37 protein-coding genes and 2 tRNA genes are annotated in these 43,454 nt (G+C 45.3%); 18 read left to right on the top strand and 21 right to left on the bottom strand.

Going from position 1 to position 43,454, the window contains the following annotated elements; all coding sequences use genetic code 11:
- Window positions 1-138: 138 nt before the first annotated feature.
- The gene (locus tag AACT21_RS15055) at window positions 139-1,008 is read left to right on the top strand and encodes a LysR family transcriptional regulator (protein ID WP_026027359.1); all 870 of its coding nucleotides are present in this window, start codon (window positions 139-141) and stop codon (window positions 1,006-1,008) included.
- A gap of 23 nt (window positions 1,009-1,031) precedes the next feature.
- Here AACT21_RS15055 and AACT21_RS15050 read toward each other — a convergent pair whose 3' ends face one another.
- On the bottom strand, window positions 1,032-1,259 hold the full coding sequence (locus tag AACT21_RS15050) for a glutaredoxin family protein (RefSeq protein WP_094164525.1): 228 nt from the start codon (window positions 1,257-1,259) through the stop codon (window positions 1,032-1,034).
- Window positions 1,260-1,424: 165 nt separating this feature from the next.
- Here AACT21_RS15050 and AACT21_RS15045 point away from each other — a divergent pair, with 165 nt between their 5' ends.
- From AACT21_RS15045 to AACT21_RS15035, 3 genes are all read left to right on the top strand, one after another.
- Complete coding sequence (locus AACT21_RS15045; RefSeq protein WP_010318598.1) at window positions 1,425-1,928, top strand: M48 metallopeptidase family protein; 504 nt, start codon at window positions 1,425-1,427, stop codon at window positions 1,926-1,928.
- On the top strand, window positions 1,928-2,962 hold the full coding sequence (gene rlmF, locus AACT21_RS15040) for a 23S rRNA (adenine(1618)-N(6))-methyltransferase RlmF (protein ID WP_094164524.1): 1,035 nt from the start codon (window positions 1,928-1,930) through the stop codon (window positions 2,960-2,962). The genes AACT21_RS15045 and rlmF overlap by 1 nt, the downstream gene beginning before the upstream one ends.
- Before the next feature lie 62 nt (window positions 2,963-3,024).
- On the top strand, window positions 3,025-3,246 hold the full coding sequence (locus AACT21_RS15035) for a hypothetical protein (protein WP_013856654.1): 222 nt from the start codon (window positions 3,025-3,027) through the stop codon (window positions 3,244-3,246).
- 22 nt (window positions 3,247-3,268) lie between these two features.
- Here the strand turns inward: AACT21_RS15035 and pilW are convergent, their stop codons facing one another.
- Together pilW and metA are read right to left on the bottom strand one after the other, a co-directional pair.
- A complete protein-coding gene (pilW, locus tag AACT21_RS15030; RefSeq protein ID WP_094164523.1) occupies window positions 3,269-3,982 on the bottom strand; it encodes a type IV pilus biogenesis/stability protein PilW in 714 nt (237 codons plus the stop codon).
- Between the two features lie 145 nt (window positions 3,983-4,127).
- Window positions 4,128-5,069 (bottom strand): homoserine O-acetyltransferase MetA, encoded by a 942-nt coding sequence (metA, locus tag AACT21_RS15025; RefSeq protein WP_013856656.1) that lies wholly within the window; start codon window positions 5,067-5,069, stop codon window positions 4,128-4,130.
- Window positions 5,070-5,206: 137 nt separating this feature from the next.
- On the opposite strand from metA, the gene AACT21_RS15020 reads away from it, so the two are divergent.
- Entirely contained in the window at window positions 5,207-5,581 is a 375-nt protein-coding gene (locus tag AACT21_RS15020) for an ATP-binding protein (protein ID WP_026028306.1), read from the top strand.
- A gap of 4 nt (window positions 5,582-5,585) precedes the next feature.
- Here the strand turns inward: AACT21_RS15020 and AACT21_RS15015 are convergent, their stop codons facing one another.
- The 5 genes from AACT21_RS15015 to AACT21_RS14995 all read right to left on the bottom strand — a co-directional run bounded on the left by AACT21_RS15015 (window position 5,586) and on the right by AACT21_RS14995 (window position 10,672).
- Window positions 5,586-6,722, bottom strand: coding sequence for an ABC transporter permease (locus AACT21_RS15015; protein WP_013856658.1), 1,137 nt, complete (start codon window positions 6,720-6,722; stop codon window positions 5,586-5,588).
- Window positions 6,715-7,863 (bottom strand): ABC transporter permease, encoded by a 1,149-nt coding sequence (locus AACT21_RS15010; RefSeq protein ID WP_017044820.1) that lies wholly within the window; start codon window positions 7,861-7,863, stop codon window positions 6,715-6,717. Before AACT21_RS15010 ends, AACT21_RS15015 begins: the two co-directional genes overlap by 8 nt.
- Before the next feature lie 5 nt (window positions 7,864-7,868).
- Entirely contained in the window at window positions 7,869-8,843 is a 975-nt protein-coding gene (locus AACT21_RS15005) for an HlyD family secretion protein (RefSeq protein ID WP_017042989.1), read from the bottom strand.
- Window positions 8,840-10,273 (bottom strand): TolC family protein, encoded by a 1,434-nt coding sequence (locus tag AACT21_RS15000; protein ID WP_094164522.1) that lies wholly within the window; start codon window positions 10,271-10,273, stop codon window positions 8,840-8,842. Before AACT21_RS15000 ends, AACT21_RS15005 begins: the two co-directional genes overlap by 4 nt.
- Before the next feature lie 144 nt (window positions 10,274-10,417).
- The gene (locus AACT21_RS14995; RefSeq protein WP_013856662.1) at window positions 10,418-10,672 is read right to left on the bottom strand and encodes a hypothetical protein; all 255 of its coding nucleotides are present in this window, start codon (window positions 10,670-10,672) and stop codon (window positions 10,418-10,420) included.
- A 360-nt stretch (window positions 10,673-11,032) separates the two neighbouring features.
- On the opposite strand from AACT21_RS14995, the gene AACT21_RS14990 reads away from it, so the two are divergent.
- The 6 genes from AACT21_RS14990 (at window position 11,033) to AACT21_RS14965 (ending at window position 22,786) form a co-directional block, all read left to right on the top strand.
- Window positions 11,033-12,652 carry an ATP-binding protein gene (locus AACT21_RS14990; protein ID WP_094164521.1) on the top strand — a complete coding sequence of 540 codons (1,620 nt, stop codon included), beginning with the start codon at window positions 11,033-11,035 and terminating at the stop codon, window positions 12,650-12,652.
- On the top strand, window positions 12,649-13,329 hold the full coding sequence (locus tag AACT21_RS14985; RefSeq protein WP_013856664.1) for a response regulator: 681 nt from the start codon (window positions 12,649-12,651) through the stop codon (window positions 13,327-13,329). The genes AACT21_RS14990 and AACT21_RS14985 overlap by 4 nt, the downstream gene beginning before the upstream one ends.
- 157 nt (window positions 13,330-13,486) lie before the next feature.
- Window positions 13,487-14,266, top strand: coding sequence for a substrate-binding periplasmic protein (locus AACT21_RS14980; RefSeq protein WP_013856665.1), 780 nt, complete (start codon window positions 13,487-13,489; stop codon window positions 14,264-14,266).
- A 24-nt stretch (window positions 14,267-14,290) separates the two neighbouring features.
- Window positions 14,291-15,265 (top strand): chemotaxis protein, encoded by a 975-nt coding sequence (locus AACT21_RS14975; protein WP_026027355.1) that lies wholly within the window; start codon window positions 14,291-14,293, stop codon window positions 15,263-15,265.
- Window positions 15,266-15,753: 488 nt separating this feature from the next.
- Window positions 15,754-21,795: a pullulanase-type alpha-1,6-glucosidase gene (gene pulA, locus AACT21_RS14970; protein ID WP_094164520.1), complete on the top strand. Its 6,042-nt coding sequence runs from the start codon at window positions 15,754-15,756 to the stop codon at window positions 21,793-21,795.
- 319 nt (window positions 21,796-22,114) lie between these two features.
- On the top strand, window positions 22,115-22,786 hold the full coding sequence (locus tag AACT21_RS14965) for a DUF2726 domain-containing protein (protein WP_013856668.1): 672 nt from the start codon (window positions 22,115-22,117) through the stop codon (window positions 22,784-22,786).
- On the opposite strand, the gene AACT21_RS14960 is transcribed toward AACT21_RS14965, so the two are convergent.
- A complete protein-coding gene (locus AACT21_RS14960; RefSeq protein ID WP_094164519.1) occupies window positions 22,774-23,835 on the bottom strand; it encodes a GGDEF domain-containing protein in 1,062 nt (353 codons plus the stop codon). The genes AACT21_RS14965 and AACT21_RS14960 overlap by 13 nt on opposite strands.
- Before the next feature lie 272 nt (window positions 23,836-24,107).
- Here AACT21_RS14960 and AACT21_RS14955 point away from each other — a divergent pair.
- The 4 genes from AACT21_RS14955 to AACT21_RS14940 all read left to right on the top strand — a co-directional run bounded on the left by AACT21_RS14955 (window position 24,108) and on the right by AACT21_RS14940 (window position 26,035).
- Window positions 24,108-24,184: transfer RNA gene (locus AACT21_RS14955), tRNA-Val, on the top strand.
- Window positions 24,185-24,221: 37 nt separating this feature from the next.
- A tRNA-Val gene (locus tag AACT21_RS14950) sits at window positions 24,222-24,298 on the top strand.
- A 309-nt stretch (window positions 24,299-24,607) separates the two neighbouring features.
- A complete protein-coding gene (locus tag AACT21_RS14945) occupies window positions 24,608-25,660 on the top strand; it encodes a lactonase family protein (protein WP_094164518.1) in 1,053 nt (350 codons plus the stop codon).
- Between the two features lie 12 nt (window positions 25,661-25,672).
- Entirely contained in the window at window positions 25,673-26,035 is a 363-nt protein-coding gene (locus tag AACT21_RS14940; protein WP_013856709.1) for a RidA family protein, read from the top strand.
- A gap of 114 nt (window positions 26,036-26,149) precedes the next feature.
- Here AACT21_RS14940 and cydX read toward each other — a convergent pair whose 3' ends face one another.
- The 8 genes from cydX to AACT21_RS14900 form a co-directional block, all read right to left on the bottom strand.
- Entirely contained in the window at window positions 26,150-26,251 is a 102-nt protein-coding gene (gene cydX, locus AACT21_RS14935; RefSeq protein WP_013856710.1) for a cytochrome bd-I oxidase subunit CydX, read from the bottom strand.
- Between the two features lie 12 nt (window positions 26,252-26,263).
- Entirely contained in the window at window positions 26,264-27,400 is a 1,137-nt protein-coding gene (gene cydB, locus AACT21_RS14930) for a cytochrome d ubiquinol oxidase subunit II (protein WP_094164517.1), read from the bottom strand.
- An 11-nt stretch (window positions 27,401-27,411) separates the two neighbouring features.
- Window positions 27,412-28,992 carry a cytochrome ubiquinol oxidase subunit I gene (locus AACT21_RS14925; RefSeq protein ID WP_094164516.1) on the bottom strand — a complete coding sequence of 527 codons (1,581 nt, stop codon included), beginning with the start codon at window positions 28,990-28,992 and terminating at the stop codon, window positions 27,412-27,414.
- A gap of 120 nt (window positions 28,993-29,112) precedes the next feature.
- Window positions 29,113-29,712 carry an HvfX family Cu-binding RiPP maturation protein gene (locus AACT21_RS14920; protein WP_094164515.1) on the bottom strand — a complete coding sequence of 200 codons (600 nt, stop codon included), beginning with the start codon at window positions 29,710-29,712 and terminating at the stop codon, window positions 29,113-29,115.
- Window positions 29,709-30,455 carry an HvfC family peptide modification chaperone gene (locus AACT21_RS14915; RefSeq protein ID WP_094164514.1) on the bottom strand — a complete coding sequence of 249 codons (747 nt, stop codon included), beginning with the start codon at window positions 30,453-30,455 and terminating at the stop codon, window positions 29,709-29,711. The genes AACT21_RS14920 and AACT21_RS14915 overlap by 4 nt, the downstream gene beginning before the upstream one ends.
- A complete protein-coding gene (locus tag AACT21_RS14910) occupies window positions 30,448-31,311 on the bottom strand; it encodes a DUF692 domain-containing protein (protein ID WP_094164513.1) in 864 nt (287 codons plus the stop codon). The genes AACT21_RS14915 and AACT21_RS14910 overlap by 8 nt, the downstream gene beginning before the upstream one ends.
- A complete protein-coding gene (locus AACT21_RS14905) occupies window positions 31,299-31,613 on the bottom strand; it encodes a hypothetical protein (RefSeq protein WP_017050579.1) in 315 nt (104 codons plus the stop codon). The genes AACT21_RS14910 and AACT21_RS14905 overlap by 13 nt, the downstream gene beginning before the upstream one ends.
- Complete coding sequence (locus AACT21_RS14900; RefSeq protein WP_029189808.1) at window positions 31,603-32,559, bottom strand: MBL fold metallo-hydrolase; 957 nt, start codon at window positions 32,557-32,559, stop codon at window positions 31,603-31,605. Before AACT21_RS14900 ends, AACT21_RS14905 begins: the two co-directional genes overlap by 11 nt.
- A 396-nt stretch (window positions 32,560-32,955) precedes the next feature.
- Here AACT21_RS14900 and AACT21_RS14895 point away from each other — a divergent pair, with 396 nt between their 5' ends.
- A complete protein-coding gene (locus AACT21_RS14895) occupies window positions 32,956-33,375 on the top strand; it encodes a hypothetical protein (RefSeq protein WP_017048641.1) in 420 nt (139 codons plus the stop codon).
- A gap of 153 nt (window positions 33,376-33,528) precedes the next feature.
- Complete coding sequence (locus tag AACT21_RS14890) at window positions 33,529-36,333, top strand: TolB (protein ID WP_094164512.1); 2,805 nt, start codon at window positions 33,529-33,531, stop codon at window positions 36,331-36,333.
- Window positions 36,334-36,454: 121 nt separating this feature from the next.
- On the opposite strand, the gene AACT21_RS14885 is transcribed toward AACT21_RS14890, so the two are convergent.
- Window positions 36,455-38,086, bottom strand: coding sequence for a methyl-accepting chemotaxis protein (locus AACT21_RS14885; RefSeq protein ID WP_013856720.1), 1,632 nt, complete (start codon window positions 38,084-38,086; stop codon window positions 36,455-36,457).
- A gap of 463 nt (window positions 38,087-38,549) precedes the next feature.
- On the opposite strand from AACT21_RS14885, the gene AACT21_RS14880 reads away from it, so the two are divergent.
- Entirely contained in the window at window positions 38,550-39,317 is a 768-nt protein-coding gene (locus AACT21_RS14880; RefSeq protein ID WP_013856721.1) for a potassium channel family protein, read from the top strand.
- A 46-nt stretch (window positions 39,318-39,363) separates the two neighbouring features.
- Here AACT21_RS14880 and AACT21_RS14875 read toward each other — a convergent pair whose 3' ends face one another.
- From AACT21_RS14875 to AACT21_RS14865, 3 genes are all read right to left on the bottom strand, one after another.
- On the bottom strand, window positions 39,364-40,752 hold the full coding sequence (locus AACT21_RS14875) for an EAL domain-containing protein (protein ID WP_254917229.1): 1,389 nt from the start codon (window positions 40,750-40,752) through the stop codon (window positions 39,364-39,366).
- Between the two features lie 254 nt (window positions 40,753-41,006).
- Window positions 41,007-41,927: an aminoimidazole riboside kinase gene (locus AACT21_RS14870; RefSeq protein WP_094164510.1), complete on the bottom strand. Its 921-nt coding sequence runs from the start codon at window positions 41,925-41,927 to the stop codon at window positions 41,007-41,009.
- 84 nt (window positions 41,928-42,011) lie between these two features.
- Window positions 42,012-43,451: a sucrose-specific PTS transporter subunit IIBC gene (locus tag AACT21_RS14865; protein ID WP_094164526.1), complete on the bottom strand. Its 1,440-nt coding sequence runs from the start codon at window positions 43,449-43,451 to the stop codon at window positions 42,012-42,014.
- Window positions 43,452-43,454: the final 3 nt, after the last annotated feature.

Here is a 43,454-nt window from a genome sequence, read left to right as displayed (position 1 = left end):
CGTTATGTATCTGTGATCACAGTAGCAGTGGCTTGGTGATTAATAAAATATATTAAAAATATCGTCGTGATATATAAAATATATCCCAACCTCGTTGGACGAATCTCGCTTCGTTTGATTCTGTGGAACCATAACGCTATGGATACTCGCCATCTAAAACATTTTTCGGCTGTGGTTCAATGCGGCAGCTTTACTTTAGCAGCCCAGCAACTGCACATTGCGCAGCCAGCACTCAGTATTTCGATTAAAAAATTTGAGCAGCAATTAGGGGTTGTTTTGCTAAAAAGAGATGAGCGAAAAGTGACGCTGACCCATGAAGGGCAAGTGTTATATGAACACGCCACTCGTATTTTGCAGCAACTTGAAGATGCACAATTGGCGATGGATGAGCTTAAAGGGCTCGTCAAAGGCGAAGTGAGGCTCGGCGCACCGAGCATGATGGGATCCTATTTCTTTCCAGAAATTGTAATGGCTTTTAAAAGTCACTTTCCCTTGCTAAAAATGACGGTGATAGAAGCGGGAACTCAGTCGATTAGAAAAATGTTGCTCAGTGGTGAGCTAGATATTGGTGTGATCCTCAATCATGATCTTCCTCCGGATTTAGAGGTTGATCCCCTCTTATCATCGCAAATGGTGGCGGTAGTGGGGAAAGAACATGAGTTAGCACAACGAGAATCGATAGATTTTAAGACCTTTTTTGAGCATGAATTGGTAATGTTTAAGCCCGGTTATTTCCACCGCGACTTCATTGATAAAGTGTGTAAAGAGCATAAGCTCAGCGCACATTTCTCTTTTGAAACCAATCTGTTGCCAATGATTTTAAGTATTGTCAAACATGAGTACGCAGTGACTGCGTTATTAGAGCTTGTAACGGAGCATGAACCGGATGTACGAGCGATCCCTTTTGAACCGCCAGTCTGGTTAGATTTAGCCCTCGCATGGCGCAAAGAGGGCTATTTGTCTAATGCCGACCGTACTTTTATTGAATTTGTGAAACAGTACGTGTGAAAGAGGCGATGTGTATCGTTCGATTAACTTTGATAGATTTTTTCAAAGTTGTTTGGGTTCCAGCCAATCATAATCCGATCACCAATTTTTAAAGCCGGTACACTGCGCGCGCCGATCGCATCCAGTTCCTTCCGGCCGCGTTGCATTTTTGCGTTACATAAGCGGTAGGGGATCTGTTTGGCGTCAAGATAGCGCTGAGCATCTTTACAGTACGGGCATTTATCTTTGACGTAGAGCACAATACGTTTCATCCAATTCACTCATTAACCGAACATAAAGGGCGGCAAGTTTACCCACCGAGGCGCTGAGTTTCAACTCTCTCGGATACGAAGCCTTGCTCCTTGTGATTGGAAAGATGAAACGCAGGCTTGATTCAGTTACACTTAGCGCCTTTTTTATGAGTCAGTTGCTGGGCTATGCATCCATCTTTTCGTTACATACAAAACTATCCGCCTCATCTCGTGTCACAAGTTGAACAGTTGATCACGGCCGGTAAATTCGTTAGTTGGTTTGAGCAACGCTACCCACAGCGCCATTCGATTCAAAGTGAAAAAGCGTTGTTTAACTACGCGATTGATCTCAAAAATCAATACATGAAGAAAACGGCGCCGATCAGTAAAGTGGTGTACGACAATAAAATCCACATTATCAATAACGCACTAGGGTTGCACAGTTATGTTGCCAAAGTGCATGGTGGGAAAATCAAATCTAAAAATGAGATCCGCATAGCGAGCATGTTTAAAGAAGCACCGGAGCCGCTGCTGCGCATGCTAGTGGTACATGAGCTGGCTCACATCAAAGAGAAAGAACACAACAAGGCTTTCTATCAACTGTGTTGCCATATGGAACCGAATTATCATCAGCTCGAGTTTGATGCACGATTGTTTATGATGTATCTCGATTTAAAAGAGGAGCAGTAATGTCAGCCAAAGCGAAGCCGCAGAAAAGCCAACCAGAAGCGAGCCATAAAAAACCTGCGTTAAAAGCAAAGCAGGGGTTACATCCTCGTAATCAGCATCAAGGACAATACGATTTCCCCGCGCTGATTAATACACTGCCTGCTTTGAATCCCTTTGTTATTCGCAACCCGAGTGGTGAACCGAGCATCAATTTCTCCGATGCGATGGCGGTGAAAATGCTCAACAAAGCGTTATTGGCACATCATTATCATGTGACACATTGGGATATTCCCGCTGGGTATTTGTGCCCGCCGATCCCCGGTCGAGCTGATTATATTCATCGCGTGGCCGATCTGCTGCTAGATGAGTGCTCAGCAATCAAGCATGAAAAGGTTCAAGCACTTGATATTGGGGTCGGAGCGAACTGTATTTATCCGATCGTGGGTGTGGCAGAGTACGGCTGGCGCTATGTTGGTAGCGATATTGATCCTATCTCTATTAAATCCGCCAATCTGGTGGTTAATAGCAACGCTTCACTCAATGGGCGTATTGAATGCCGTTTGCAGAGTGATGCAAAACACATTTTTAAGCAGATTATTCAAGAAAATGAGCGTTACGATCTCACAACGTGCAACCCGCCTTTCCACGCGTCACAAGTAGAGGCGCAGCAAGGCAGCGAACGTAAGTTGAAAAATTTACAGCGTAATCGAGTCAAAAAAGGTCAAGAAATTGCGGGGCAAGACGCTAACAGAAGTAAGGCGGTCACGCTCAACTTTGGTGGACAAAAAGCTGAGTTATGGTGCCCCGGTGGTGAAGCTGCTTTTATTAAAAACATGGCCTTTGAAAGTCAACACTACGCTCAGCAAGTGCTGTGGTTCACCACATTGATCTCTAAAAAAGAGAATGTACGTTGGATGCAAAAACAGTTAGATAAAGTGGGTGCTGCAGTGGTGAAGGTTGTTGAAATGCAACAAGGGCAAAAAGTGAGTCGATTCATCGCATGGAGTTTCCAAAATGACAGTCAACGCAAACAATGGTTAGCGGCAAAGTGCTAGGCTGACTGCGTTGATTGACTATATTGGTCAGTGAGTTGAGATAGCAATAGAAGGAGTAAGGTATGGACTTTGACCTTTATTTACCTTGCCAACCTGACTGGATCTGCCAGCCCTTCGCTTATCTGTTTGCCTTGCTTGCGATGATTGGGCTTGGGTTTTTTATTCGTATTATCTATCGCGAATATCAAAAAATTCAGCGCGCTCAGAAAGTCAGACGTCTTCGCCGTATCCACTATCGTGATCGTCCTGGTGGCAAAGACGGTAGACCCACCAATATCAAATAACCCTTACCCTAGTAATACGATGTTAGGAAAAGGTATCGAGCGCCGCTTGATATTTTTTCTCTAACGCTTTATTTCCTGCCTTTTTCTCTAACTCTACCAATAATTGAAGCGATGTTTTTTGGTTACCGTAGCGCTGATTAAATTGCATCAAGCGAATGCGAGCTTGCGTGTATTGTTGAGCGTCAATTTCCAATTTAGCTAATTGCAGCAATGAACGAGCTCGATTAGGGTCATGGTCTAATGTTTTTGCAAAATAGTAGCGCGCTTGTTCTTTATTGCCAGATTTTAACGCGCAAAAGGCTGCGTTCTCATAGCTTGCTGGGACAAGGTAATAATAGGGTTGAGCAATGGCGCGGTTAAAATATTCATCGGCTTTTTGATATTCGCCCTGCTTGCACAAAAATGTGCCGTAGTTATTGAGAATATTGCCATTTTTTGGATGAGCGCGAAGCGCGGTTTGATAGGTTTTACGTGCGGCCTCTGTTTCACCGACAGTTTCGTAGTAGTGAGCCATCGCAAGTTGCGATCGATAGTAAGTTGGCGCATGTTGTGTGGCTTTTTCTAGGTTCTCACGCGCTTTGCTCATGTTGCCATTTTCTAAATAGCCTAGGCCGAGCGCAATGCGAGATTCGGCCATTTCAACCGGATCCGCTTTTACTTCAGGCTCACCCTTTTCGTTCACGGTGACACAGGCCGATAACGTGAACATTATCAATATCATCAGTACTTTTTTCATTATCTGCAGCTCCTAAATCGCTTAGACGCATGATAAGGAAATCAGAAGATCGAGGGGGAAAGAGCAGAGAAGAATGCGAGTCAGTATGCACTATGTTTGATGAAAACCTGAACACCTCATTACTGAGATGATCAGGCATGAAACACTAATCGTCTTTGGTAAATTTATCTTCGCTAAAGTGTTCAAGGTCGTAAGGTGTTTGTTGGTAAACACAGTAGTTTAACCAGTTTGCAAACAGCAAGTGACCGTGGCTTCGCCAACTGGCGACTGGTTTATTATCTGGATTATCATTGGGGTAGTAGTTGACTGGGATTGCGGGTTCCATCCCTTCACCTAAATCTCGAATATATTCACCATGCAGTGTATGTGCGTCGTACTCAGGGTGACCTGTGACAAACACGTTACGTTTGTCTTTGGTTGAGGCTAAGTACACACCCGCAACATCAGAGGTGGCGAGAATATCTAAATTCGTATGTTCGGCTAAGTATTCTGGTGAGAAATCAGCATAACGAGAATGGGGCGCTAAAAAGGTGTCGTCAAAGCCGCGTAATATCGGATGAAAGGGATGGTGGATTTCATGATGATAAACGCCCGATAATTTTTCTTTGCGAGTTCGTTTGGGTAGATTGTAGAGCAGTTTTAGCCCCGCTTGCGCTGCCCAGCAAACGTAGAGTGTGGAAGTGACGTGATTTTTAGCCCATTCCATCACGCTTTTTAAGTGTTCCCAATAAATCACATCTTCAAATTGAACCAACCCCAAAGGTGCTCCGGTGATGATGAGCCCGTCGAAGTTGCGATTTTTTACCATCTCAAATTGACGGTAAAAGTTCTCCAAATGCTCAGTGGGGGTATTTTTACTTGGGCGCTCATCAATTCTCAGTAATTCAATATCCACTTGCAGCGGAGTATTGGATAACAGGCGCAAAAACTGAGTCTCGGTTTCGATTTTCTTCGGCATTAAATTCAAAATCAAAACTTTCAGTGGACGGATGCCCTGTGTGGCGGCACGTGTTTCTGACATCACGAAAATGTTCTCATGACGCAGTACATCACCGGCAGGCAGTTGGTCGGGGATCTTAATCGGCACAGCTTTCTCCCTAAGCTATTTTTGGACGTCTATACTGCCGAACTTAACTCAATCAAAACCAGATGTCGATAGCAAAATGAATCTTGCTGTGAAATTGGTTACTATTGGATATCCGTTTACTTACCTGTTGGATACACATGGCGTTAACCTTAACTTTGATCAGGGGATTACCCGGCTCAGGCAAAAGCACCTTAGCAAGGACGCTACATGCAAAGCATTTTGAAGCGGATATGTATTTTATCAATGAGAAAGGCAACTATTGTTATCAGCCAGATAAAATCGAGCAAGCTCATCGGTGGTGTCAACAGCAAGTGGAGCGCTGTTTAGCGCAAGGTGAGGATGTTGTTGTGGCGAATACTTTTGTTCGACAGTGGGAGATGCGAGCTTACCGCCAGTTGGCTAAACGTTACCATGCAACCTTAGTGATTAATGTTTGCCGTGCGCAATACCAGAATGTTCATGGTATCGATGATGCCACTGTTGAGCGTATGCGTCAGCAGTGGCAGGAATGATTAATTAACGCTTCCGCTGGAGTTGGTAAAAAGCAAGGGCTCCCCAACCAAACACTTGCACCCACAAGATCCCCCACTGAGTGCTGATTTGATCCCATGATGCGCCCATTTGGTTCAAACTGAGAAAACTCTGAATGGCAGGCGTACTTGGAAAGAGGTTGGATATCCAAATGATAGGGCGTGGAATTGCTTCTAACGGCCAAATAAAACCAGCTGAAAAAATCAGTGGCATTGAGCTGATTAATACCACTAACGTCACCAATTCTCGCCGCGGTGTAACTGAACCAAGCCAAATGCCGCATAGGCAAGAGGCCAGTAAGAAAGGCAGTAGAAGTAGCAATAAATGCCCCGCACTGGCGAGGGTGTTGACACCATGTGAGGTAAAACTGGCACCAAAGTAGTACATGCTGAGTAGATAATAAACAGCAACAAGGACAATGCTGCGTACCAATATTAATCGTAGTGGTGTGGTATGACTCCAATAGCCATTTCCGTGCTTTTGTGTTCCGCCCATTAATCCTGCCGCCATGATCATGGTTTGTTGTAAGATCAAAACAAACACCGCTGGGACAACGTAATCAACATAACCCATGCGTGGGTTAAAGGTCGGTTTTAGGTTGATGCTTGTGGCGGAATAGTGCTGAGCGGCCAGAGAAAGCGGTTCTCCTTCCATCACTAAACGTGACACTTTACTTTTCGCGGCTAAGGTTCCACCAGCTTGCGATAAGCCCTCAACGATGGTGCCGTACACTAGAAAGTAAGAGGCATCGCCAGCGTAGGCCAGTGTTGGACTTTTCCCAAGCAGTAGGTCTTTATAAAAATGTTCAGGAATCACTAAAATACCGCTAACTTTGCGGTTAAGAAACGCCTGCTTGGCATCTTCAATGGTACTGTCTCGTTGAATCACTTTGACTTGTGGCGTTGCGTCAACCATGCGTTCTAGTTGGTAACTGGCTTGGCTTTTATCGAGATTGACTATCGAGAGTGTCTGCTCGCGTGGAGTTTGCTGCGTATAAGGCAAAGGGTATAAAAAGGAGTAAAAAACCACGCCACCAAAGACAGTCAACAGCACCACAGGGTTAGTGAATAGCGCTTTTAGCTCTGCTTTCAGTAGAGCAATGAATCGCGTAGTTTCAGTCATGGTTGATTCGCTCGGCTTGCTTGTGTTTACGGATAAGAATCAAAGTGAGCAGCAGCGGCAATGCATAGCCCAGCATTGGCACTAAATACTTCAGTGATGACAACAGCTCAGCGTTATAACTCACTTGGCTTACTTGCACTTCAATGTAGTGACTCACTGGTAGCAGGCTTCGCCACCACTGCGCTAGAGTATTCATATCCGTCACTGGGAACGTAATGCCCATAAACGCAAAACTTGGTGCGGTAAAAGCGCCAGCAAAACTCATCGCTCTTGCCGGATCGAGTGTTAGAAAGAAAAAGAGTGCGCCCATGATCATACAGGCGAGCGTCATTGCAAGTTGTGCGATAATCAATAGAGCAAAACTGCCGTGCATTGGCCACATTAATATTTGATAAAACCAGATTAAAAAACCAATCCCTTGCAACATAAAAATCGGCAGATAACGCATCAATGTTAGCGTTAAAATTCGTAATGGCTTTTCTCCAAGCCACGTTTGCAAACCAAAGTGACGATGGTTTGCTGCCAAAATCATAATGGTACTGACCACGACAACGATTTGCCAAAGAGCGGGTACAACCGCCGAGACTAAAAATTGCGCATAGTTTGTATTGAGATTAAACAGGGGCGTAATCTGTGTCCTGATTGGTACGGCTCGCCCCATCGCACTCAATGTGGTTTGTTGGCTAGTCGCTAGGTTTTTTACGACATCCACTTGGGCATTGAACGTACTTTGTGCTTGAACAATAGCAGAGTTGATCAATCGTCCAACCAAAATGTATTGGCTATTGAAGAAGGTCGATACTTGTGGCTGCTCACCACGAAATATTGATTTATCAAATTGATACGGAATGACAACGTACGCGTAAATGTCACTTTCAATTAACGCAGTTTTGGCTTGATTGACATCTTGGAACTGGTGCGTGACTGCCATGGTCGAGGTTGCATCGAAATCTCTTATCAATTGACGTGACAATTGGCTGTGAGACAAATCGACCACGCCAATCGGCAGATCGCGCACTATCCCTTGTGAGAAAATCCACCAAATACTGAATGCCAATACTATTGGTATCCAGCTTAGGCTAGACAATAGCCAAGGGTCATGGCGCAGCAGAGGCCATTGAGGGCGAACCTGAATCGACATAAGGCTTATAGCTCAACCACTAAACTCATTCCCATACGCAAACCTTCGACAGGCGTGGTAGGGCGAGCTTCGATTTCAAAGGTGCGTAAATCAAACCCTTGTGAGGCGTCTGTTGATCGCCATGTGGCGAAATCACCCATCACTGCAATGTGGGAAACGATAAATTCTACTTTGGCTTCTAAAGCAGGTAAGTAAGCCGTAAATGTTGTGCCTTTCGTAAAATGCTTGAGTTGATCTTCGCGTACGTTGAGCACCGCCCATGAGTCTTGGGTATCCACGACAGTCACGACAGGGAAGCCCTGTGGAGCCAGTTCGCCGCTTTGCAGCAGTACTTGGGACACTTCACCGTCAAACCAACTCTCAATTTTAGTGTCCGCGGCATAAGCTTCAACTTCCGCTACGGCACCAGCAGCCATACGTTCTTTTTCCGCGGCAGCGAGTTTAGTTTCAGAGCGTGCGCCTTCTTTGGTCATTTGATACATCTGAAAAGCGGCGCTTTCAGTATATTTAGCGGCCTGCCATTGGGTATTCGCTTCATCACGTTTTTGTTCAGCGACGACACCATCACGGTAAAGATTATTGACACGCAAATAGGTCTTTTCCATTAAATCCGCTGCGGCTTTGGCTTTAAGCCATTGATCTTTTGCCGCTTGGATCTGCTGATCGCGTGCGCCTGTTTCTGCTTCTTTAGCCAGTGCGCCCGCCGCTTTTTGACCCGCAATCGCTTGATCTAATTTAGCTTCAATTTCAGGGCTGTGCAGCGTGAAAATGAGCTGGCCACGTTCAACGCTATCGCCTTTGCGCACCAGTACCTGATCAATACGGCCGGGAACTTTTGAGGAAATACTGTATTGTTGAGATTCAATTTGACCTTGTAAGCGGACAGGTTTAGGTTGAGATGCTTGGTAAAAGCGATAGCCTACCCAAGAGATCGCCACCACAGCAGCAAGAGCAATCAGTGTTGGTTTTACGGCTTTCATAAGGCATCCTTTTGAGCAGGTGATTCGTGAGTCATTGATGAGTGCAACAAAATCGCTGATTGTGTGTAGATAGGGAAAGTATTCATTTCACTGGTCAATGCCAGTAACTTATTTAAAGAAAGTAAGTAGTTGAAGCTGGCTAATGACTGTTGCGTTATACTCGCAAGGTAGAGCTCTGCATCCACTACATCTAAAGACGTTGCTAAACCCTGACTGAATGCCTTTTGGCGTAGGTTCAGGTTTTCATTAGCCAGTGTGAGACTTGAGTTTAGTCCCATCACTTCTTCCAATGCTTGTTCGGCTTCCAAATAGGTTTTTTCCACCAACACGCTCAAATCTTGCTTAGCTTGCGCCTTTAAGTAACGTACTTGTGAGACTGCGCTGTGCGCTGCTTTGACTTGATCGCTGCGACCCGATGTTTCAATTAACGGAATGTTGACCCCAACACCCACTAACCAATCCGGTTTCATTTGGCTGGCCAGCGAATCGTCTTCATGTAGGCTGTAATCACCGTAAAGGTAGACTTCTGGATAGTATTTGCCTTTTTCAGCTTTGATCAAGCTGCTTGCTTGCTTTTCTTTTGCTTCAAGTAGTGCCAAGCCCGGATAGGTATTGAGCGTTTGCTCCACAAAAACAGAGAGCGGCGGTAAACGGTCATTGACAAACAGTGAACCACTTGGCTCGACTTTTTCTGTTTGACCTAGAATTTGGGTTAGTGCGCTTTGGGCAATATCTAAGGTTTTTTGTGCTTTTTTGCGTTCAACCGTTGCTTTATCTAATGAGGCTTCAGCTTGTAGCCGTTCCACATGGGCAATTTGTCCTTGTTGCTCTAACTTTAGTGCATTATCACGGTGCTTGGTTAGCCCTTGCTCAACGGCTTGGCGAGTCACTAAAACCTCTTTTGCCAAAAGAACACTAAAGTAATATTTGCTCAAGTCTTCATAGCGCGCTTGTGTTTCCATTGCGAGCTGGCTTTGTGCTTCTTCTTTTTTACCTTCCGCAGCGGCTTGTGCGGCGCTGATCCGTCCGCCTGTAAAAATGGGCCAAATAGCGCGAATCGAAGAGCTGAAAATATCACGTTCGGTGATGGTTGATGTGATGGAGCCAGCACTGGCGAGTATTGGTCCTAAAACTGGCCCCAAAGATGATGGGATAGATTGCCCAGTGCTATCGAATATCTGCTTTCCTGACAAAGTAACATCTTGGTCTAAACGCGTGTAGTTTGCACCAATAGAAACAGCAGGCAAATTGAGACTGTCTGTGGAATTTTCAATATGCTGATAGCGTTCGACATTTGCCCGCCCAGCGGCAAGTGAATTATTGCTCTGTTGCAAAAGATCCCATGCTTGTTGAAAGGAAATCGGCGCGGCGAAAGAAGGGGCTGCACCAAGCAGAGTAAAGACGAATAGGCTGAGTGTTTTCGCTTTCATGCTAAGCTCGAGTAATAATAATTAGAGTTAATGCTCTAGTTTTTTGCTGCGGAAGTCAACAGTGTGATGGGTTGAAATGTCGAAACAACAGCAAGTGATATGCGCTAGCATGAAGCGCATATCATCAAAATTCAATATTTAAATTTAATACTTATGGTAAGAAGGGCAGAGATAATCGGCCCGCCAAACCAATTTTTTACTACCTCTCACGTTTGTACTACCTTGCATCGTGGTCAGCACGTCCTTACCCGACATCTGCGGGAAAGCGAGTAGCACTCTCAGGTCATCATTTGACTCAGTCGCTATTTCTTCATAAGCCCGAACGTGAGTAAAGGTTGACTGTAAATGGTTAAACAGCATATCTCGGGAAAGGCAAATTCCAAAGGCATCGCGTTTCATTGTAAGTGTCCTTCTGACAATGTTATGAATGGAATCGATAGCAATTGGTATGGTTATTATAGGGCTATCTTTTTGTGAGGTTTCCTCATCATCTTCTTCACTGCACAATTAGTATACAAATGCTTTGGCATTATAAGATAAAATTTTTCTAAAATAGGTGTGATATAGATCACGAAACAATCATGATAATTTTTTATAAAACCTTGTGCATATTCTGCTTGGCAAGTCTTCGAAATAGATTGCAATAAAACGAACCAAAATGGTGCGTGGAATGCGTAGTATTGTTCACAGTTATTCGTTTCTCTCTTCGCTCAAATGTTAAATAAGTGTTAGCTTGTATGCAGAGTTAAAGAGGGATTTATGGTGTGGAGTAGTATCAGTTTTCGTAAGCGTATGCTGATCATAATGACCCTTTCAGGGTTGATTGAATTACTGCTGTTAGTTGCCGCTGGTTTTGTGTACATCAAACATTCTCAAGAAGAAGAGATGGGCTTAAAGGCCTTAGGGGTTGCTTCATTTCTTGCTCAAACTCCATCAGTGGTCGATATGCTTGAATCTGGTAGTGGGGTGGATCACCAACAGCGTTATCGAGAGTTAACAAAATTAATCGGTGCAACCTTCATTGTTATCGGCGATCAACATGGGATCCGCTTAGTCCATCCTGTTGATGAACGAATTGGTCTTCCCATGAAAGGGGGAGATAATGATCAAGCTTTGCTACATGGTGAGTCATACGTTTCTTTTGCTCAGGGTTCATTGGGTAAATCCGTGCGTGGAAAATCGGCGGTAAAAAATGCCCAAGGACAAATCGTTGGTGTGGTGTCAGTTGGTTACTTAATAGAACGACTACAAGATAAAATTGAACCTTTTCTCATCTATCTAATTGGGATGGCACTGCTGGTAGTGCTGGCGAATGCTGTACTTTCCAGCTACGCCTCACGCCGTTTTCAGAAAGCGATACTCGGTTTTGAACCAGAAGAGATTGGCCGATTGTATGTCGAACTCGATGTCACCATGAGTACCTTAAAGGAAGGCATTTTAAGTATTGATGAGGCGGGTATTCTTCGTTCCATTAATAAAAGTGCGTGTGAGATTTTGGCGATTAACCGAGAGAAAGCGCTTAATCAACCACTTTCTCTGTTTCTGCCTGAAAGTGATCTCATGAGTGTTATTGAAAGTGGCACGCCTGATCACGACATCGAGCTGTACCTCAATCAACAGCGTCTGATCGCCAATCGAAGTCCGATTATTGTTGACGGTAAAGTGGTTGGGGCGGTGTCCAGCTTCCGCCTCCGAGATGAAATCAACGAGTTAACTGAGCAACTCTCCCAAACCAAAGAGTATGCTGAAATGCTTCGCTCTCAAACTCACGAACATCGCAACAAACTCAACACCATCAGTGGGCTTGTACAGATGGGAGAGCTGGAAGCGGTTCAGCATTTAATCGGCCAAGAAACGGCTCATTACCAATCGCTCATTGAATTTCTACGCGAGACAGTTAGAGATCCACTCATTGCTGGAATGCTGCTGGGTAAAACTGAGCGGGCTCGTGAACTCGGTTTGGAGTTAGTCGTTGAAGAGGGATCGCGTCTAGAACCTTTGCCGCAGCGTATCAATGCCGAAGATATCGTCACTATCTTGGGTAACCTGATTGACAATGCATTTGATGCGACACTCACGATGATCCGCAATGAACAACGGGTGACACAAGAACGACGCATCATTGAAGTGTCACTCAGCGATTATGGTGCCGAAATTATTCTTGAAGTGGATGATAAAGGGTGTGGTTTACCCGAACAAATGTCGCCACAGCAATTATGGCAAAAGGGAGTCTCTAGCAAAGCAAAACATAACCGAGGTGTGGGTTTACACCTGGTAAAACAGTTAGCTGATCGCTATCAAGGGCAGCTAGAAATGAAAAGTAATCAAGATGTTGGAACAAGAGTTACGGTTTATCTGCCTAAGGAAGAACAAGTATGAATACCCGTGTCATGATCATTGAAGATGATATCGCGATTGCGCAATTACATCATCGTTACCTGACACAAATTGAGGGATTTGAAGTCATTGGCATTGCAACGACTCATGCCGATGCCCAATTGCAGTTAGATATCCTCAAACCCGATTTAGTATTGCTGGATGTTTATCTACCGGATGGTACGGGGCTCGATCTCTTACAGAAAGTTCGAGGCAATAACCAAGGCTGTGATGTAATTTTGATTACTGCAGCGCGCGATGTTGAAACGCTACAACAGGCAATGCGTGGTGGCGTAGTTGATTACTTGCTCAAGCCAGTCATGTTTCCCCGTCTTGAATCGGCATTGAAGAAATACCAAACCCAACAATTAGAGCTGGGCTCCGTGGCTGATGTTGACCAAAACGTAGTTGATAAAATGTTGACAGCCAATACCAGTGAGCTTCCCACTCATCTGCGTCTTCCCAAAGGAATTGATGGGGTTACGCTAGACAAAATACGCCATCTTTTTAATACACCATGCAGTTTGACCGCGGACGAAGCGGGAGAAAAAATTGGCGCAAGTCGAACCACGGCAAGGCGTTATCTGGAATATTTAATCAGCAGTGGTGAGCTAACCGCCGACTTAAATTACGGCACGGTTGGTCGCCCGGAGCGTTGCTATAAAAAAGTTGTGCGTTAGGCCGAGAGATTTAATGGGTTAACCGCATGAAATTTAATGCTATTTAATCACGTCGTTCGTATTGTTGATGATGAATGCTTGCGATCAACTAGACGGCGTTTCAAACCCCATCTAAAGTTTAAGGACAAAAGGCAGATAACATCATGTAGGAGAGAGGATGAACGTAATCAAATATCTGCGTACTATTCTACCTATGTGGCTAATCAGTGTGTTGGCATCATCACCTGCTTATCCCGCTAGTCTTGAAACACTAACGTATTATACAGAGGCCTATCCCCCTTTTAATTTTATGAATCAGGGCAAAATCACTGGAATTTCGGTTGATTTACTTCAAGAAGCCGCTAAATTCTCAGGACATGACGTATTATTGAGCCAGATCGTATTGCAACCGTGGGCTCGTTCTTATCGCTCTACCATTTTGAAAAAAGACGGAGTACTTTTCTCGACAACAAGGACGTCACACAGAGAGGAATTATTTCATTGGGTAGGCCCAATTGATGACATCAAAGTTTCGGTAATTGCACGTAAAGGCAGTAATATCAAACTTGGGGAACCTTTAGAAATTACCTCCTATAAGATCGGGGTGATAAAAGATGACGTCGGCGAACAAATGCTGTTGCAATATGGTGTTCCGAGAGACTCAATGCAAGAAGCAACGGATGTCACTATGTTGGCAGAGCAGTTAGTGAAAAAGCGTATTGATTTGATTGCATACGATGAACGGTCAGCCCATTGGTGGATAAAACAAGCAGGATATGCCCCCGATCAATTTGAAACACTTTATGTGTTAAAGCAGGGATTACTTTACTATGCTTTTAATAAAAATATAGACCAAACACTATTAGACGATTTACAAATGGGTATTGATAAAGTAAAGAACACGGTTAATGAAGACGGTGTTAATCGATATCAAGCCATATTAAACAAATACCAATAACCATTCTTAAGATTAGTGACCAGTATGAGCAACCCAAGTAGTACAATTTTGACAGAGAGTGGTACCAACGAACTTGAGATTATTGAGTTCCATTTAGAAAAGGTACTGCCAGATGGACGCACGAAAACCTGCTATTACGGCATTAACGTTGCGAAAGTTAGGGAAGTGATACAAGTTCCTGATACCACCGATTATCCCAATGCTCAGCCGCATATGATCGGTGTATTTTCGTCACGTGATGTACTGACTCCGTTAGTTGATCTTGCCGGTTGGCTTGGTGTGCCTACTAATCCAAGCCTTGATCGAAAGTTTGTTATCGTGACGGATTTTAACCGCATGACCAATGGCTTTTTGATTGACAGCATTAGTCGTATTCACCGTATTTCTTGGAACGATGTTGAATCGCCGAGTCAGTTTTTAGAAGCGGGTGAGCAAGATTGCGTCGTGGCGGTTGTTCGCAAAGACGGCAACCTGATCATGATTTTGGATTTTGAGAAAATCATCGCTGACATCAACCCTGAATTGAGTATGGAAAAATACGATGTCACGGTGGACAGATCGGTCGACCTCAACCAAAAAATGATCAGCAAACGTAATGCGAAAACCATCATGGTGGTGGATGATTCGGCGTTTATCCGCAGTTTAATACAAGACACATTAAGCTCTGCAGGCTACAACATTATTGCGTGTAAAGACGGTGGTGAAGCCTATGAGAAATTGATGGAAATTGAAAAAGTAGCCAAGTCCGAAAACGTACCCGTGACAGAGTTAGTGAATGCGATAGTAACGGATGTAGAAATGCCGCGCATGGATGGTATGCACTTGTTGAAGCGCTTGCGTGACAGCGAAACTTATAAAACAACGCCGATAGTGATGTTCTCCTCGATCATGAGTGATGATAACCGAGCAAAAGCCTTAGCACTGGGTGCTGATGATACCTTGACCAAACCCGAAATTGGCAAAATGGTCACCCTGATGGATAAATATGTATTTGCTTAACCTTTATACTCTTCCCACTTAGAGTTGTTTGGGTATAGCGGTCAGTCTGTGACCAATTAAGGAGAGTCTCATTTGAGGCTCTTTTTGTTTTATCACAATTTTGAACGCTAAGCTCAGCGGCGCGAATAGCGAGTGATGAGTAAGGAGAGATGGGAGGAAGATCAAACTCTATTAGATTGGTCAAAATGTAATATTCTTTCACACTTTATCATTCCTCATTCTACGCTTTGTCTTTCCGATCACGTTTTTATCTTGCTCTCTCTGCTTTCCTTTCATCTCATTTACCCTGAGCGTGAGTGAACTCTGTGTTTTTCTTCTCCTCCCTTGGCTCTACGCCCTGAGAGCAAAATGGCAAGGGGGAGGTAATTGGCGGTGTCAAAATTATAACGTTAGCTTAGGTAGATATAGACATATGTCTACTGATTTATAGGTTTTCTGCCAGCAGTGAGAGCAGGACGAGCACTAACGTTATAAAACGGATTACAACAATGAAAACAAACCTAACGAGAATGACTTTAGCGTTTGCTTCAATTGGTATGCTAGCGGGTTGTAATGACTCGTTAGACGTTCAAGTCATGGATGGGTATTTAACCAATGCCCAAGTTTGGCTGGATGTGAACGGCAATCGTCAATTTGAACAAAACGAACCTCAAGCGTATACCGACCAAAAAGGTATCGCAAAAATTAACGTGGCGGGGCTGCGTGGTGACGTAAAAAATTATTATCTGATGGCTTCTGCTATCAAGGGAAAAACCGTTGACCAAGATATTCCCACCGTCAAAGCGGCGCGCAATTATTCAATGATGGCGCCAGCAAATTATCCGGTGATCAGCCCTTTTACGACTTACCTCAGCGTGCAGATGCAAAATGGTAAGCGAGAGAGTAAAGCGTTGGCTGAGCTGAAAAAGGCGCTGCGTATTCCAACTTTGGATGTCAAAGCGGATTATGTCGATAACCACATCTTGGTTGCTCAATCTGCTAAAGCGCTAGCGCAACTGCTACCTGCTACTATCGATGACTCCAGCTTGCCTGAATTGGCCAATACCTTGAAAAAAGCCAGTAAACGGTTTGGCGATGAGATCAAAAAAGCGCAGCGAGAAAAGAGCGATATTCGCGATAAAACACTGATGCTTGAAAATGGTGAGCCTGTTATTGGCTTTGATAGCGATAGAGATGGCGTAGCCGATTTGATTGACCACTTTCCTTACGACATCCAAGAGAGTATTGACTCCGATGATGATGGCATTGGTGATCACGCAGACCTAGACGATGACAACGATGGCTGGCCTGATGAAACTGAATGGCGATTAGGGACAGATCCTTATGACGCCTTAAGCTTTGCTGCCGATCTCGATGGCGATGGCATTGCGGATGTCGAAGATGATGATATTGATGGTGATGGGTGGAGCAATGCCGATGAAGCGCGTTTAGGAACGGACGCCAATGATGTTTCAAGCGTTCCTGCTGACCTTGATAGTGACGGTATTGCCGATAGCGAAGATGACGATATTGATGGTGACGGCGTGAGCAACGCGCAGGATGTATTCCCACGAGATCGCTTAGAAAGCCTTGATACCAATAACGATGGGCTAGGGGATTTTGCCTCAAGCGACGATGACGGTGATGGCATCCCCGACAGCATTGATCCACAACCGAAACAGGCGGATAACTCGACAACCGAGCCGACCCCAACTTATCAAGAAGCGATCATTTACTACCTGCGTGATGACAATAATTATGACGGATGGGGACTACACCTTTGGAACAACGGTAGCTGTGATTCTGTTTCTGAATCTGCGCTTAATGGCGTGGATTGGGGAAATCCTTACTTAGCCTCAGAAATCGACCCGATTTATGGAGCGATATATCGCATTCCACTTAAAGCAGAACATGGCAACTGCATGAACTTTATTGTGCACAGTGGCAATGATAAAGCGCTGGGCGGCGATGATTTAGTGCTGGATTTTGTCAAAGGCAATACGCTTTATACGCGCCACGGTAGTGCGGTGTTGAACTATTCTCCGAATGAGCAAATTCAAGTTGCCATTGAGGGCGCAGCTGCACATTGGCTTGCGGTAAATCAACTGGCGTGGTTCGATCACAGCGAAGCGGCAAGCTATGAGCTTTGGAGCCGCGCACAAGGCAATGGTGATATCGCCCATCCTGAACAATTCATTCATTACCCATTAACCTTGTCAGGCGTGACCAATAATGCGCATTTCCCACATTTAGCGGGTCGAACAGCCTTCAGATTGGATGTGAGCAATGAACAAGCTAAAGCGCTGTTGAAAACTCAGCTGCTTACAGTGGCGAGAGATGCTGAAGGCAAAGTACTGGTTGCAACAAAAGTACAGATCCCAGGAATAGTCGATAATCTTTACACGGCGGGCAGCGATGATGCCGATGAAGCGAAACTTGGCGCTTGGATAGACGGTGATAGCGCGCATTTTGCGCTATGGGCTCCGACCGCGCAGCAAGTGGAGTTGTATCTGTATGATCAAGATAAAACCCTTCGCAGTACCTCCCCTCAGCCGATGGTTGAAGATCCCAACACCGGAGTTTGGCATTATCAAGGTGAGCGCTCGCTGAAAAACAGTTTCTATCGTTACCGCGTGCAGGCCTACCATCCTAAAACGGCGCAACTTGAATGGATGATGACGACCGACCCGTATTCGCAGTCGCTCAGCACATCCAGCCTTTATTCTCAATTGGTGGACTTAACCGCAGCAGAGTCAAAACCGGACGATTGGGATACTCAAATTATTCCTGAACTGAGTCATCCTGAAGATAACATTCTTTATGAAGCACACATTCGTGACTTCAGCAACAGTGATAGCAAAGGAACAGCGGAATACAACGGTAAGTACCTCGCCTTCTTGGAAGAAGAACGTGACAGTGTTGCGCACCTGAAAAGTTTAAAACAAGCGGGTTTAACCACCATTCACTTACTGCCAAGCTATGATTTAGCGTCGATTCCGGAAGATGAGCAAAAGCGGGTCGATCTTAATGATACGGTCGCAAAACTGTGTGGTATTAACCCGCAAGCGTCGCTCTGTTCTGATGGCACGTCGATGAGCGCGACCATACTTTCTTTGTTGGAAAAAACCGACCCGGATACACCGCAAGCACAAGCATTACTTGCGGATGTTCGGCCGCTTGACAGCTTCAACTGGGGTTATGATCCATTCCATTACAGCGCGCCAGAAGGCAGTTATGCGGTGCAAAGTGATGGTGTGTCACGGGTGAAAGAGTACCGCCAAATGGTGCAAAAACTGCATCAGCTTGGTTTTCGAGTCGTGCAAGATGTGGTCTACAACCATACCTACTCGTCAGGTTTGTATGATAAATCAGTACTGGATAAGACCGTGCCCGGTTATTACCACCGCTTGAACCCCATCACAGGTGCGGTTGAAAATTCTAGCTGCTGTGACAATACCGCTTCAGAAAACCGTATGTTCGAGAAACTGGTGGCCGATAGCGTCACGATGTGGGCGCAAGATTACAAAATCGACGGTTTCCGTTTCGATCTGATGGGACACCTGATGAAATCAAGCATGCTCAAGATTTATGAGGCGGCGAAAACGGTTGATCCTGACACTTGGTTCTATGGTGAAGGCTGGAACTTTGGTGAAGTCGCCAACGGTGCCAGAGGCGAAAATGCTACGCAATGGCCAATGGCTGGAACGGGAATAGGGACTTATAACGATCGCTTACGTGACGGTGTGCGTGGCGGTGGTCCATTTGATAGCGGTGAGGCGCTATTAACCACTCCGGGTTTTGCTAATGCAGGTGATCGATTTAGTGATGAGCTGAAATCGAAAATGGACTTAATTCGCTATGGCATGGCTGGCAATTTACAAGCCTATCCATTGCAAACCGCCAGCGGCATGACAGTACTTGGCCGTGATTTCCAATACGGTGGTCAAGGCGCGGCTTATACACTTGACCCACAAGAGTCGATTAACTACGTCTCTAAACACGACAATCAGACCCTGTGGGACTTCAACCAATATAAAGCAAAAGCAGAAACCAGCTCAGCGGATAGAGCGCGCATGCAGATCATTGGTCTTGCGCCAGTAATGCTTGGGCAAGGTGTTCCTTTCTTCCATATGGGCTCAGAACTACTTCGCTCAAAATCGATGGAGCGCGACAGTTACGACAGTGGTGATTGGTACAACCGTGTTGACTTTAGCAAGCAGACCAACAACTGGAATGTCGGCTTGCCAAGAGCAGATAAAGATCAGGCCAACTGGAGTGCGATTCAAAGTGTGATAGCCAACCCCAATACGGTGGCTTCCGCGCAAGATATCGCATGGACAGATAATGCCTTCAAAGCCTTGCTGGCGATTCGTGCGCAAACACCGTTGCTCAAGCTAATCTCTGAGCAAGAAGTGTTAAATCGTGTTCGTTTCCATAATACGGGGCCAAATGCGCAGCCTGGCATGATTGTTATGTCGGTTAATGATGGTGTTTCAGTTGGTGCGGATCTCGACCCTAACGTTGAGGCCATTGTTGTCGCCATCAACGCCAATAGCGTTGAGCAAAGTGTGGTTATTCCGAACGCGCAGCGCTTTGAATTACATCCTGTTTTACGCACAGCACGAGATGTGCGTGTTAAAGCGAGCCAGTTTAACAATGGCCGCTTTACCGTTCCAGCCTTAACGGCGGCAGTGTTTGTGATGCCACAGCAGGGCGAGCAGGGTGCTGGCTTAAGCATTGATGCGCCACCAATTGATGTTGCACCTTATGGTTCAACCACGGTGTACGTGCGTGGTTCGATGAACGGTTGGGGAGTTTCAAATCCATTATCCTATCAGCAAAATGGTCTCTACATGTTTGAAGGTTATCTGACTCCCGGAGTGTATGAATTCAAAATTGCTTCTGAAGATTGGAGCACACTAAACCTTGGTTTTGGTGGCTTTAGTATCGCTAGCGGTTCCGCGACATTGGAAAATGCAGAAAATGGCAATATCAAGCTTACCGTAACAGAGCAAGGTGTTTGGAAGTTCACACTGGATGCATCCAACACATCGCAACTGGTGGTTGGCGTTGTGGATATGGGTGTTGACTACGCGTGTTATCAAGACAATAACCCCGCTTGTGATTTGCGAATTTATCAAGTGATGGTGGAATCCTTTGTTGATGGAGATTCAAACGCTGATTACGGCGTTGGTTACGGCAACTCGCACCACCGTGGTGATTTGCAAGGCATCATCAATAGCTTGGATTATATTGCTAGCTTGAACGTTAATGCGTTGTGGTTAACGCCAGTATTTGATTCCTGCGCGGGTCAAAATGGCGATGATAAGCTTGACGCTACTGGCTATTTTGCGTGTGATTATTTCAACGTAGATCCTAACTTTGGCAGCAACGCTAAGCTAAAAGAGCTGATTGATAGTGCGCATGACAAAGGGTTGTACGTGTTATTGGATGGCGTATTTGGCCACACCAGCTCTGTTGGCGTGAAAGCGTCACCGAGCGGCAAGTTACCTCAGCTTCATGACGGAGAAAGTAGTTATCCGGGCAAGTTGGTCACTTATCCTAGCCAAGCGAGTGAGGCATTTTTCACTGAAGTTGCCAGCTACTGGATCCGTGAGTTTGGCATTGATGGCTGGCGTTTAGACCAAGCGTATCAAGTCCCGCTTGAGAGTTGGCGTTCGCTGCGCGCGGCGGTTGAACAAGCATCGCAAGATAACCTCAATGCAGGGAAATCCTGGGGCACATTAGGCTATATGGTCGGTGAAGTATGGCAAGGGGCTGATGACATTACCCTAACTGCGTATGGCAGTGATGCAAACCCAGCGCTCTCCTCAGCCTTCAACTTTCCTTTACGCTATGGTGTAATGCAAGCACTAGCAGTGGAAGAATCTGGCGCAAGCGGTAGCGCTCTGAGTCTAGAAGCCAGTTGGAATAACCGAGCGAAATCGCCTTATCACGCCATGCCAAATCTAATGTTAGGTAATCATGATTTGGTTCGCTTTGGTGACCTGATCCAACGAGGTAATTTAGGCGATTATTATGTGCGACATCTTGCCGCGTTCAGTTTTCTTGCTGCTTATTCTGGGCCAATCACGCTTTACTATGGTGAAGAGATTGGGGATGAAGTCGAAAACTTTGCAGCGCAAGTGACACAAAATTGTGCCGCTGTTGGTTTGTGTGATGATCACGTTGCTCGTTCTAGTGGCAAAGTAGATGGTTCAAGCTTGTCACCACAACAGCAAGCGCTGAAAAACAGCGTCAGTCAACTAATGCTACTGCGCAGCCAATACCCGTCACTGGCTAAAGGGGAGCGGCGTAATGTGTGGATTGACGAGAGTTTGTACGCGGATCTTAAAGTGTACGGTGATGAGCAGATCCTCTATGTGCTGAACACCAGCACCGCGGAGCGGAGATTATCTCTTGATATGGGAAGCGTAAAAGCTGCGACTCAATTGAAGGATTTAATGACTGAAGAGACGATCGCCACGCAAATCGGTACAACGACAATCATCGTTCCGGCTTTAACTGGTCGCTTACTTCGACTGGATTAATCGTTAAAGCAATAAAAGCTCGCTACGGCGAGCTTTTTCCTTCTCTACTTTTTCCTACTAAGGCTCTCATTAATGAGCCTCTCGTTTGATCATTGTCCATTGACAGAAAACACAAGTTGCGACATTTCACTCATTGGCGTAGCTTATCAACCTGAATGACACTCTGGTACACATTCTAGATTCAGCTTACAAGAGAGCCTGCTGCCATGTGGATTAGGTCACCCTCTTCAACAAATCCATAGTAATAAACTGGCCTTTGGGCGGTACTTCGTTTATTAATTAGCGAGTTAGCTAATTACTTCAAAATGGTTTTTATCGTATGACCAACATTTTTATCATTGTTGCACTGCTGGTGCTGTTTTTTGTCTTTATCCAAAAGTACGTGATCAAACACGACGATACCAAAGATTACGCTTATAAGAAGAAAGGGGCGTTACTCAATATGTCGGAAGGCGCCTTTCATAACGCACTGAAATCTGCAGTAGGGGAACACGGTGTGGTGTTGGCTAAAGTTTCAATGGCCAACGTGGTTACCCCAGCGGCAAACTTGAATAAAAAGCAGTGGTTTATCGCCAATAACCGAATCGCCAAAAACTATTTTGATTTTGTGGTGTGTGATGCAAGAACCCTAGAGCCGCGAGTTATCATCGAGTTGGATAACGGAAAAGAACTGCATAAAGGCAAGGTAGAGCGTGAAAAATTGCTGATGCATGTGTGTAAGTCTGCCAACATTCCATTGATTGGTGCGAACATCAAACACAGCTATCAAGTGAGTAAACTAAGAAGGTTACTGGCCGCGCATATTGATTTGATCGAAACCGATAAAGAAGTGCGTTTTTGCAAAAAATGTGGCAGCCCAATGGTGATAAAAATTGCCAGCCAAGGCGAATTCAAAGGCCGACGATTCTTTACGTGTAGCCGTCAACCACAGTGTACCTATACTGAAAATTATAATGTGGTGTATGAAGTAGGCGAGGATCAAGAGCTCTGAGAAATCCAAAGTGTCGAATCATCCACTGTGTCATTGATTTGGCAAATACAAACTTGGTTACGTCCATTTTTCTTCGCTTTATAAAGCTCAACATCGGCTAATTTCAGTAGTACATCCAACTTGTCACCTTCACGGTATTCACAAATACCGACACTTAAGGTCAGTTGGATTCGCTTCGATCCATAAGCGTACAAATGTTGATTAATCGCCTCACGCAGTTTTTCTCCCACATGTTCGGCTTGCGCGATGCTGTTATTAAACAAAGTCACACAAAACTCCTCCCCGCCGATACGGTAGAGGTTATCGTCGCCCACAATTTGAGACATTACCTGCGTCGTATCGATCAGCACCTTGTCACCGGCATCATGCCCATGGGTGTCATTCACTTGCTTAAAATAATCAAGGTCAATCACTAAAAGGCACAGCGTCGTATCCACTTTATTTTGCACAAAGTGAGCGAAGGCGTGAGTGAGTGCCAAACGATTGTGAGAGCCCGTCAACGCATCACGAGATGCGAGGTAGCGTAGCGAGTTTTCGGTTTTCTTACGGCTAGATTCAAAAAGATGAGCCACCGTCCAAATCCCGCAATAGCAAAGAAGTAAGTTGATCATCAACGGGGTTGGGTCATAAGCCGCATTCCATGAGGCTTGAGAATGGATATTGAACAGTTGCGGAATGAGTGCGATGCCTGTAGCGAGACGGCCATGCTTAACCCCTAGCAATAGGTAAAAAAGTACTGGGAAAAACGTTGTCCATAAAAATAGGCCATTGCTTAAAGGCTGAATAAAAGTTCCTACACTGATGATAAAGATCAGAAAATAAACGTAGACACGAATGTGAGTGACTGAATGTGCTTGTTGTTTTGCAATCAAGTAAACGTAATAGGAGTAGCACATGAAGATAAATTCTAATGCTGCTAGCCCGTAGCTGTAAGTGTAAAAAACGTTAAATAGGACGAAGAAAAATGCAATAGCGGTTAGCAGTAAGCTTAACCCACAAAGTACAGAGGCTCTCAAATGATGAGAATGGTTGAATAATCGCGCATCCATGTTACGTCACCGTATTGCATATCGAAGATATTGATAAAGCTTATAGTACGAGATAATTGGTCCGAATCAATGGATAATCTCACATAACTTATACAATGAAATAAATTGGACAGCTTACACCTATTGTTGATCCGGTTATTGTGCTTAAACCCAGAGTTGTGAATAAAAAACAGACAAGCTGGTGATAGATAAGCCAACTGGCTCAAAAACAAAGAAAATAGACTTGCACACAGCAAAAACAGCCGTTAATATCCACTCCGTTCTGAAGATATGCGTCCGTAGCTCAGTTGGTTAGAGCACCACCTTGACATGGTGGGGGTCGGTGATTCGAGTTCACTCGGACGCACCATTTCAGTTGCATGTATCATGATCAAGAACAAAAATTTGGGTCTTTAGCTCAGTTGGTTAGAGCGTCTGGTCGACATCCAGAAGGTCGTTGGTTCGAATCCAATAAGACCCACCAAATTCAAACAAAGCCCGCCACGTGCGGGCTTTGTTGTATCTATAACATACCAAATCAGTATTAGACGAAAAACCCACGCAACGTTATCGCGGAAAATTATTTAACAGCGAAGATGGATTTTATCCTCTAGGAAAAATAAACATTATTCCGAGCATGTTGTTCATTGATTATGTTCCGCAATCGCCCGATTGGATTTAAGTTTGGACTGTATGGCGGTTTTCATCACTGCCACACAGGCAGCTTAATTAAATTATCCCAGATTAAGGTGAAATTTGGGTATAGTGTTTTATTTTTGATGATAGGTGGAAAATGAGCACACACACTGCCGCGCGTTTTTACATTGGTACTTATACGGATGCACCAAGCAATAGTAACGGCGTTGAGCTGATTGAGCTTAATACCATTACGGGTGAACTTAGTGTTTTGCAAGAAGTGATGGCGACGCGTAACCCTTCCTACCTTCTTGAAACCACCAAGGGCTTTTACACTTTTAACGAGGTAGAAGCGAGCGACAACCCACAATTGATACACCTTAATAAGGGTTTGGTTTCTCAAGTGCCACTGTCGGGTAGCTATGCATGTCATCTTGCTATTGATGCCAAGCAGCGCTATTGCGCTGTGGCGCATTATGGGTCGGGTAATGTGAACATTGTTCGTTTGGACGACACTGGCAAACCTGAGTTATGCATCGCTGATCTATGGATTGATGGTCAGGGGCCAAATGCAGAGCGCCAAACCTCACCTCACGCTCATCAGGTGGTTTTCCTTAAACAGTCGTCGCAACTGGTTGTGGTCGATTTAGGGAGTGATGCAATTCATTTTTTCGCCATCAACAGTGATAATCAGGCATTTTCATTGGCGCAAACTGTAGAGATGCCTACGGGGAGTGGGCCGCGCCATGTGGTGTTTAATCACGCAGAAACCCGAGCTTTTGTGGTCTGTGAATTGTCGGAGACTTTGGTCACCTTAGTATTTTCCGGGACACAATGGCAAATAGAGGCTGAGTGCGATCTCTTGCCGAATGAGGCGAAAAGTGGAGCGGCTGCGGCGATTAAGTTGTCGCCCGATGAACGTTTTCTCTATGCTTCCTGCCGAGAGCAAAATAAAATCGTTCTTTTTGAACTATGCCAGCCACAACCGCAATGGATTGCCGCATTTGACGTCGGTGGCCAATTCCCGCGTGACTTCACTTTGTCTGCGGATGGATATTGGTTGTTGGTTGCTAGCCAACATTCACACACAATTGCCAGTTATCGCCGAGATGAAACCACAGGCAGGTTGGTTGCCAGCGGCTTTAGCTGCAAAGTTGGCGCGCCAGTCTGTGTGATCGAACAGCACTGTTGCGAGTTATCTTTACCATAAAGAGAGAAATTAATGACTATTCATCGTATTAATCCAAGTAAACGTTGGTCTGACATTACCGTATTCAACGGCATTGCCCACTTTGTGGAAGTGGCTGATAGCGATACAAAAGCCGATATGAAAGGGCAGGTTGAGCAGATCTTAGCCCAAGCTGAGCAGCAGTTGACGGCGATCGACAGCGACAGAAGCCGCGTGTTATCGGTGACAATTTATGTCACAGATTTTGCTCATTTCGCCGCTTTGAATGAAGTGTGGGATAGCTGGTTTCCAGAAGGATGCGCACCAAGCCGAGCCTGCGTTCAAGCGCAATTGGCAAGCCCTGACTATCTGGTTGAAATGGCTTTTGTTGCCGCAGCTGGCCCAAAATTTCAGTAAATACGTTTCTTACGATGTGATAAAAAATGGCGCTAAAAACAGCGCCATTTTTTTATCTCAAAGCTTGATGATCTTAACGCTTCTTAACAGGTTATCTGCTTGCATATGAGTGAGTTACGATTCATCGAAATGCTCAGCTTGCTCAAGCCACAATCCATTGATTATACCAAATGCGCAGGCGAGTAATACGCCAAGAACCCAACAGAAATACCACATCAGTTATCTCCTTTAGTACAGCGATGTGCTGTGGTTGCGAATGTAATCATCACTCAATCGACCGAACATTTTGTAGTAACCCCAAGCCGTGTAACTGAGGATGACTGGCACCACTAAGATGGCGACAAGCGTGATGATATTGAGTGTTTTCTGGCTGGATGTGGCATCCCAAATCGTCAAACTGTGTGATGGCATTAAGCTTGACGGCATGATCATCGGAAATAGCGCCACGCCTGCCGTAAAAATAATGCATGCAATAGCAAGGCTAGAGAATAAGAATGCCCCGCCAGATGCTCGTTTCAGGCTTGCCCATATGCACGCCAATAAGCTCGCGATGCCCACGCAAGGGATCAACCACAGCATGGCGTGTGCTTGATAGTTATGCAGTAAATGACGAGCGATGCTAACCACCTCTTTATGCAAGGGGTTTGAAGCGGCATCCGTGACAATTGGGCTCACGATAATATAACCCGCCATGTTGGCTGCCAAGAATCCGCCGATGAGAAATAAAGCCACGGCAATGCTGGCACTGACGACCGACGCGCTATGGGCTCGCTCGCATAACACATCACAAGTTTTGAGCTGTAAAAACGTTGCGCCTTGAGTGACGACGATGGCAAGGCTGAGCAGGCCACACAGTAGTGGAAATGGTGTGAATAGATCCCAAAAATGGCCTTGGTAATCGAGCATCAATAAGTTATTGAGCTGAAAAGGGACTCCTACCAATAAATTACCAAAACCAATGCCAAAGATGAGGGGCGGCACAACGCCACTGATGAACAGTGAGTTATCGCACGCCTTGCGCCATGAGGGGTTATCGATTTTTGAGCGATAATCCATACCAATTGGGCGCAGCCATAACGCAGCAAGTAGCAACATCATCGCTAAATAGAAACTAGAAAATGCGGTGGCGTAAACCAGTGGCCAGATGGCGAAAATCGCACCGCCAGCAGTAATCAACCACACTTGGTTGCCATCCCAATGAGGCGCGATACTGTTGATCATCACTCTTCGTTCAACATCACTGCGTCCCAAAATGGGCAGTAGCGCTGCAACGCCCATATCAAAGCCATCGGTGATGATAAAACCAATCAATAGCATACCGACAATCGCCCAAGTCAGCAGACGTAAGGTTTCGTAATCAAACATTGTGTTCTCCCTTAATGGTGTACGTGAGATAGAGATCCGTGCCCATCTTGCGTTTCAAAATGGTAACGTCCGGTATGTAGGGCGCTTGGTCCGCGCCGAGCAAACTTTACCATCAGGTACATTTCCACCACCAAAAATGCGCTATAGAGTAAGTAAACTAGGCCCAGTGAAATCCATAAATCGCTGGTTGATAGGTTAGATACGGCCATATTAACCGGAAGCACTTCACCGATAGCCCAAGGTTGGCGGCCAAACTCAGCGACAAACCAACCCGCTTCGCTGGCAATCCAGGGAAGTGGAATAGCGAATAATGCCGCCTTAAGTAACCAAGGCTGAGTACCGATTTTTCGCCGACAAATTTGGATGAAACAGAGCCCAATGACAGCGAACATCGCCATACCGCAGGCCACCATGATGCGGAAGCTCCAAAACAGAGGTGCAACTTGCGGAATGGTATCTTGCGCGGCTTGTTTGATTTGGCTTTCAGTCGCATCAGTTACTTTGTCGGTGTATTTTTTGAGTAATAAACCGTACCCCAAATCCTCTTTTAGCGTTTCAAACTGAGCGATGTTTTGCGGTGAATCGTCACCATTGCGTAAGGCTTCCAATAACCCGTAAGCGAGCATGCCATTGCGAATGCGCTCTTCACTGCGCGCCATCAAATCTTTTAAGCCGATGACGGGCTCATCCAATGAACGCGTGGCGATAATACCCATCAAATAAGGGACTTTAATCGCCGCGTCTGTGTGCATGGTTTCTTGGTTAGGTAGCCCAAACAGAGTAAAAGAGGCAGGGGCTTGTTCGGTATCCCACTCGGCTTCAATGGCGGCCAGTTTCACCTGTTGTACTTCACCTAAGGTGTAACCTGACTCATCACCTAGCAATAAAGTGGCGGTAATGGATGCCATGCCAAAAGCGCAAGCCACAGCAAATGAGCGACGCGCAAAGGGAAGGTCGCGCTTTTTCAATAGGTAGTAAGCGCTGATACCCATGATAAACAGCGCGCCTGTGGTGTAACCCGCCGCAACGGTATGCACAAACTTCACTTGGGTTACTGGGTTAAAAATGACCTCAGCAAAGTTGATCATTTCCATACGCATGGTTTGGTAGTTAAACTCGGCACCGACGGGGTTTTGCATCCAGCCGTTGGCCATCAAAATCCACAATCCAGAAAAGTTAGAGCCTAAAGCGGTTAACCAAGTCACGCTTAAATGCTGACGCTTAGAAAGGCGATCCCAGCCGAAGAAAAATAGCCCAACTAAGGTAGATTCAAGGAAAAAGGCAATCAAAGCTTCGATCGCCAGTGGGGCACCAAAAATGTCACCCACATAATGAGAGTAGTACGCCCAGTTGGTGCCAAATTGAAACTCCATAGTGAGACCGGTGGCAACGCCAACGGCGAAGTTGATGCCAAACAGCTTGCCCCAAAAGCGAGTCATGTCTTTGTAGACGGTTTTTCCGGTCATGACATACAGTGATTCCATGATCGCCAGTAAAAACGATAAGCCAATGGTCAGCGGAACAAAAATAAAATGGTAAAGCGCCGTACTGGCGAACTGGAACCGTGACAGTTCCACCACATCTGTAAGCATAAAGTCTCCCTCCCGCCACCAAAATGGCAGGTAAGATAGTCAGAGATGAATGTGTGATTGATAACACCTGCCACTTGAAGCTGCGGGCGGCAACTTCAAGTTAGTAGGCATCATTAGGTGTTAAGCAGTTTGAGGCGTGCGAGTGAATGGTTTTTTTAGCCAGTAGTCGAGGCTGACGTAGCGGCCACCACCGTAAATGAAAAGAACCATCAGCATCACAAAGTAAGTAGCCGCAAATTCCATCCCGTTATTGAGCATTACAGGATCGCCAAGTTCTGTGATGTAGTTGTAGCGGCCCGGAAAATTGACCGCCAACCATTCAATAAAACCGTTTAAGCGCACCGTCGCTTCCATACTGCTGGTGGCAATCGCGTCCCAGCCATGTTTCCAGTGCACCATTGCGCTCGCCACACTCATCATGAGAATCATAGGGATAGCCATAATGCGAGTAAAAAGACCAAGTGCGATGCATATACAGCCGAGAACTTCTGTCGCGGCGGCTAAAAATGCCAGCAGTTCTGGAAAAGGTAGATTTAAACCACCATCGGCGGTTGAGGCGCCAAACCAAGCAACGGTTCCAGCGAAACCAACCACTTTGGAATGAGCGCCGACAAAAATCACCGGCACGAGGAAAAGTCGAATCGCAAGTAGTACTATAAAATCGAATTTTTTAAATTTTTCGATCATGCCATCGTACCAATTGAGGGCTGAGTGAATCATAGAGTTTCTCCTAATAAATACAGGCTGATGAGTCCTTGTTGCTGAAACGTTTGAACCCACGCCAAAAAATGGAAGTTGGATAGGTGTTGAGCTATCTGTTGTTCTAGTTGCGTTAGTGACTGCGCTGGGGCGTTTTGAATCATCTGAATTAGGGCGATATCCACTTCTCTGAGTTTTTGTGATACCACCTGATGCGATGCATGACGAAATACCCCATAACAGACCGTTTTCTGTTCTTGAATCAAAAAAGTGACCGATTCTGGATGGACAAGAAAAGGCACTTCGACCAGTTTTAACGCTGGGTTAAGCTGTATGCAAAACGCCTCCGGTTGAGCTTCAACATCATCCCACCACACGTTGAGATTCGGCACATGAGCGCTATCCATTTCAGCATTGAAAACGATCCATTCATATTCAAGCAGTGCGATTTGCTCAGCACTGAGGTTAACACTGGCGTTATGGTTATTTTGCTGTTGGATAAACTGAACAAATTCAGTCGCAATCTGATGGAACTCAGGCTCCATAGCGCCATGTATTACCAGCCATTCGTCCGTCAAAATGTAGAGTGTTTCCTCGTTAAGTTGAGCGTAAAACAGAGGAAAAGTGTGCTTAATGACAGAGTAGATATTCGCTCGAATGAACTCTCGATAACGGCAGGGCGGTTCGCCTTGCGCGACAGGAGAGCGGATCACGCAGGTCAGTGCGTGCATTGACATACTCATGTTCATTGGTGGTTTAAGCATGGCTACGCTCCACATCGATAACTAATGATGGCGCTGGTTGCATAATATCGTGATGGATAGTGCGCAACTCTTCAGTCAAAACCACCAGAGGAGGCACATGATGATCACGTTCAAGCAGCAAAGGACGGCTACCTTGTTGAGCGTAAGCATAACGAGCCAAGTCAATCACCTCTTGTTGTACTGGTTTGCCATGGGTATCGAGCAAGAAATCTTCGCGCTCTTTTAAGTGACCTGCGATGTGGTAATAGCAGATCGCTTCGCTCGGTAAAGTGGCCAACATGTCAAACGGGCAGTAATTGTGGTTACGGCTATTCACATACACATTATTGATATCAATCAGCAGCTGGCAGCTGCTGCGCTCAACTATCTCAGCAATAAATTCGCCTTCGGGGATCTCCTTGCCGTAACTGTGGTAGTAGGAGATGTTTTCCAGCACCAAAGGGCGTTGCACAATATCTTGAACGCAGTGAATGCGATCGACCAAGTAAGCAATGCTCTCTTTATAGCGCGGGATAGGCAGCAGTTCATACAAGTACCCTTGGGCATCACGCGAAAAGCTCAAATGCTCACTGTAAATGTCGATGTTAAATTCATCTAAAAATGCCGCTACCTTTTTCACAAACGTTTTGTTCAGTGGCTGACAATCGCCAATCGACAAACTCAGCCCATGTGCAATCAGAGGATAGTGCTTTGCTATCTGCTGTAACTGCTCGCGTTTAAGGCCGCCCATGTTCATCCAGTTCTCCGGAGCAAGCTCAAGGAAATCGATGTCGGGATGGTCAGGCAACTGGCATAGCAAATCGACGTGTTCGCTACGCAAGCCGATGCCTTTTGAAGTGCGATCTATTGCCCGCATACACCACCAGTGATTTTGCTGTTGGTTAGAGTAATGGTTTCAGCGGAAGGTGTGATTCCCTCTGCGGTTAAGCCGCATTTACCATCTCTGGCGCGTACTAAACGTCCTTGCGGATCGCTTTTTAAATCCTGCTTTTCAAAACGTTTTTCAGTACCACATTTGCCAGCCGCGCATTTGCCACCATTTTGCGAGGTGGGTTGCGCACTCACTGGTGCTTCCGTTGACGTTTCTGCAACGCTCATTGCAGGATGAAGAGCAATGGCCGAAGTCATCGCAATAGACAAAACAATTTTACAATTCATGGGTGATCTCCTTCACGGAACTCATTGGGTAGCTTGAGAGATCACGGGCGGCAATAACTTCGCCGTGATAAAACTGTTTGATGATCTTGGTGGACTCTGATTTATGTTTAAGGCCGACTCCCATCCAGTGGTTGAGCACGAGCAGTTTAGGATTGATTTTGGCTGCAATTTCGCCAATCACTGAAGGTTTAGCGTGCATAAATGCGGAAACTTCATCGGCTGACTCATGAACAGCCATCGGCATGACTAAAATGTCAGCGCCTTGAGCAAAATCGAGAAATGCTGGGTTACTGCCGTTTTGATCGGCAGAAATGACAATAACGCCCTGATCACTTTCAATACGATAAGCCAAACATGGCACGTCCCCATGAGGAATACCGAGTGCGTAAATGGTTAAACCGTCTTGTTGATACACTTTAGTTGGTGTCGTGGTTTTGTAAGGAACATCAGTGATGGTGACTGGGAACAAACCATCGCTGCCATCATACAAACCGTTCAAATAAGCGTAAGCGCCATCTTTGCTATTAAAGAGTGCGTCCATATAGCCTGATAGGCTAGGGAAGGCTGATCCCGCTTGCGGGCCTGCAATATCTAGCGGGTCTTCTCGCTTAAAGAAGTAGCCGCCTTTGAGCAGCGCGGGCAAGTCTGCAACGTGATCGGTGTGAAAATGGGTAATGCCTAGAAAATCCAAATCTTCCAGTTTAGAGCCTGATTGGCCAAAGCGCAGATACGCGCCGCCGCCAGCATCAATCATGATTTTAGATTTTCCTTTCCACCAAATTACTTCCGCTGAAGAAGAGCGCAGATCATCTGAAATTGGCCCTCCCGATCCTAAAACTTGTAAAGTGAATTCTTTGTCGAGCGGTTCTAACGAGTTTGCGTAAGCACCGATGGCACCGCACGACAAACTGATTGCGAGCACCAGCGCCTTGAGTGGTTGTTTCATGCTGACTACCTTTTGATTGTCTTTTTTATGATATGTGGATACCTAGGGCGAAAAGAGACTTGCGATAAAAGTGCAAGCTTTTTGATTCTCGTCAAGGTGTAGGTGAAAGATATGATTTACGAGGATGTTTGGTCAATCTTGATTTTCTTACCTATTGGTTAAGGTAAATTGAACAATGTGGTGTGATGCAATAATAAGCCTGTTAGATTCTAGGTTTGCACCGCATAGCCAGAACCAATTAATACACATAAAAAAATAACAAATGTTCTATTTAGAACGGCATCACTCCAGTGTTCAGTGATATTTAACCCACGTTTACTTTTAAGTGATGTTATTTTTGGGTGGTTTTGAATAGGGTAAAGCTATTATTTTTTACAAATACCTATGATGTCAGTAATGTTTATGATGAAGATGAAGCCAAGCTATTACGTGATTCCTATGCTTATTGCATTTAATGTCCATGCGGCTGACAGTCAGTGTGATGTGATTTCCAGCCAGTTACACGATGTGAGCAATGGCTCTGAAGCGGTTGAACATTCTGGCGGGTACAGCGTTCGTGACAATCCGCCTATTCGCTGCGCCGAGGTCGTGTTTAAGACCAAACAGAGTTACGACAAAGTGGTTGCTTGGATGAATGATGATTTCACGGCGATTTATGTCGATGGTTCAGAAGCAACGTCCAACATGGTTCGATTTCGAGAGGATGATGTAAAAGCTGGCTACGTGAAAATGAAGGTGAATCAACCAATTACCGCTTATGTCTGTTTTGGTCAATCGAGCGTTCCGATCAGTCAAATAGAGTGCGATATAAAATAGATTGCTTAGCAATGTCAAGTGCCATCTCCCTGAATGGGAGAGCAAATGATAGTCAGGCCTTATCCTGACAAAGCCATACATTTCGATACCCAATCCTTTTCTCATTCAACGTACAATCGCCGCACTTAATTATTGAAAAGGGTTGTTGTAACGATGTCAGCAAAATTTGTACTCTCACCCATTATGGGTTTGATGGTTTGTTTGGGTATGCATACACCAACAGTATTGGCTGAGTCAGTCGCTTGGGATCAAGCTGGTCAGCAATGGCAGACTCAACAATCGCAACATTTTATCGTGCACTTTCGCAGTGAATTGGCCCAGTACGCGGCGCGTTCGTTAGATATTGCCGAGAAAGTGCATCAAGACCTTGCCAGTCAATTCTCAAAGATGCCAGCTGAAAAAACGCACCTAACGCTGGTGGATGACTACGACTATTCCAACGGTTGGGCAACGCCGCTGCCTTATGCTCAAATTCGCTTGATCTTAAATCCCCCCAGCGATGTCAATGGATTGGAAGGCAATGATGAATGGTTGCACATGCTCATCCGCCATGAATACACTCACATTGTTCATATGGAATTAAATGAGCGTGCGGTCACCGGAGCTCGGCGTATTTTTGGCCGTCACACACTGCTTTTCCCGCATGCAATGACACCCTCGATGCTGTTAGAAGGGTTAGCGGTTTACATGGAAAGCCAAAATGAACAAGGTTATGGACGTTTGCACAATAGCCATTTTGCGATGCAAATGCGCATGGAAGTGGCGAGCGGACAACTAGCTGATCTCAACCAAATCGTGGTAGCGAACAAACGTTTACCGCTTGGCAGTAATTACCTCTACGGCGCGTATTTTATTGATTATTTAGCCAAAACGTATGGCGAAGACGCACTCCAACATTTTTTAAGCGATTATAGTGGCTACCTAATTCCGGGCGTTTTCTTAAACCGAAGCGCTCAACGTGCTTTTGGTAAAGACTTTTTTGCGCTTTGGCAAGAGTTCCGTGCCGATCTAATCACGCAGTTTTCAGATCAAATTGTGCAAAGTAAGGAACAGTCTTCGGAGGCTCAATCTCTCGATAGCCAGCCGTTTGAATATCTATTAGCCAATGGTGGATCAGAGCAATTACTGGCTTGGCGTCGTGATGGGGTTGATCGAGCAAATTTAGCGATGTGGGATAGTAAGCAAAATCAATGGCAGCGTTTATTGACTACAAAAAGCTTAACTAGCCTCGATGTTCATCCCCAGCAAGGTATCGTCGCGTCACAAGTGAATAGTTATCTTGATGGACGAGTGTTGAATGATCTTTATCGCTACGTTGATGGGCAGTGGCAGCGTTTAACCGAGCAACAGCGCTTTACCCAAGTACGTTGGAGCCGAGATGGGCAAAGTGTTTTCGCTACCCGTCATGAACAAGGGTTGCCTGAATTATGGCAGGTGACGCTGGATGGACAACAAACTCGCTTATGGCAAGGCACATATGGTTGGGTCATTGGTGATATGGCGCTGTCTCCGACAGGCGACATTTATGCTTCCGTGAAGCAGCCGTCTAGCGCTTGGAATATCATGCGTTTTGTCGCCAAAGAGCAGCGCTGGTTGGCTGTCACTGAAACATCAGCAACCGAGCATCAATTGAGTTTTACCCAAGAGGGTGAGTTGCTGTTCAGCGCCGATTACACGGGGCGTTATCAGATCTACCGAATGGACTTGGCCAGTTTGCAGTTGGAGCAGTTAACCAATGAAATTGGTGGTGCTTTTTCTCCGCAATGGAATCAATCGCAAGGGCTTATCTACCAAGCTTATGAGCATGATGGTTACCATTTGCGCCACATTCCGGCGGTGACGGCTTTCAATGAGGCTCCACTGTCTTCCTTTGCCAAGGTGACATCCGTTGCTTCGACGCCGATATCTCAGGTCGAAAAAAGTGACACTACCGACTACTCACCGTTGTCGACTTTAACGCCACGTTATTGGGTTCCTGTTTGGCAAGGGGATGATAACCAATCGTTACTTGGTTTCTCGACCAGTGGTTCAGATGTGTTAGGGCGTCACCAATATGAGATCCAAGCGGCTTGGGATACAAAAAATGCGTTGGCGACGTACCAATTGGGGTATCAATATGACAACCGTTGGCAAGCGACGCTCAGCCGAGAGCATGAGTTTAAGTTAAACCCATTGACCAATAAAGACGATCGCATTGTCCGTCAAGATGACTTGACGTTACAACGTAATTATTTATGGCATGGCCTCGATGATAACTTAACGTTTGGTATCGGAACTTATTGGCAGAAAGAGTCATTGATCAAAGCGCCTCAAGGTACGCGCTATACACAAGCCAGTGATGAGTGGCTGGCAGGTGCTGCATTGCAATGGGATTACCGTGAAGGCTTATTGAATGTTCCCGGCTATGCGTGGGGTCATTACGCTGATTTGGTATGGGAGTCCAATGTTGGCGGTGATTACTCTGGACAAAAATGGCAGGCGCAGTGGCAAGCACATTGGGACCTCCCGGGGAGCTTCAACCTTACCACTCATCTTGCGGCGGGTTATGCGGACTCAAAAGCCAAAGCGTTTGAGCTGGGCAGTTACGAAGGTGACAGCGCGCAGCTCTATGGCCGCCAACAGATAGCGTTGCGTGGCTACAGCTCTGCGGCTCAAGTAGGGCAAGCCTACGCGACACAAAGTGTCGAACTAAGTCGCTTATTGTATCGCGCTGAACGAAATTGGAATTTGTGGCCAATTGGCTTGGGTGATATTTCAGGTTCTGTATTTGTCGACTCAGGATCAAGCTGGAACGATAACCAAAACTACCAAGCCCTGACGGGGATTGGTGCTGAAGTGCAGATCGATACCATCGTACTTTATGGCGGCACGTTACCAGTACGGATTGGTTACGCTCATGGATTAGACAGTAAATTAGGCAAAGATGAAGTGTATATCAAGCTAACTGCTCAGTTTTAACCGTTTGTTAAGGAGGAAAGGGTCGCATCAAATGCGACCCTTTTTGTGTTGTAAGCCGAAGCAAGGCTTACTGACCACTCAAACATGAGAGCATGGTTATTTTTAACTAACAATGCGAGGGTTATACCTGAAAACGACTCACGGTATTTTGCAACATCGCCGCTAACTGGCTAAGTTCGACGCACGCTTGAGCGGCACTGGAAGAACCTTGTGCAACTTGCTTGGCTGATTCACTAATGCGTTCGATATTGCGGCTGAGCTCTTCGCTAACCGAATCTTGCTCTCCGCACGCACTGGCGATTTGAATGGTCATATCAGCAATATGCGCGCTTTGATTACTAATGTGGTCAATCGCGATTTGAGTTTGGCCACTTTGCTCCACACATTGTCCCATAAGTACACTGCTTTGTGACGTCGCTTCACGAGCACGCAGTGCACATGTTTGTAGGCTTTGGATAATATTGACGATGTCGCCCGTCGATTGCTGAGTTTTGCCAGCTAAAGCACGGACTTCATCAGCCACAACCGCAAAACCACGCCCTTGTTCACCAGCACGCGCCGCTTCAATTGCTGCGTTAAGTGCAAGCAAATTGGTTTGGTCGGCGATGTTGCTTATCACGTCAACGACAACGTTAATTTGCTGTGCTTGCTGCTCAAGTTCTAATACGCGTTGTTCTGCTTGATCAATTTCTTGAGTCACAAGAGAGATAGCATTAGCGACGGAATCCATCTGTTTTGATCCAAGGATGGATTGTTGGTTACTTTCACGAGCGGCGTCAGAAGCGACTTCTGTGCTTCGTGCCACTTCTGCAACCGTTGATTTCATTTGCGTCATGGCCGTAGCAATGTGCATCACCTCGACCTGTTGCTCTTGCATGCCCTGTGATGTCTGTTCAGAGACGGCGCTAACTTCATCGACAGCATGAGATAGTTGAGTCGCTCCGGCGATGATCTCTTCCACCATTGAGCGTAAATTCTCTTGCATACTTGAACACGCATCGGCCAATTCACCTAGCTCATCTTGCCCAATATGCTGACGTGCTAATCGATGGCTTAAATTACCTCCAGCAATGGCGTTCGCTTGCTGTACAACCAACTGTAGTGGCTGGCAGATTAAGCGAGAAAGTAATAGTGTAATGAACACCATAAACGCTATCAGCGCAACGATGCTGCCTGTGGAAAATGAGGTGATAGCTTGAATAAGCGTCATCAGTTCAGAGCGATTTTTGGCAACAAAGGTTTGGTTTAAATTGAGAAGATCGTCAATCGCACTCTCTAGGCGTTCAAATGTAACCAAAGAGGCTGAAATATCCCCTTGAGCTTTTACGATATTTTGATTGAGGATATCGTCATTAAAAGAGCCCAGCGCAGTCAAGTAGTCACGCCAGAGGTTTTTAACTGGCATAAAAATCGAACGCTCGTGATCGGTCCAAACCGCACGCTCATAGGTGGCCAGTGCACTATCAATTGCTTGATAGTGTTCCTGCATCCAACGAATATCCTCCGTAATTTCGGCTTGATCGGTTGCGGAAAGCAAACTGATTTGAGCACGTCGCACAGAAGCCATATTGTATTTGACGTTATTGACCATCATCATTGATGGGAGTGTGTCATCCGTTAGATTGAGTAGGTCATCTTGTATTTCGTTCAATGAACGATATAGGTAATAACCGAAGGCGATGTTGACTAACGCGATAATAGTAAAGGCAAGCGCAATTTTTTTGCGAATGGCTAAATCTTTTAAAAAAGACATGGTAATAAGTGACCTCGGAGTAAAACAACGGAGTTATACCTGTCCCACTTGCAGCATTGCTGTATTGATCACGTTCATTGACGCCATTTCCACCATTTTATTGATGTTTTTTCGGCCTCACTTACTGGTCATCGATAGCATCCTAAGTGGCTTGGGTATCGGGTCACGTCCATATGAAAATAGAGAGATATCCATAAAGTTGTGCATCGTATCACAATTGAAACTTGACTCCTATGGTGTTTTTGAGATTTTTGTGAGTGAGGTATTGGGTGTGAAGAGCTTAGAATAACGCTCAAGACGGTTATTTTAAGCTCTGTTAAGGTCACAATTCTTTACATCTCAACCACCTAGTTTATAGTGATTTCCGTTTTGAATTGAGTGCTAATTGGGTAACGAAAGGGATGGTTGTACTGTTCACTTGGTACTTTTGGCGTTAAGGTAAACGGAAAAAGGTATTTGAATCATGAAATTAAAAACACGTTTACAGCTACTGTCTGCGATCGAACATAAAACTGAAATTCCGATGCTGCTACTATCGGTGGTGTATGTGATCGTCGCTTTACTACCAGATATTGCACCTTTACAACCCGAAGAGCTTGATTTTCTGGAGCATCTGCTTTGGATTATTTGGGCATTGTTTGCAACAGAATTACTTATTAAAGTGTTGCTGAGCCCCAATCCTATCCGTTATATGATTAAGAATTGGCCTGACGTGTTGATTGTGGCCATGCCATTCCTACGTCCGCTCCGTTTTTTACGCATTTTACTGATCTTGCCAAGAGCATGGCGTCAAACAAAGGCGGTACTGAGACAAAAAACGCTCAGCTTTATTGGGCTAACCAGCTTATCGACAGTGCTTCTTTCCGCGGCTTTTGTCTATTTGGTCGAAAAAGGCACGGATAGCCCAATCAATGATTTTTCTGATGCGATTTGGTGGGCAATGACCACGATTACTACTGTTGGTTACGGCGATATGTATCCAATCACTCCATTTGGGCGTGGTGTTGCTGTATTTCTGATGTTGACGGGTATTACACTTTTCGGTTTATTGACCGCGAGTGTCGCCTCATTTTTCATTGAAGAAGATGGGCAATCAGCAGAGCATAATAGTGCACATCACACGAAACAGCTTAATAAAGTGTTAAAACAACTTTCTGTTCAACAACCTGTTCGCAAGCGTTTTCATTTAGCTCGCTACCGTGCTCAGTTGGCCTCTCGTCATAAGAAATAACCACTGAAGTTCTAGCTATCATCGTATTGGAATGCCAGAGATTGATCTAGGTGGTTTTAAGCAGAGTGATAAACTCACTGAGCGGCATAGGTTTATAAAAGAAATAGCCTTGTAAATAGTCAATTTCTCTTTCGTTCAAAAAATCAATTTGATCTTGGGTTTCCACACCTTCGGCGATGGTTTTTAACCCAAGTCGCTTAGCCAAATCGACTAAGTTTTCAACAATGTGGCTAGAGATCGCATCACTACCGATCATGGTAATAAAGCTTCTGTCGATTTTTAAAATGTCAAACTTGAACTCTTGCAAATAGTTCAAACTAGAGTGACCCGTACCAAAATCATCAATTGCCAGCAACACACCTATTTTATCCAATGACTGGAAGAGCTTTTTTGCTTCATCACTATCAATAACCAACTCTCTCTCAGTGAGCTCTAACGTTAAAATATGCTTACGATTGTCGAAGGTTTCAATAAAGTGTTTGCAATCATCAAACAAATTGGAAGCTACGCAGTGCTTGGCTGAAATATTAAATCCAATACTGAAATGCTCTGGAAATTGTGACTGGTGTAATGAAAGTTCATGCTCTACTTGGGACATTAACTGAGTCGTAATAGGAATGATTAGCCCAGATTCCTCCGCTAAGGGAATAAAAAGATCGGGCCTCACTAATCCATGAACAGGATGTTGCCAACGGGCAAGCACTTCGATATGGCAGATCTGACCACTACCATCAACAATCGGTTGTACATACGGAACGAATTCGTTGGATTGAATAGCGCGTTTTACTTCTCCTTGCATTGACGAAGCTTGGCCGAGTTTCCAAAAAACAAATCCGCCTAAACCGATTCCCATTAAGAGAGCTAACATCGCACTGGTTTGTTTGGTGTTTTTAAAATAAAGCCAGTAATCATCAATAGTTAATAGGGTCGATAGTGAATAAGGGTAGCGTTCTGAAGTATTAATGATTGTGGGAAATAACGGTTCGGAAGTTACAACGCCGGTCTCGTCGAGATGATTTTTGCCAACGTGAAAATAAAATTTGCCATAGCCATCTAGTAAAATAAGCATGTTAGTTAGGTAATAGGAACTAACTCCAGTGATCACCATACCCTGTTCGTAAGTTCTGTGAAAAGCTAACACAGGCCGGAGAGGTGTGAGTCGATTACCAGCCATTAAATAGAGCTCACCACTGACATAGCTGTCGATTTGGTAGTGATCGTTTACTTGACCGTTTAACGAATTACAATAAATCGTATTTTGTTTGGCTAAATTGATGGTCCGGATATCGGGAGTTGTCGCCACTAGCTCTCGTAAATAATGAATAGCATCTAGGCAATCCATATTGAGATAGGGTGCTGCACGTTCATTGGCAACATGAGCATTTCTTAGCAGTAGATCAATGTAATCCGTACCTTTTACCAAAACGTTTTGCATGTGATGATTCAAATCAGCTCGTGTCTGCCAAGCGATAATTGGGCTAGCTACAACGATGGGCAGTAAGCAAAATAGTAAGCTAACTATCCACCGTCTACATCGTTCATATTTTACAAATGTCTGCATCTGGTCCGAGTGCTATTTGTTTAATCATGCAGTAAGCGTAGCAAATATCCTCTGAAAATCATCCGTTTATTTCGCAGTTTGCTTGAACTTCAACACGACTTACGTCCTTGTAAGTACAAGCCATCATTTTAGCCAATCCATCGATCAAGCATGTGCTTATCTGGTAGCGCTGTCATTGCCCCTTTTTGAGTGGTGGCTAATGCTCCGCAGCCATTAGCCCATTGCACTGCGTTTATGATATTACCCTTAGTAAACCACTCTTTATGTAATGACAACTGGCACAGCAATCCACCGACAAAAGCATCTCCGGCACCTGTTGTATCGATAGGTTTTACGGCTTTTCCCGTAATCATTGTTTGCATCTCTGCGGTGATCACCAGCGCTCCTTTTGCACCTTGAGTAATGACAATCAGCGGAATGTTCAATTCTTTCACTGAGATTAATCCCTGCTCAAGGCTAGGGCGCTGCGTGAGCAAGAGCAGTTCGTCATCGGAAAACTTAACCACATCCGCCATTGCCACTACGCTCATCACCACTGGGATCATCTCTTCGGAGTTAGGCCAGACCTCTTCTCGTAGATTGGGATCAAAACTGACAAATCCCCCGTTGGCTTTGATGCGTTTAATCGCTTCAATGGTAGTGTTGCGACTCGGTTCACTGGCCAGTGCAATGGAGCAACAATGCAGCCATTCGCCCGCTAAAAAGGTGGGAATGTCTGAACATTGGATGAATTGATCCGCGCTAGGTTTCACCATAAAGGTAAAACTGCGTTCGCCGTGCGAGTCTAAATCGACCACGACGGTTGATGTTCTTTGCTGTTCATCCAACTGCAAATATCGGGTGTCTACTTTCTCTTCGGTTAATGTGGATTGCATAAAGCGCCCCATAGGGTCATTACCCACACGGCCAAAAAAGGCGCTATTACCCCCCAATCTTGCGATGGCAACAGCCACATTCGCCGGAGCACCGCCCGGACATTTTAGATAGTGTGCTTCACCATCAGGAATTAAGTCGACGACCGCGTCGCCTGTCACCCAAACTCGATTCATTTTTTCTTCCAATATCCGTGTTATTCGCTGAAGAAATAAGCCCACTCACATCGAGCGGGCTTAGGAGCATAACAGCCTTGGGGGTTACGCTGTTGCTTGTTTATCAAGCTTTGCGCGCTCTTTGGCACCCAAAACAAGTGTTAAGGTAAAGGCAATGACAAAAGAAATAAGCATGCCAATGATGTAGTAGCTGATTTTCTCTGGGTTAATAGAAATCACTCCTGGAAGCCCAGCCGCGCCTAACGCTTGTGCTTTGACATTAAACAAGGTAATGAATGCACTGGCACAAGCTGAACCGATGATCGCAGCAATAAATGGGTAGCGAAGTTTCAGGTTTACACCGAACATAGCGGGTTCGGTAATGCCCAGAAGGGCGGTCACACCTGATGGAATCGCAATGCCTTTTAATTTGATATCTTTGGTGTTCATACCAACCGCTAAAGCTGCTGCACCTTGTGCGACGTTTGACATGGCCGCAATAGGAAAAATAAACGTACCGCCAGTAATGGCGATGTCAGCCAATAGCTGTGTTTCGATAGCAATAAAGCTGTGGTGCATGCCAGTAATCACAAACGGTGCGTAGATAAAGCCAAACAGTGCACCACCAATGAAGCCAGCAGAATCGTATAGCCAGTTCAGCCCATCACCCAATAGAAAGCCGATATCGCGAGTAATCGGGCCTACCAGTGTGAAGGTTAAAAAGCCTGCAATGAAAATCGAGAGCATAGGCGTCAGTAAATTATCCAGTACGGAAGGGATAATTTTGCGCAGGCCATTTTCGATTTTTGCAAGAATAAAGGCGGAGACTAAAACGGGTAAGACAGAGCCCTGATAGCCGACTTTCTGGATCTCAAAACCAAAAATATTCCAAGTAGGGATGGTGCCTGCGACAGACGCGCCGCCAAACCCCCAACCATTAAGCAGGTCTGGGTGAACCATCAACATACCTAATGCAGCGCCAAGGAATGGGTTGCCGCCAAATTTTTTAGAAGCAGAAAATGCTAACAAAACAGGAAGATAAACAAAAGGGGCGTTAGCGAAGGTGTTGATCATGCTGGCAAGATCAGCCAAGCCTGGGTTGGCATCAATCAGTGACTGCCCTTCGATAAAAAGCCCTGTGGCTGTCAGTACATTGAACAACCCCATCAATAAACCGCCAGCAACGATGGCCGGGATAATAGGGACAAAAATGTCAGACAACCCTTTAACGGCGCGCTGCACTAGGTTCTGCTTTTGTGCTCCCGCGCTTGCAACATCATTGGTTGACATTTCAGCAAGGCCGGTCAGCTTGGCCATTTCCGCATAAACTTGGTTAACGATACCGGAGCCAAAAATAATTTGATATTGGCCAGCGACTTTGAATTGTCCTTTGACACCTTCAAGTGAATCAATGGCTTGTTCATCAACCAATGCGTCATCTTTTAGCGCTAATCTTAAACGTGTTGCACAGTGAGCAAGGGCTTGGATATTTTCTCTGCCACCTAATTGCTCTAATAATTGTTTTGCTATGACTGGATAGTTCATAAC

The sequence above is a fragment of the Vibrio sp. V08_P9A1T1 genome (assembly GCF_963874405.1).
GTDB classification, from domain to species: domain Bacteria; phylum Pseudomonadota; class Gammaproteobacteria; order Enterobacterales; family Vibrionaceae; genus Vibrio; species Vibrio anguillarum.
This window is presented reverse-complemented; position numbering and strand designations above follow the sequence as displayed.

Excerpts from the sequence above, each read along its gene's own strand:
- AACT21_RS15055 (WP_026027359.1), top strand. The coding sequence starts at position 139 with ATGGATACTCGCCATCTAAAACATTTTTCGGCTGTGGTTCAATGCGGC.
- AACT21_RS15050 (WP_094164525.1), bottom strand. The coding sequence starts at position 1,259 with ATGAAACGTATTGTGCTCTACGTCAAAGATAAATGCCCGTACTGTAAA.
- AACT21_RS15045 (WP_010318598.1), top strand. The coding sequence starts at position 1,425 with ATGCATCCATCTTTTCGTTACATACAAAACTATCCGCCTCATCTCGTG.
- rlmF (WP_094164524.1), top strand. The coding sequence starts at position 1,928 with ATGTCAGCCAAAGCGAAGCCGCAGAAAAGCCAACCAGAAGCGAGCCAT.
- AACT21_RS15035 (WP_013856654.1), top strand. The coding sequence starts at position 3,025 with ATGGACTTTGACCTTTATTTACCTTGCCAACCTGACTGGATCTGCCAG.
- pilW (WP_094164523.1), bottom strand. The coding sequence starts at position 3,982 with ATGAAAAAAGTACTGATGATATTGATAATGTTCACGTTATCGGCCTGT.
- AACT21_RS15020 (WP_026028306.1), top strand. The coding sequence starts at position 5,207 with ATGGCGTTAACCTTAACTTTGATCAGGGGATTACCCGGCTCAGGCAAA.
- AACT21_RS15015 (WP_013856658.1), bottom strand. The coding sequence starts at position 6,722 with ATGACTGAAACTACGCGATTCATTGCTCTACTGAAAGCAGAGCTAAAA.
- AACT21_RS15010 (WP_017044820.1), bottom strand. The coding sequence starts at position 7,863 with ATGTCGATTCAGGTTCGCCCTCAATGGCCTCTGCTGCGCCATGACCCT.
- AACT21_RS15005 (WP_017042989.1), bottom strand. The coding sequence starts at position 8,843 with ATGAAAGCCGTAAAACCAACACTGATTGCTCTTGCTGCTGTGGTGGCG.
- AACT21_RS15000 (WP_094164522.1), bottom strand. The coding sequence starts at position 10,273 with ATGAAAGCGAAAACACTCAGCCTATTCGTCTTTACTCTGCTTGGTGCA.
- AACT21_RS14995 (WP_013856662.1), bottom strand. The coding sequence starts at position 10,672 with ATGAAACGCGATGCCTTTGGAATTTGCCTTTCCCGAGATATGCTGTTT.
- AACT21_RS14990 (WP_094164521.1), top strand. The coding sequence starts at position 11,033 with ATGGTGTGGAGTAGTATCAGTTTTCGTAAGCGTATGCTGATCATAATG.
- AACT21_RS14985 (WP_013856664.1), top strand. The coding sequence starts at position 12,649 with ATGAATACCCGTGTCATGATCATTGAAGATGATATCGCGATTGCGCAA.
- AACT21_RS14980 (WP_013856665.1), top strand. The coding sequence starts at position 13,487 with ATGAACGTAATCAAATATCTGCGTACTATTCTACCTATGTGGCTAATC.
- AACT21_RS14975 (WP_026027355.1), top strand. The coding sequence starts at position 14,291 with ATGAGCAACCCAAGTAGTACAATTTTGACAGAGAGTGGTACCAACGAA.
- pulA (WP_094164520.1), top strand. The coding sequence starts at position 15,754 with ATGAAAACAAACCTAACGAGAATGACTTTAGCGTTTGCTTCAATTGGT.
- AACT21_RS14965 (WP_013856668.1), top strand. The coding sequence starts at position 22,115 with ATGACCAACATTTTTATCATTGTTGCACTGCTGGTGCTGTTTTTTGTC.
- AACT21_RS14960 (WP_094164519.1), bottom strand. The coding sequence starts at position 23,835 with ATGGATGCGCGATTATTCAACCATTCTCATCATTTGAGAGCCTCTGTA.
- AACT21_RS14945 (WP_094164518.1), top strand. The coding sequence starts at position 24,608 with ATGAGCACACACACTGCCGCGCGTTTTTACATTGGTACTTATACGGAT.
- AACT21_RS14940 (WP_013856709.1), top strand. The coding sequence starts at position 25,673 with ATGACTATTCATCGTATTAATCCAAGTAAACGTTGGTCTGACATTACC.
- cydX (WP_013856710.1), bottom strand. The coding sequence starts at position 26,251 with ATGTGGTATTTCTGTTGGGTTCTTGGCGTATTACTCGCCTGCGCATTT.
- cydB (WP_094164517.1), bottom strand. The coding sequence starts at position 27,400 with ATGTTTGATTACGAAACCTTACGTCTGCTGACTTGGGCGATTGTCGGT.
- AACT21_RS14925 (WP_094164516.1), bottom strand. The coding sequence starts at position 28,992 with ATGCTTACAGATGTGGTGGAACTGTCACGGTTCCAGTTCGCCAGTACG.
- AACT21_RS14920 (WP_094164515.1), bottom strand. The coding sequence starts at position 29,712 with ATGATTCACTCAGCCCTCAATTGGTACGATGGCATGATCGAAAAATTT.
- AACT21_RS14915 (WP_094164514.1), bottom strand. The coding sequence starts at position 30,455 with ATGCTTAAACCACCAATGAACATGAGTATGTCAATGCACGCACTGACC.
- AACT21_RS14910 (WP_094164513.1), bottom strand. The coding sequence starts at position 31,311 with ATGCGGGCAATAGATCGCACTTCAAAAGGCATCGGCTTGCGTAGCGAA.
- AACT21_RS14905 (WP_017050579.1), bottom strand. The coding sequence starts at position 31,613 with ATGAATTGTAAAATTGTTTTGTCTATTGCGATGACTTCGGCCATTGCT.
- AACT21_RS14900 (WP_029189808.1), bottom strand. The coding sequence starts at position 32,559 with ATGAAACAACCACTCAAGGCGCTGGTGCTCGCAATCAGTTTGTCGTGC.
- AACT21_RS14895 (WP_017048641.1), top strand. The coding sequence starts at position 32,956 with ATGTTTATGATGAAGATGAAGCCAAGCTATTACGTGATTCCTATGCTT.
- AACT21_RS14890 (WP_094164512.1), top strand. The coding sequence starts at position 33,529 with ATGTCAGCAAAATTTGTACTCTCACCCATTATGGGTTTGATGGTTTGT.
- AACT21_RS14885 (WP_013856720.1), bottom strand. The coding sequence starts at position 38,086 with ATGTCTTTTTTAAAAGATTTAGCCATTCGCAAAAAAATTGCGCTTGCC.
- AACT21_RS14880 (WP_013856721.1), top strand. The coding sequence starts at position 38,550 with ATGAAATTAAAAACACGTTTACAGCTACTGTCTGCGATCGAACATAAA.
- AACT21_RS14875 (WP_254917229.1), bottom strand. The coding sequence starts at position 40,752 with ATGCAAAACGTTTTGGTAAAAGGTACGGATTACATTGATCTACTGCTA.
- AACT21_RS14870 (WP_094164510.1), bottom strand. The coding sequence starts at position 41,927 with ATGAATCGAGTTTGGGTGACAGGCGACGCGGTCGTCGACTTAATTCCT.
- AACT21_RS14865 (WP_094164526.1), bottom strand. The coding sequence starts at position 43,451 with ATGAACTATCCAGTCATAGCAAAACAATTATTAGAGCAATTAGGTGGC.